Consider the following 57,671-nt stretch of genomic DNA (forward strand, 5'->3'; position numbering starts at 1 on the left):
ACTAATAGATCGAGGACTTAACCATCGCTTTTTAAAAAATGAAATACCTTCTTATTATCTAGTTTTGAAGGAATGAAAATTTCTTCTTGCATTTTGTTTTCATACATGGTATGATAATAAATGTGCTAAAAAGATTAAATGTTTGGTGGCGATAGCGAAGAGGTCACACCCGTTCCCATTCCGAACACGGCAGTTAAGCTCTTCAGCGCCAATGGTAGTTGGGGGTTTCCCCCTGTGAGAGTAGGACGCCGCCAAGCTTATAATCATTGTATTCTTTTTGAATAAATGGGAATACTATATTTATAAAAGCAACATTTATACCGTCGCGGGGTGGAGCAGTCCGGTAGCTCGTCGGGCTCATAACCCGAAGGTCGCAGGTTCAAATCCTGTCCCCGCAATCATGAAAAAAACGAAACTTAGGTTTCGTTTTTTTGTTTTATCTGAAATTCGATTAATTATGTTTCTAACTTATTTGTTTCTTCTTTTGAAACAAGGTAAACTACATATAGAATGGTTTTCGTTCCATAATATCGCGTTTATGGTTATGGACATGAACAATAGGACGTTTCCTAATAATGATAAAGGTGATTGATATATGCAACATGTTGAATGGATTTCTCAGAGTGAGGAAGAAACCGCGCAATTTGCGCATAGATTGGCACAAAAGCTTTCCAGTGGAGATGTGCTGGCTTTAGAAGGTGACTTGGGTGCAGGAAAGACGGCATTCACAAAAGGGCTGGCTAAAGGATTAGGTGTTACCAGAATGGTGAATAGCCCTACCTTTACGATAATAAAGGAATACATGGGTCGCTTGCCTTTATATCATATGGATGTCTATCGGGTAAGTGAATCGGAAGAAGATCTAGGCTTTGATGAATATTTTGATGGTGATGGTGTGACTGTCGTTGAATGGGCCCATTTAATAAAGGATCACCTTCCAGAGGAAATCTTGTCCATTTATATCTATCGCCTGGGCGATACCAGCCGGCGTATTGTTTTGGAAGCCAAAGGCGAACGATATGTAAAGTTATGTAAGGAGATTATTTGATGAAGGTTTTAGCTATAGATACATCGAATTTTACATTAGGGATTGCCCTAGTAAACGAGAATCAAGTAATTGGTGAGTATACGACAAATTTAAAGAAAAATCATTCGGTACGGGTAATGCCGGCAATTGAGACACTGCTGAGGGATTGTGATACTAAGCCGAAGGAATTGACTAAGATAGTGGTAGCTCAAGGTCCAGGCTCATATACAGGGGTCAGGATTGGAGTGACGATAGCGAAAAGCCTGGCGTGGACGCTTCAGATTCCCTTATCAGGTGTTTCCAGCTTAGAGGTTTTAGCAGCTAATGGACGTTATTTTAACGGGGTGATCTCTCCCTTGTTCGATGCAAGAAGAGGGCAGATTTATACTGGATTATATGAAATGGAGAAGGATTCTTTAAAGACAGTCATAGAAGATTGTAATATTCTATCCTCTGAGTGGGCGAATCAATTAAAGGAATTAAATCGTCCTGTTTTATTTGTTGGTCAAGATGTGGACATCCATCGGGATGCAATTACGGAGGCATTAGGGGAATTGGCGGTATTTGCTCCGGTACAGTCATATAATTCAAGGCCAAGTGAACTGGCCTTCATTGGTCTTGATAAGACAGAAGTGGATGTTCACCAGTTTGTACCGAATTATATCCGCATGGCTGAAGCAGAAGCTAAGTGGCTTGAACAGCAGCAGGGGAAATAAACAAGGAAAGCGACCGATTATTATGAGTAAAACATTGACGTTCCGAAAAATGAAGACGGAAGATATCGACCAAGTGCTAAACGTGGAAAAGCAGTCCTTTACTTTGCCTTGGAGCCGGGAAGCTTTTTATAATGAATTGAATCATAACCAATATGCTGTATACATGGTGATAGAGGATGAAGGTAAAATCGCCGGTTATTGCGGTGCCTGGATCGTCATTGATGAATCGCACATTACCAATATAGCGATATTGCCCGAATACCGAGGGCAAAAGCTAGGAGAAGCTTTGCTCAGGAAGATGATTGAAATCTCCATTTCGATGGGTGTGGTGAGGATGACGCTTGAGGTCCGTGTCAGTAATGCAATAGCCATTTCGCTCTATGAAAAACTAGGTTTCCAAAAGGGCGGAATCCGAAAAAATTATTATACAGACAATCAAGAAGATGCTTATGTTATGTGGGTGAATTTTACATGAAAAAAGATCAATTTATATTAGGTATTGAAACGAGCTGCGATGAAACTGCGGCAGCTGTCATAAAAAATGGTACGGAGATACTGAGTAATGTCGTGGCTTCACAAATCGAAAGCCATAAACGTTTTGGCGGTGTCGTCCCTGAAATAGCTTCCCGTCATCATGTAGAACAAATTACGATTGTTCTTGAAGAAGCACTGCTGCAGGCTGGTGTGACATATGAAGACTTGGATGCCATTGCCGTTACAGAAGGTCCAGGCCTTGTAGGAGCACTATTAATTGGCGTGAATGCGGCGAAGGCTGTAGCTTTCGCACATGGAATACCGATTGTCGGTACGCATCATATCGCGGGTCATATCTATGCAAATCGGCTTATTCAGGAGATTGAATATCCTGCGCTTTCTTTAGTCGTTTCGGGAGGTCATACGGAATTGGTGCTTTTAGAAGAGCCGGGTTCTTTCAAAGTGATAGGGGAGACGCGGGATGATGCGGCAGGAGAGGCGTATGATAAAGTGGCTCGAACATTGGGGCTTCCTTATCCTGGCGGTCCTCATATCGATAGGCTGGCGCAAGAAGGCTCACCAACTTTGAAACTGCCTAGGGCATGGTTGGATGGCAGCTATGATTTTTCTTTCAGCGGGTTGAAATCGGCGGTGATCAACACTTTGCATAATGCAGAACAGCGCGGGGAAAAAATCGAACCTAAAGATTTAGCGGCAAGTTTCCAAGCAAGTGTGATAGAAGTGCTTGTAATGAAAGCTGTAAAAGCTGCAAAGGAATATAATGTGAAGCAGGTATTGCTTGCTGGAGGAGTTGCGGCAAATAAAGGTCTTAGGGAAGCATTAACGGAAGCTTTTAAGGATTTACCAATGGATATATCCATTCCGCCCCTCTATCTTTGTACGGACAATGCCGCCATGATCGGTGCTGCTGGCAGTGTCATGTTTGAAAAAGGAAAACGATCTGGCTTGGATTTGAACGGAAATCCTGGCTTGGATATAGAAGCATTCTAATTGACGAGAAGACAGGATCCCGTACTTCGGCATCCTGTCTTTTTATCGTGTTAATAAAATAATAGAATATTCTGTGGATAAAGTTTTTTTGTTCATCCTACTGCATGTGTATAAAGTGGTGATTTTGTGGATAAGTGGATATGTTTCTGTGGATAATGTGCATAACTTGAATTATTGGCTAATGAACGGTAAGCGGTTTGTTAACAAGTTTGTGGATAACTTATTAAATTGAATGGAAAAAGACCGAGTCGATTGACCCGGCCTTTTGTCATTCTTCCAGTTCAGTCCATTCTTCGAGCAGCTGGTCCAAACTTTCCTGTGCAATATCAAGCTTTGTTTGGACCTCCATCACTTTTTCGTGGTCCTGAAAAACATTTGGATCACAAAGGAGGTCATTATATTCGCTTATCTCGATTTCAAGAAGCTCCATGGCAGCCTCGATTTCCTCAATGCGCCGTTTTCGCTGGCGTTCAGCTTTTTTTGCTTCTTTATCAATTTTGTAATTTGTTTTTTCTACAGCTGCATCTAAAGTTTTAGCTTGATCCTGCTGTTCTAGTGCTTGGATTTCCGCCTGCTCCTGTTTCTTCGCTAAATAGTAATCATAATCACCGAGGAATTCTTCGTTGCCGTCTTTGGAGAGCTCTATCACTTTCGTTGCTATCCGATTTATGAAATAACGGTCATGTGAAACGAAAAGAATGGTTCCCGGATAATCGATCAATGCGTTTTCAAGCACCAATTTACTATCGAGGTCCAAATGGTTCGTTGGTTCATCAAGAATTAAAAAATTCCCCTTTTCCATCATCATTTTGGCTAGAGCAAGCCGGGCCTTTTCGCCTCCGCTTAGTGTGGAAACGGTTTTCAAAACATCGTCCCCGCTAAATAGGAAATTACCGAGTACGGTGCGGATGTCCTTTTCCGGTTTAAGGGGATAGTCATCCCATAATTCATTGAGTACGCGTTTATTGGAAACAAGGTTAGCCTGTTCTTGATCGTAGTAGCTGACTTCTACGTTCGTTCCAAAACGGAATTCCCCAGAAAGTGCAGGCAGCTTAGAAATGATTGTTTTCAATAAAGTCGATTTTCCAACTCCATTTGGACCAACTAGAGCTATGCTCTCACCTTTAGTCATACGGGAATTAATATTCTTTGATACCGTTTCCCCATCGTATCCGATAGCCAAGTCCTGGAGGTGAAGTACTTCATTTCCGCTTTGCCTTTCAATCTGGAAAGAAAAATTCGCGGATTTTTCATCACCTTGCGGCTTGTCCAATACATCCATCTTTTCGAGCTGTTTGCGTCTGCTTTGTGCTCTTTTCGTAGTGGAGGCCCTCGTGATATTACGTTGGACAAAGTCGCGAAGCTTTTCGATTTCCCCTTGTTGCTTCTCGAACAGTTTCATGTCCCGCTCATAATCCTCCGCTTTTCCCTCTAGGTAAGAACTATAATTACCATGGTATTTTTTCATGTTATTCCGGGAAATCTCATATACCAGGTTTACTACTTTATCTAAAAAATAACGGTCATGGGAAACAATAAGGACAGCTCCCTGGTAGCTTTGTAAATATTGTTCAAGCCAAGATAGGGTTTCGATATCCAAATGGTTCGTCGGCTCATCCAGAATCAATATATCCGGTTTCCTTAAAAGCAGCTTTCCTAATGCAAGCCTTGTTTTTTGCCCGCCGCTTAAAGTGGAAATTGGGGTAGAATAGTCAAAGTCAGCAAACTGAAGCCCATGCAATACGGAACGAATATCCGCTTCATATTGATAACCGCCCTTCTCTTTGAATGCCACCATCAAAGTGTCGTATTCATTCAGCACTTTTTGGTAAATCGTTTCGTTTTCAAAGATGTCAGGTCTGGCCATATCAGCCTCAAGGCGACGCAGTTCCTTTTCCTGCTCTATAAGGTCCGTGAAAACGGTCAGCATCTCATCCCAAATCGTCAGTTCAGATTCCAATCCCGTATCCTGGGCCATATAGCCGATTGTGACGCCTTTTGGTTTGATAATTTCACCGCCATCATGGGAAAGCTGCCCGGCTATGATTTTTAGCAGAGTGGATTTGCCGGCGCCATTTCGGCCGACAAGTGCAATTCGATCTTTATTTTGAACTTCGAGCTTCATATTTGATAAAATAAGTTCAGCTCCATAATATTTCGATAGTTGATTGATTTGTAATAAAATCATAGATTTCACCTCAATTGATTATAGATAGTGTAACGTATTTTAGTGATTATCGGCAACAGCTTGGTTCCATGGTAAAACAAAAGCTGTTACATAAAGTGGAATAATAGTGTATGATTTAGGAGGGGTTACTTAAATGGGAGACTTAACGCATTTTAATGAACAGGGCAGGGCCAAAATGGTCGATGTGAGTGCTAAGCCAGAAACAACCCGGACGGCAGTAGCTCAATCGAGCATTTTATTGAATGATGAAATATATGAATTGGTCACGAACCAGAAAATGAAAAAAGGTGATGTACTGGCTGTTGCACAGGTTGCAGGAATAATGGCCAGCAAAAATACATCCAATATCATTCCGATGTGCCATCCCATTGCTCTGCAAGGGGTCAATATAGCCTTTGAGTGGGAAAAAGAAGAACAAGGATACAGGCTTAGGATTGAAACGCAAGCTAAGACAAAAGGGAATACAGGTGTGGAAATGGAAGCGTTAACAGCTGCATCCGTGACGGCCTTGACTGTTTATGACATGTGTAAGGCCATTGATAAGGGAATGGTGATTGGGCCTACATTCTTAGTGGAGAAAACAGGCGGAGTTTCCAGTAACGATTTTAAAAGACAAGTAAAACAAACAGATAGAGAATTAAGTTGAAAAGCATGTGTGAAGGCGGGGAAGAACAATGAACCATGACCCAAAGATACCGCAGGCAACAGCCAAAAGGTTGCCATTGTATTATCGATTTTTAAAGAACTTACATTCCTCAGGCAAACAAAGAGTTTCCTCGGCAGAGCTAAGCGAAGCTGTAAAAGTGGATTCTGCCACCATACGCCGTGATTTTTCCTACTTTGGCGCGCTTGGGAAAAAAGGTTACGGCTACAATGTCAATTATTTATTATCCTTCTTTAGAAAAACACTAGATCAAGATGAATTGACCAAAGTCGCTTTAATCGGGGTAGGAAATTTAGGAACCGCTTTTTTAAATTACAATTTCATGAAAAATAATAATACAAAAATTGAAATGGCTTTCGAAGTTTCTGAAGAAAAGGTCGGCAAGCGAATAGCTGATGTGCCCATCTATCATATGGATCAAATCGATACACTATTGCAGGAAAATAATATTACTGCGGCTATATTGACCGTGCCTGCACAGGTAGCCCAGACGATAACCGATCGTCTAGTCAAAGCTGATATAAAAGGGATATTGAATTTTACACCTGCACGGCTGACCGTGCCTCCATCCATTAGGGTCCACCATATTGACCTGGCCGTGGAGCTTCAGTCGCTCATCTACTTCCTGAAACATTACCCAATAGTGGAAGAAGCCGCATTGGAGGAATGAAAAAAACGCTGCATCATTGCAGCGTTTTTTTGTTGCAGCTTTTCAGTTTGTACACTAAAGGGGGGCTCATCCCGAACTTAGATTTTAAAACCAACTTTGATTATCCTTCATGTTTTTAACCTTTGAGGTACAATTTAAACGTTAATTTCCACTCCAGGCACACGCTTTCCGCGGGCGGTCCGGGAGCCTCCTCGGCGCTCTTGCGCCTGTGGGGTCTCCCTTGGACTCGCTTTTCCCGCAGGAGTCTCGCACCTTCCGTTACAATCAACTAGATTTTTTTAGGTTGTTCTAACCTAGGACGATGTTTAGGATAGATTATTCTTCATGGTTTTTTACAGTTTTATAAAATTGCTCAATGGATTGAAGAAATTTGCGTCACTCCTGCCGAAAAACTGGCTAGCCGAGCCCCCACATACGCTTGCTTTGATGCGGCTTGGCAGACAGTCGGCGGAAAGGGAGCGATCTTCAAGCAACTGGAACATTTATTAAATAAAAAAAACTGTAGACTCAATTTTAATCGAAATTGTCTACAGTCTGAAATGCTGCTGCGTTTTTTTATTTTTTCTTATTTTTTTGTGCGGCTTTAATCTTAAAGTGCAGCATAATCATGCGTAAGCCCGATCCAAAGTCAAGAGTCGCAATGAGGACAAGTATGTAGGCGAAGAGTCCCCATCCAGAAGAATTGACGGTTTGAATCGCGATAGCGGTAAAAAGGGCTCCTAAGCCCGCATAGATGATGCCCATGAATAAGGGTGATTGACGTTTCATAATAAACCTCCGATGAAGGCCTGTGCAGTATCTATCATCTTCTCTATATCCTCCCGATATACCACTTGAAGGATGATGACAAGTGTATTCATCGCAATATGAGCGCTCATTGATACGAGAATGCGTCCTGTTTTTGCATAAAGGAAAGCAAAAGTGAAGCCCATTGCCGTATATAAAAGAAGATGTTCAAATTCACCATGCGCCAAGCCGAAAATAACTGAGCTGATTAAAGCTGAAATAAAGAAGTTAAAGCGTTTATGAAGTGATCCGAAAATGATCTTCCGGAAAATTAATTCTTCCAATATAGGTCCAATTACTGAAGTGACGAAAATGACCATGGGGACTTTGTAAATGAGTGAAATGAGTTGCTGCGTATTTTCAGATTCAGATTCCACCCCAAGCATCTGTTCAATGCTTCCGGCAAGGCTTTGCGCAAAAAGAGCCATGAACACTCCTGCAATTGCCCATAAGATGGATATGGAAACAGATGTTTGATTTCTCGTGTCTAAATTTTCCCTCATAACTCTTCTCATTAAAAAAAGAATCAAGAATAAAGCAACGAGAAAACTGAAAACTATCCAGTATGCTGCAGATTTCACTTGGAGTTCATCAGCCGGCATTCCGGTATAAGACCCGATCAGCATGAAAATGGGTACCCCAACAATACTGGATAATTGCATGGCAATATAAGTGATGATGACGAACCAATATTCTTTTTTCAAAAATGAAAACTCCTTTTATAGTCACCCATTCCGCTCGAAACGTTCCTGTTATGGGGACAAGCTATAAACGCATACTTCAAAATGGTATCAAAAATTGAGGCAGAACACCACTTAAAGGTACCCCTAACGAAACATTTAAAAAACTTTGTTAAGGAAATCATTATGCTAAAGTAGTTTACCCGTAATTTATCAGAAATTAATAAAAAATTTTCAATAAGATACTTGCAAAAAAGGCTCGGTTTATTTAATATTATAAATGTGTTAGCACTCGATGATGAAGAGTGCTAATAATCATGTAACAAATTATCAAGAGAATATGAGGAGGTTGTTCCACTTGTTAAAACCATTAGGTGATCGCGTTATTATTGAACTAGTTCAAACTGAAGAAAAAACTGCAAGCGGTATTGTTCTTCCTGATACGGCTAAAGAAAAGCCACAAGAAGGTAAGGTAGTAGCAGTTGGTACTGGCCGTGTCCTTGAAAATGGCGAACGTGTTGCTTTAGAGGTTGCCCAAGGCGATCTAATTATTTTCTCAAAATATGCAGGTACTGAAGTTAAATACGAAAACACTGAATACTTAATTTTACGTGAAAGCGACATTCTAGCTGTTATCGGCTAATTATACATCATACTTAACTGAACGAAAATTTTCTTAAAATTTTAGGGAGGTACTTATAAATGGCTAAAGATATTAAATTTAGTGAAGAAGCTCGCCGCTCCATGCTTCGTGGTGTGGACGCACTTGCAGATGCAGTTAAAGTAACGCTTGGACCAAAAGGTCGTAACGTGGTTCTTGAGAAAAAATTCGGTTCACCGCTTATCACTAATGACGGTGTGACGATCGCTAAAGAAATCGAATTGGAAGATGCATTCGAAAACATGGGTGCAAAATTGGTTGCTGAAGTAGCAAGCAAAACAAACGACGTAGCTGGTGACGGTACTACGACTGCGACGGTTCTTGCACAAGCGATGATCCGCGAAGGTCTTAAAAACGTAACAGCTGGTGCTAACCCAATGGGTATCCGTAAAGGAATCGAGAAAGCGGTCAATACTGCAATCGCAGAATTGAAAGCCATTTCCCAACCTGTTGAAAACAAAGAATCAATCGCACAAGTTGCTGCCATCTCTTCAGCTGATGAAGAAGTGGGCCAACTGATTGCGGAAGCGATGGAGCGCGTTGGTAACGACGGCGTCATCACAATCGAAGAGTCTAAAGGTTTCACAACTGAATTGGACGTAGTAGAAGGTATGCAGTTCGATCGCGGATATGCATCTCCATACATGGTTACTGATTCAGATAAAATGGAAGCTGTTCTAGAAAATCCATATATCTTGATCACAGATAAAAAAATCACGAATATCCAAGAAATCCTTCCTGTACTTGAGCAAGTTGTACAACAAGGTAAACCGCTATTATTGATTGCTGAAGATGTAGAAGGCGAAGCGCTTGCAACTCTTGTTGTGAACAAACTTCGTGGAACATTCAACGCTGTTGCGGTTAAAGCTCCTGGATTCGGTGACCGTCGTAAAGCAATGCTTGAAGACATCGCAGCTCTTACAGGCGGCGAAGTAATCACTGAAGAAATCGGACTTGATCTTAAATCTGCAACAATCGATTCATTAGGCCGTGCGTCTAAAGTGGTTGTTACAAAAGAAAATACAACGCTCGTCGAAGGAGCTGGAGATACAGCTCAAATTCAAGCTCGTGTAAACCAAATCCGTGTTCAATTAGAAGAAACAACTTCTGAATTCGACCGTGAAAAATTACAAGAACGCCTTGCTAAATTAGCTGGTGGCGTAGCGGTAATCAAAGTCGGTGCAGCTACTGAAACAGAATTAAAAGAACGTAAACTTCGTATTGAAGATGCATTGAACTCCACTCGTGCCGCTGTTGAAGAAGGTATCGTAGCCGGCGGTGGTACAGCACTTCTTAACGTATACAATAAAATCGCTGAAATTCAAGCGGAAGGCGACGTAGCAACAGGCGTGAAAATCGTTCTTCGTGCCATCGAAGAGCCTGTTCGTCAAATCGCTCACAATGCTGGACTTGAAGGCTCTGTAATCGTAGAGCGCCTTAAAGGCGAAGCAGTAGGCACTGGCTTCAACGCAGCTACTGGACAATGGGTGAACATGATCGAATCCGGTATCGTCGATCCTACTAAAGTAACTCGTTCAGCTCTACAAAACGCTGGTTCTGTAGCAGCTATGTTCTTAACAACAGAAGCTGTCGTTGCTGACAAACCAGAACCTGCAGGCGCTGGCGGCATGGGCATGCCTGACATGGGCGGAATGGGCGGAATGGGCGGCATGATGTAATCATCGCCTTGAACCCTTGATTTATAGGGGTTTGGTAAGGTGGAGATTAGTGAAATGCTAACCTTTTTGCTAACTTTCAGTTTTTGAAACAATTTTACTTCACCAATTAGAGAAGACCTTTCGTAAGTTCACTGAACTTATGGGAGGTCTTTTCTTCGATATTTTTAGTCATATGAGCGTAAATGTTCATCGTCGTGTTGATGTCTGAATGCCCTAATCTTTCTTGAATCTCTTTTACGCCTGCCCCAGCTTCAATGAGAAGGGATGTATAAGTATGTCTAAAGCTGTGGGGGGTAATATGCTTGTCTACATCCAAATGCTTCATTAAACGCTGTAAACGCAATCCAAATAACAAAAGTACAGGTTATCAACTCCTAACCCCAAAAACAAAAAAGTCAATCCGCACAATCATGATTGACGATGGACTTTTCGCCTTATTTAAAGCACACAAGTGTAAGCAGATGGAATTGAAAATGAAACAACGGTTAGTATATAAGGATCAAGATTTCATTTTTGCTGAAAACGTCAGGCATCCAAGGGTTATGAAGCAAATGGTATTTATAGTATGTACTGGTGATTCTTATAGTTTTCTTAGTAAGGTCCAGGTCTGTCCATTTTAATGCTAACATTTCGCCTAAGCGCATACCGGTATATGCCAAAGTAGCAAAACATAGATAGTCTAGATATAATCCTTGTTCTGTGATACGTAGAAAGGTTCTCAGTTCATTTAACTCAAGAAACTTTCCCTTAACCTCGTCTTCCTCGATATCCTCAACAGTCACATGCTTTTTGGGCATGACAAAACCATAGGTTGGATTTGTCTTTATCAAGTCTTGCCTGATAGCATGCTTGAAGATCATGTTTCCCGTCGTATGGATACTGTCAAAATAGTTATGGCTAAATTCCTTATTTAGTTCGTTGATTCGAGATTGATACATATCTTTGTAATATTACGAAGCGGAAGGTGCCCCCAGGTTGATACAAGATGCTTCATAGCTATCCTACGGGCTCCAACGCTACTCACTTTTACCTGAGTTCCATAGTATTCTAGCCACTCATTTGCAAAAGTTTCGAAAGTGATGTTTGACTACCGAATTACTCCACCGTTTAAATTTGATTCTTCAAGTTTGTTCGCCGCTAGGTGTGCTTTTTTTTGTCGTAAATTTGAATTGATTGAAAAAGGGGAGTCCCCCGTGTCTTCCTCTAATTGCACAGGTTGCAGCTTCTATCGCTCTTGAAAAATGAGGAAATGACTGCGGGAGAGTATGATGAATTTGAATGGAAAGTACTTCAGCAGTCCAAAGATCAAGGCTTCAACAGCTTCGAAATTTCGATAGGGTTGCATGAGGACTGTCTTTTAAAAGCGGCAAAGGTGTTTATGGTATTTGAGGTGCTTGAAAAGTCAGATGAAGTAATCAAGACGCAACCACCCGTAGAACTTTCGGAAGAAGAGCAGTTCGATCAGCAATTTACAGTCACCATGGTAGCAACAGAATTGAGTGAAGAGTTAAAGATAAAAATTATGAAGGTTTCCGAAGTGATCAGGTTGTTGTAAGCCCTTGATTTTGAAGGCTTGAGGCATGCTTATTTTTTATCAGTCACTAAGTTTTTCCATTCCTTATATAAGGATGGGCGAAGCTTTTTCACATGTTCCAAAAACTCTTCCAAAAATCCAATCTTTTTTAAATCAGTCAACAATTTAGTAGGGACAGATCTGACCGTATTAAATGCCCTCTTAAGGTCAATTATTTTTATTTCCCCTAGTTCATTGAAAAAAATGTGGCGAACTTCAATATCTAGTCTCGTAAAACCCACAGTTTCCATTTCATCCAGCATCGATAATATTTTCCCCGCAATTGCCTCTGAGAGTTTTTTCTCTTTTTTTAAATAATGCTTAAGATTATAACCTTTCACAAACTCCATCACTATATAGTTAGAACCATATTGATATAATTTAGGAATGATTGGAGACGATTGTCCTTTTTGCAGTGCATGTAATTCCTTTTTTTGTGTGTCTTCATTAACAAAAATTTTGACGCACTTCTGAGGGGGCAATAGAAAGACGGATCCATCTGCCCCCTTTCCAAGCATTGTGTAACCACTCAGGTCTTGAACGGTTACAACGCCTTTTTTCCTGGCTGCTATTTTTTCAAAATCATTCATTTCTGATCTCCTTTTTTTCGATATTTCTTCAAATGTGCCTATAATTTTAAAAACCTTTATAATACTTTAAAGTTTCATGTAATCCAGCTTTCAAATCATAAGCCGGATTCCAGTCCAAAAGATAAGAAGCTTTGGTATTATCTAATCGGCTATAGCGTATATCTCCCTTACGTTGGGGCATGGAGAGGGAGTGAATATTTATAGAGGTAAGTGATGTAATCATCTGATAAAGTTCATTAATACTTATCTTCGAATCACAACCAATATTGAAGGTATGTTAAATATTTGAATATACATTTCTAATGCCATAATAGGATTGCAGTATAATGGAAATAATTTCCACGAGGAAAGTATGAATTTTTTACATCGTACGAATCGTTCCAAGAATATTTTGATTAGTATCCTCAACTCGATTTTGTATCGAGTAGGCAACATCCACTTGTGCCGCTAAATGGATCACTACATCCGGTTTTTCTCGAGCAAAAACATCTTCTATTTGTGGTGAAGAAATGTCCAAATCAATGAAACAAACGTGAGAAGGCACATTTTCTCGTTTACCTGAACGTAAATGATCCACTACTAGCGGTTCATAACCTGATTGAATTAATAGGCTCTTTTAGTAAAGATTGTTGTTTTTAAAACAAAACGATTTAAGGTTGATTGGAGCGCAAGTGTGAGACTCCTGCGGGAGCAGCGGGATAGGTGAGACCCCACAGGCGTTTACGACGAGGAGGCTCACCGCCCGCCACGCGGAAAGCGAGCATCTGGAGAGTAAATCAACCACACCGCTTTACTTGGTAAATAGCAACAAAGTATGCGAAAACAGCCAATTAATAAATCGACAACATGTGAACCAATAAATCAAAGCTCCGCCTGTAACGAGTACCTTCATCCGGACTCACAACTATCATTTCTATATATATAGGAGAAGACCGTATAATATTTTGCATGCTGTATTATGAATTCGTGCGATGCACTAATATAACCCAAGTTCTTTTCCCCAAACCTCAATTTTTTCAAGGTATCTCTTGAGAAGAGTGCTTTTTCCTCCGTCCAACACCTTTTGCAAATGGCTAGCCAGCTTTTTTTCTAGGGTTCTTTGTAAATACGCCTTTTTAAGAAGATTCAGTGGATCCTCACTGAAGGTTATCCCGTATTTTAACATTTCTTGGCAATAAGCTTGCACACATTGACTTCGTATCTCCTCTTCTTTTTGTTGCCAATCCCAGCGAAAATCTATTAATAATTCGACTAGAACGACCAAATCATACCAGCAAGGATAATGCTTCGCTGATTCCCAATCAATCAAAGAGACTTTCCAATTCTCCTCATCATCATTCGCATTTTCACAGCAAATATTGTGGACATGGAGGTCGCCATGAATCAAGCACTGGCCAGATTTAGTAATTTCGGGAAAAAAAACCGGACCTTTTTTTAATATTCTTTTGATAATTTTATACCTTGGTTCCACCAATTCTTTTAAGTTAGGATCTTTCATTGCCAAATCTAGGTTTTCCATTGCTTTTTTGACCCCTTTAGTTCTTTCCTTTACCTTCTCCTCAGAATCAAAATGGGGAAGAGAGGCGTCGAAAAGATCTGCATGCCTCACAAATTGATTATCAAAGGTTTTGGCATGAAACTTTGCCACCGTGGGGATAATTCGTTCCAAATGATTTGGAGCTAATTTTATTTGTCCTCGTAACGGCTTCAAACATTCGGTAAACATCCATGTTTCATTCCCATTTACATTCGGTTCAAGCCAATACAAACGCGGCATAATCTCGTGATAAATGTTATAGGCTTTTTGATACATATTAATTTCCAACCTATGATTTTCTTTCAGTGGCAGTTTGTATATTTTAAGCACAATGGGAATGAACTCCGTGCCATCAGTTAGAACCAACTTCCAAATACTTGTCTTTTCACGTGAATTTTTGAGGCATTCTATTCTTTCTTCCACTAATTTCATTTTTTTACCAAGGACATTTCCAAGCTTTTTTTCCCAATCAAATTGTTTCCAACTGCTAAGAATTTCTTCTATACTATTCAAATGGAAAGTTCCCTCCCTCTTTTATCATTTTTACTGTCTCCCCCATAAATTTCGCAAATGGGAAACAAAACTCCGAACAAATGGAAGAGGGTCATTCCAAGCAAAGAGAGCCTCAACCTTTTTTCCATATAAGCTCTTTATCCACTCAACGAACCTCATTTCCCCATTTTTTTGTTTTTGGCGAAAGGAAAGAAAATCACGGACGAAGTAAACCCATTTGACCCCTTCTTTCTGCTCTGTCACTGGTGATGGATTTTGCCCGGTAAGGGATAAATAATATAAGTAAGCCAAATTAACCCCACAAGCAATCGATAATGCTTGAGTTAAACCTATTCTTGAATTGATTTCGATAAATTTCAGTTTCCCATCTCTAGGATCCCGTTTAAATTCAGAAATAGCCAAGCCTTTGAATTGAATATCCTTTAGAAAGGTAGTAGCAAGTTGAATGACTTCTTCATCCCTAACACTTAGGGCAAGAGCAGTGGATCCAAAATGAGGGGGAAATTGATGTAATTTTTGGTTCATCCACAAACCAATTAAATTCATTTGTTCGTCAAAAAAAGTCTTGACGGAATAAATACAATCCTCCGCACCAGGAATGACTTCCTGGATCATTAGTTCACCGTATGGGCGATAAAAAAGGTATTCTTCTCTCAATTGGGAAGGGTGTTCTACTACAATGGCTTTCTTATAAAGATGATGATCGATATTTGAGCGGAAATGAGAAGAATACACTGGTTTTAATATACAAGGGAAGGTAATTTGATCGATAATTTGCTCAAATTGTTCTTCATTATTTATAGCGTAGGTTTTGGGGCATGGCACATTTGATTTCATGGCCAATTCATACGTTAATCTTTTATCTAATACAGCTTCGACCAGTGTGATATTAGGTAATAGAAACCGATAGTAGTGTGAAAGGACAAATCTGTTTTTTGAAATAAACTGAACAAAGTCATCAGAACCCGCATACAGGACTGGCTTTTGACCCAACTTTTGCGACAGTCTAGTAAGAAATAGTATTAATGCTGGTCCCTCACTAACTGGATTCGGACAAATTCCGCAAGTGGCAAACCGAGTTTTACCAATTTCATATTTTCCGCTCGTATCAAACGCATATACCTTTATCCCTTCTTTCGCTAAACTCCTCACAATCCCTATACCGGTTGCACTTAGATCAAGAACAACGGCTGGAACATCATGTAGCATGCTCTTTCCTCCTTCAAAATAATGATTGATAGATTTCTTCAATCTTTTTGACCATGTTACTAGTGGTTAAATGTTTTAGTGCAAATGCCTGTGCATTGCGTGCTAATTCTTTTCTAATGGATTTTTTTCGTAATAAGAGCGATAACTTTTTTGCAAGCTTCTTTGGGTTTGCTGGTTCAACAATAAATCCTGAATGATTATTTTTAATAATTTCCGGGATTCCGCCACAATTGGTAGTAAGAATTGCTTGTTTGGCAAACATGGCCTCAATAATTGAGATTGGCAGCGTATCGCTTGTGGTTGGCAGAATAAATATGTCTGATTCACTTAGCAATTGAGGTATGTCTTCTCTGCTGCCTAAAAAGGAAACGTTTTTCAATTCCAACTTATTAACCTGTTTCTCGAGCTGCTTTCTCATCTCACCATCGCCTACTATCCGGACTTCTACATCTTTCAGCTTGTCTTTAATAAGCGCAAGGGCTTCAAATAGGTACTTATGACCTTTACGTGGTCGAAGGCGTGCGACACAAGTTATCACCATGTTAGGTTTGCTTTTTTTCCTTTTCTTCCGAATATTCGATCCACCAAAATCAATTCCAGTATAAACAGTGGTCATTTTAGATTCCTCCGCACCTAAATTTATTAGAATTGGGCGAAAGACATCACAAATGATGATTAATTGATTAGCATTTTTAATGGCTTGTCTGTCAATGGCCGAAAAATAGATTTCCTCAACCGACCCTTTTTCCATCAAGTTAAACTTTAATCTGTTGTGGGTCATAAATCCATGAGGTGTAAAAAGAAGAGGTTTTTGAAGGGATCGGTTTAGTATCCCAATTACATTAGCTGTATATCGATCTTGTGCGTGGATAATATCATATTGCTCCAGGTCAATATCCTTTAACATCGTATAGTAACTATATAGTTTGCTAATGTTGTGTAGAATTTTTTCATTACAGCTGCCATACCGATTGATAAAAAAATGTGTAAATTCCTTAGAATATCTAGTTCGTAACGCCTCCATTTCTTTAGATGGAAAATGATTTGGTGCTATTACATGGACGCTATGACCTAATTTTTCCAAGCCGTTTTTAAGTGTTGTGATATAGTTTTGCAGTCCACCGATACTTGGATACTCCCAAAACGTTGTGATTAATATTTTCATTTTTTTGTTTTGAATTCCTGCTGAATGGATTCGCTGCCTTTCTACCACTTGTTCTTCTTCAACTATTTCATTAATCTCATAATATTGATCCATAGCTGAGATTAGGTAAGGAAAAAGAGTCGGCACAAAATGCTGGTCCTTTAGATGTTTTCCTGTCACTTCCACACTCTCCTTATGATTTCAAAAGCTTCTGCGAATTCGACCCCAACCGTCATTCCCCTGACCCGCGCTAAATATTCCACTCCGTCATATGAACGTGGATGAGGGAATGGTCTCATTTCTATATCATAATGGTGAAGAGATTGCAGCTTGTCATCGATGGTATCTGTAATATCCACAAAATAATTGGGTTTGAATTCCTTGTCATTCGTATGCTGGCTCCATTCACTGGAAGAAACCGTTTCAAAACAAAGGATCTCAATCGGTGGTTTACCAGGCAACGGCCGGGCTGCTGTGATGACTGCTTGAAACAAAATTTGATGGTCTTTGTTTGTATCTCCATAATGATGAGTGAAAATTAAAGAAGGTTCATACTTATCCAATAGAGCTTCAATCGCTTTGGCGATTTTGTGAAGAGGAATTGTTTCCAACAATAGATTGGGGAATTCCAAAAATAGGACCTCGTCTACTCCTAAGTGTTTGTTAGCTTGCTGCATTAATGGCTGAATGTGCTGCTCCTCTTCCTTACGTCCCTTGGCGGCAATCACTGTGATTACCTTATAGCCATGATTAATTAATTTCTTTATCGTTCCGCCGCTTCCAAGAATTTCATCATCGGGATGAGCGGCAATCACTAGAACATTCATACTCATTAAGATCCCTCAACTCCATTTAATATTAGTACTCTAATAATTATATGAAGTTGATCCGAAGTGGATATGGACAATGGTAAAAAAACTTCGACACACCCATGTCGAAGCAGAAAGGTTAAACGATTCCCAGTTGATATGCCTGAAAATGATCAATCCTTTATGTCTGAAGGTACTCATGACTTAAATGATCAAACCATCATCAAGACTATTATTCTAATGGCACAGTTATTAAAACTTCAAGTCATCGCTGAGGGCGTTGAAACAAACGATCAAGTGCGATTATTTATATATCAATGTATGCATTACAGGCAACGCACTTCGCTATTTTGGTGGAAGGAGACTATCCTGTCGAAACAACAGGAACAGTTGCCATTCCCTTGATGATTATTGGGTATAGCGGAGAAATCTTTATGCCAATTGTTGCAGGTGCTTGTTTGGACCACTGGAGTGGTACAGACGGTTATAAGGTATTATTTAGGGTTGACGATTGTTGGGTTGATTACGGCTATAATTTGGCAAAGAGTAACGAAAGAAAAACGAATAGAGATTTCGCTCCTGAAGAGAGAAATGAAAGCAAGTTAGCAAAAGGCAAGAGGGTTCCCGAGTGATAGAATAATGAGGTTTTTAAAGACCCTAAAAAATGTAAAAAGGCTGGCGATAAACGTTTTGTTTTTTGGCAGCTTTCTATTTTTATACGTTTTTATAGATTTAGAGATTACTTGCAAGCTGTTCGGATTTTTGCACCCAAAACCCATTTTTTTATAAATTTCATAATTATGATGAATTGCGTATAATGAGATTATGCAAGGGTATATATAAATTTAAAATAAATACGAAATGAAAGAATGGTTATCATTCTATTCTATAGGCAATTAATCTATTAAAAGGTGAAATGATTATGATATCTAGTCTTATGAAGTCTTGGACAATATGGATGAAAATCGGAGTGATTTTATTCGGGGTATTCTTACTATCGTGGTTGGGTCCTGACGAAATTGGTCTTACTGATTTGCTTATTTCATTAAGAGAAGGTGAAGAAACAGGAAATAAGTTAATGCTTGCCGTTTTTTTGTTAATTTCTTTAAATACAGTTTTAGCTTTGTTTCATTATATTGGTGCACTCCTGTTGGGAGACGAAATTGGTGATCGTTTAAACCGTCCATGGTTAAAAATTATCATTCCTCTTATTGTTATTCCTCTCGACTATATCGTGATAAATGCTTATTATTCTTTAACATACTCATTTAGCGCATATGCATTGTTATTGTTGTTAGCCATCTTATTATTGCAAGCCTTTGAAAAGGATAGGTTAAAGCCAATTATTAAAACGATTATTTGTTCTCAATTAATCTTTGGGATTGAATGGCTGAATGAGATTCCTTCTTTATCCCAATATGGATTTGGCCAAGGGACGATTTCAAAGGAATTAAAAGATATAGCGGTTCAAATTGGATTTGAGCAATCATTAACATTGTACAGTTTAACTTTGTGTTTAATTTTTGTTATTAATGCTGTTATTTTAGCTGTGTATTTTTCATTAGCTGAACAAAAGTGGCGGATAAAGCAAGAGCTTCATTATGCGCAGTTAGAAGCAATGCAGTCAAGATCAGGACGAGAAGCACTATATCTGGTCCATGATTTAAAAACACCTCTCACAGCAATTGAGGGGCTAAATTCTTTAATTAGTTTGAAAGTGGACGATTCTAAAATTAAAGAATATTGTCAAAAGGTTTCATCATCGATTCATTCCGTTAGCGACATGATTTCCGAGATTTTATATGATGATAAAAAACATTGGTGCCGTATAAAAGATTTAGTTGAATACGTCGAAGCAAGCAGACTGAGCGGGACAAATCTTAATCTGAAGGTAGAGTTTCAAACAGATCCTGAAATTAAAATTTTAATTAATAAAATCCGAATGACGAGGGCATTAGTGAATTTAATTGACAATGCTTACGATGCAGTGAATGGAATAGAGGATGGCAAGATTTTGCTTAAGGTGAAAACCTATGAAAATGAACTTTGGTTGGGCGTATCAGATAATGGGAAAGGGATTTCACCTAAAGAGCAGCTGAAAATATGGAAAGCTGGGTTTAGTACGAAATCGCATCCAGGGATGGGGTTAGCTTTCGTACGACAAGTTGCTGAAGGACATGGTGCATCTTTAGAAATTGACAGCAAGCTTGGGCACGGGACAATAATTTGGATTAAACTAGCTGAGAGGAGTGTTTCAAGATGAACATTTTAGTTATTGATGATGATGCATCAATTCAATATATGCTAAGTGAAATTTGTGAATTTGCCGGCTGGAATGTAGCTACGGCTAACAACGGAAAAGAAGGGTTAAATGTGTTTGCAGAAAAAGGAGCGGATGTTGTTTTAGTTGATTATCATATGCCGGAAATGGACGGAATAAAAACAGTGGGTGAGCTTCGTAAACTTAATGCTGATGTTCCGATTCTTGTATTAACAGTCGATGAACGACAGGAAATTGCTGATCGCTTTCTTGAAGCAGGCGCAACGGATTTTGCGTTAAAGCCTGTAAAAGCGCCTGATTTGATTTCAAGAATTCAACTTCATGCTCGCCTTGCAAAATTAACTCAATCAGCTCCGCAGCAAAAGTCCAGTGAAGAAAAGGATGTATTTGTAACAAAGGGAATTAGTAAGAAAACACTTTGTCACGTTAGTGGTTTTCTACATTCTAATCGTGAACCCTTTTCCGTTGATACCATTTCTAAAGAAGTGGGTTTGGCTTATCCGACCGTCTATCGTTATATAATGCATTTACTTGATGAAGGAAAAGTGGAAACTATTGTGAGTTATCAAAAAATAGGAAGACCGAAAAATTTATATCAATGGATTGTTGACTAAAAAACTGCCTTAATACAAGGCAGTTTTTTTTTTATTATGATGGGAGTCTCCAATACTGCACAGACCGTTAATGCAGCAGGACTTTTTTTCTTTTTTTTCTGTATTTTTATATTTTCTGATAATATAAAATTATTTTACAACACTAAAGATTCTTTAAAATTTAAATGTCTTCATTGGACGTCTTCGAGTAAAATGAATGAATTTATAAGAATTAATGTTCATTTAGATTTTGCTATCTGATTCCTTTTGAACCATAGCTAAGATTAAAAAAATGTAAACGCTTACTGATGGTGGGTTGGATGACATGCGTCGCCAACATCGTATTAGGCGTAGGTTGAACGAATCAATAATTCTATTAAATGCAATTATTTTGCGAATGAATGGTTTAATATTTAACCATATTTAGGGGGACTTTATTATGCAAGCACTATTAAAAGATGATGTTCAGCAGCCAAACGAGTCAAACCAGCCTAGGAAGAAGCATCCTCCTGGACTGTATATGCTGTTCGCTACTGAGGCATGGGAGCGCTTCAGCTATTACGGAATGAGAGCAATTCTTGTTCTTTACTTAACGGCAACTGTTGTAAACGGCGGGCTTGGAGTCGACAAAACTGCGGCTATGGGCATATACGGATTCTTTACTGGTGCCGTTTATATTACGCCGATGATTGGCGGATACTTGACTGACCGTTTCATAGGCAGAAGATTGGCGATCACGATTGGCGGTATTTTAATGGCGCTTGGTAACTTTTCGCTATTCGCAAGTCAGAGTTTGACTGCTCTTTACATTGGTCTTGGTTTATTGATTATCGGTAATGGTTTCTTCAAGCCAAACATCTCGACAATTGTTGGTGATCTTTATGAAGACAACGATCCGCGTCGTGATGGAGCTTTCACCATCTTCTATATGGGTATTAACGTTGGGGCTTTCTTTGCACCATTAGTAGTTGGGCTTATGAGCTATAAATATGGGTTCTTGACAGCAGCAATTGGCATGATTGTAGGTCAGTTAGTTTTCAACCTATTAGGCAATCGCTATTTAGGTGATATCGGTAAAGAACCTACTGGCAAACCGGAAATTACAGCAGGTCAAAAATCAGCTGCACCGTTAACGAAAAGAGAACAAAAACGTACAGCGGCCATCGTTATTTTGGCAGTCTTCGTTATAGCGTTCTGGGCCGCTTTCGAGCAGGCAGGAAGTTCATTGACATTGTATGCTAATGACCAAATTGATCGGAATGTATTTGGTTTTGAGGTTCCAACTGCCTGGTTCCAGTCATTGAACCCATTATTCATCGTGATTTTAGCGCCAATTATGTCTGCTTTATGGTACAAGCTTGGCAGTTCAAAACGCGGTGACTTAAAAACTCCAACGAAGATGGCTCTTGGTTTAGTCACTGTTGGTTTAGGTTTCTTAGTACTGCTTCCTGCTGTTATGTATACAGGAAACGATACAGCGCTTAAAGTAAACATCCTGTTCATGATTGTAACGTATTTCCTTCATACATTAGCCGAATTAATGATTTCACCAGTTGGTTTATCGATGGTAAGTAAAATTGCTCCAATCAAGCTTGCCTCTCTTCTAATGGGAGTATGGCTGGCAAGTTCAGCAGTAGCTAATATGGTAGCCGGCCAATTAGCTGCATATACGCAGTCTTTAGGTTACTTGGAAATCTTCAGTGTAATTGGTTTTGTAACAATTGGTTTAGGTATTGTTTTATTGCTTCTTTCGAAGCCAGTAGCAAAGCTGATGAAATAATGAGAAAAGGAGCTGACCCAAAAGGCATATAATGTGCCATTTGGGCCGAGCTTTTTTTAGTGTAAAAAAATAATAGAATCGGTCCAAATTGGTGTAAGGGGAGTCTCCGCAACGACCCATTTTTGCTTAATTTATTATGTTTCAGCATTTTCACAAGTCTTTCATCAATTTGAATGCTACGGAAGGCTAATATAATCAACCAAGAAACAAATCAATGGGAAGTTCTTATAAAACAAGTCAAAGCTATATTAGATGAGAAACAATAATAAACACTTAGGTGGATGAATGGACTTGGTTTCAATAATCGGCCGGCCACTTTTATTAGAGGCTCTTTTCGTAAAGATTGTTGTTTTTAAAACAAAACGATTTAAGGTTGATTGGAGCGCAAGTGCGAGACTCCTGCGGGAGCAGCGGGATAGGTGAGACCCCACAGGCGTTTACGACGACGAGGAGGCTCACCGCCCGCCCCGCGGAAAGCGAGCATCTGGAGAGAAAATCAACCACACCGCTTTACTTGGTAAATAGCAACAAAGTATGCCAAAACAGCTTTAGTAGAAAAGGACTCAGAGCTGGTTATGTAAAAGAGCCGATGAATTTAGGATGTAATTCTACTTTATTGAGCACTTCGAAAGAAAATGCACAAAGTTAATCTAGCAAGCAGCGATGATAGAATATCGGTGGATGATCTAATTCTATATGGAAACAGAGGGGGGGAGGGAATCTTATCGCTATCCCTAACGACTTCTAGATAGGCTATACTTATCTAGACAGAAAATTTAAGGTCAGGTAGACTACAGATACAACTAGTTATAGAAAAGAGGCCCGATATGCGACGCGATATACAACTGAATGAACGAGCTTTCTCTTCCAAGGAAGTGGCGGAAGAAGTGGGGATTGCAACTCCCACTGTTCGAAAATATGGTCAAATCTTAGAGCGAAATGGATATGAGTTTTTGAAAGATGGAGATCGACGTATCTTTGTTAAATCTGACATCGGAGCGCTTATAGCGCTACGCGATACGGACAAGCCCCTTGACGATACAGCTAAAGACCTGGTATATCAGCAAAAAGAAAGATTAGAAGAATCCAATGAAACACAGATAGCGATACCCGATACATATGAAAATTCACCCCACGACCCCAATCAATTAAACGAGGTCTTAATGTTTTTAGTCAATGAACTCGCAGCCACACGTGAAATGAATGTCCAACTGACAAACGATATGTCACAGCTTAAAACAAAGGTTTCCCGGCTCCAGCAAGATCATCATGTTATAAGTTCTAGTATTGGAAATTCAGCGCAAAGAACTAATTCTAAAATTGAACAATTAACTGAACAACAAAATACCCATTACGAAACATTGCTGGAACAAGAAAAACAAAAAAGTGAACTCTTACAAAAAGAAATACAAAATATGCGGGACGAACAGAAAAAAGAATGGAGTTCACAAAATGAATTTAATAAACGTTTAGAAGAGTCTATACAAAAACGTTCCGAAAAATGGCGGGGGCTTTTCTCCATATTCAGAAAATAAGGAAAGCATTGAGATGCGAATCCACAAAACTTAAAAAAATTCATAGTGCCTTATATGATTCGCGTAGCTGAAAATAGAATGAAGAAAGAATTTTTCAACTTTACAGGATTTAGCACCAGTTATGTAAATGCTCGGCGATACCAATGTATCGGGCGTTCTACCAAAGGCAGGCGAAGGCTCAATTGAAATTCATTGAGGATTTGTTTAAGCGATATGCAACTAAAACAAAATACACTTTGCATTCAAAAACAGGATTCATTCTTACTAGAGGTGCTCCAGCAGGGATTGATCGGCTCTTTTTTTTGTGTTACGTATCGCTGGGCGATATAACTTGCAAATAAATTCGAACCTTTAGGTTTAATAGTAAAGCGGCGTTTGATATGCAAACATGATATACCTCCGAATGAACGAGTATTCTCTTCTAATGTAGTGAAAGAAGAATAGGGGATGCACATCCACTGTTCAAAAGTATGGTCAAAACTTAGAATGAAACGGATATGAGTTTTTAAGATGGTGGTTGCCTATCTTTCTTCAGTCTGATATCGAAGCGCACATAGCGTTACGCGATACGGACAAGTCCCTAGAGGGTACAGCTAAAGACCTTGTGTATCTACAAAAAGATAGATTAGATGGTACCAATGAAAAAGAGATAGCGATACCCGATATATAAGACAGCTTACCCCATAATTCCAAACAAATTTAACCAATCAACTCGCTGCTACGCTTGAAATGAACGTCCACTGACAAACGATATGTCTTAGGTTAACGGTTTCTCAGCTCCAGCAATATCCATGTCCTCAATAGTGTTCCCAAGAAAGGACCATATCGGTTCTTTTTTGTGTTTCGTATCGCTGGGCGATATAACATGAAAATTAATCCACAGAACCTTCATCTTTACTAGAAAGGAAGGTCCGATATGCGACAGGATATACATCCGAATGAATGAGGTTCCTCTTTCAAGGAAGTGGCAAAGAAGTGGAGATGCAAAATCAATGTTCGTAAGTATGTTTAAAACTTAGAGCGAAATGGATATTAATTGTTAAAATATGTAAATGTTCATTCCTTCGATCAATCCGACATCGAAACGCTTAAGTGTTACGCGACGGGCAGCCCCCTAAACGATAGAGCTAAAGACCTTTGAAAAAGAAAGATTAGAAGGCACCAATGAAACCGAGATAGCGATACCCGATACATATGACAATTTGATCCATGTTCTCATTCAATTAAAAGGGAGCTTGTTTTTACCCAATGAACTCACAGCTACACGTGAAATGGATATCTAACTGACAAATGATATGCCATAGCTTAAAACTGAACAACAAAACCCATTACGAAACATTACTTCAATAAGAAAAAGGTTTCATTATCTTTTCCTTTACGATATTCAGGTGTTAATTTTCGTTAATAACTATTTAAACCTAAGATAATCAAATCAAAAGTAGAAATTCCTTTTTTTCACTTATTCAGAATCACTATTTTCAAATTTCAACAATTTCCCGAGAAATATCTACAAATTCTGAGTAGATATCGACAAAATTAAAAGCTTCTAAATAACTGCTGGTTATTGGCTGTGGAAATGAAAAAAATTAAATGGAAGATCCACTTAATTAAGTTTATATAATACTCTTTACCGGACTTTTGCAAAAAGCTTGTTTTAGCAATAATTACTGCATGTAGCTTCTATATTATTTAGCCTTACCAAGAGACAGGCCTCTAGAGTATAAGAAGTTTTCTTTCCTCCTCCTTTGAATTACAAACAACAAAGCAGTGATCCCAATTTTCGGGAGGCACTGCTTTGTTGTTTGTAGATATTCTACGCATTCATAATTAGCTCGATAACTTCTTACCATTCTGTAAATCAACATCAGCAAAATCCTGAACCCTTTCGATTCTTCCAACCAAGATTGAAAGCGTATGTGTTTGAAAAGAACACACCTTTCAGTACTAAAGAAATATACAGGGGTGAATGAGGAACAACCTACGATCGTACTGAAGGCAGCTAAATCGCCGCGAGTAGCGACCTGTGCTCGCTCGCATATCACAACAAGACCTAGAAGCAAGTCAAAGAGAACAAGGCTAAGGCCGAAGACAAAAGACAAAAGGAGGTTTCAAGGCCAGGGGTACATGTCTCGTGGCGAAGCAAAACCCAAGCAGGTTTATCAATGGTGGTTTATTTAAAAGGTGAATGAGGGCTATCTAAGTAAATTTAGGAAGGCAGCTAGATCCCCTCGAGTAGCAACCTATATTAGCCGGCCAGTAACGTGCAATCTCTAATAGGACGCTAACCTCATCAGTGGGCAAAGTCTGCCCAAAATGACGTGGGCTTCATTCATACAGTTGTTCGGAGTAGCAGTTAATCCCAAATAGACCAAAATATTACCATTCTATGTTTCTATTCATTTTTCCCCCCAGAACCTTCTAAACTCCCAATAATCTTTGCCTATATGAACGAGAATCTAGTTGAATTCAAAAAACTTGCATTATTAATTATTTTTATTATAATACTTGTATACAAGTGTACTTGAACTCTAAGGGAAGGTGAATATATGGCTGAATCAAAGGAATTTCTTTATCCTGTAAAATGGCTTTCAAAAGCTTCAGCTGGTGATCGTGTTACATCCGAGCTTAGAATGCGTATTATTTCGGGGATGATTGAAAGCGGTGCCATCCTATCTGAAAATAAATTAGCTGCTGATTTCGGTGTAAGCCGCTCACCAGTTCGTGATGCGTTAAAAATACTAGCCTCTGAAAATATCATCCGATTAGAAAGAATGGGTGCGGTTGTCATTGGTTTAACAGAAAAAAAGTATGCAGAAATTTATGATGTACGTATACTCATCGAAACGTTTGTATTTGAACGTCTAGTAAGGTTGAACACGGATGAATTAGTAATGGAACTTAGTAAAATATTGGAAATGATGAAAGTGTCCATAAAATACCTGGATGCTGATGAGTTTTCCTATCAGGATGTTCTATTCCATGAAACGATCATTCGATCCATCGATCATTCCTACATCCAGATGATCTGGGATAATTTAAAACCTGTGATGGAAAGTTTGATTCTTCTATCCATGCGCAGTCGTTTTAAAGAAAAGTATGAAGACTTTACACGGATCATAAATAATCATCAACTTTATATTGATGCGATCAAAACAAAAGATCGAGACATCATGATTAAGTCGTTACATGAGAACTTTGATGATGTTCAAGGAAAAGTGGGAGACTTATGGATGGCCCAACAGATGCTTTCAAAAGGAGTCGAACAAGAAAATGACTAGCTATATGTTAGGAGTAGACATCGGTACAACAAGTACAAAAGCTGTATTATTCACGAAAAAAGGCGATGTCATCCAACAAGAGAATATTGGCTATCCTCTTTACACACCGGATATGACAACGGCTGAACAAGACCCTGAGGAGATTTTTCAGGCTGTTCTGAAAGCCTTTTCAAATATAACGAAGAAGCATCCAGATAAAAAACCATCATTTATTTCATTTAGCAGTGCGATGCATAGTGTTATAGCTATGGATGAAAATGACCAGCCGCTAACCGCTTGCATCACTTGGGCAGATAATCGCAGTGAAGCTTGGGCCCATAAAATAAAGGATGAATTAGATGGACATGAAGTTTACAAGCGAACCGGAACACCGATTCACCCGATGTCACCATTATCCAAGATTACCTGGATCGTGAATGATCGCCCGGAGATCGCAACTCATGTTAAAAAGTATATCGGGATTAAAGAATATATCTTTAAAAAGTTCTTTGATCAATATGTTGTCGATCATTCCCTTGCTTCATCGATGGGCATGTTGAATCTCAAAAATTTGGATTGGGATGAGGAAGCCCTAAGAATTGCTGGAATCACGCGTAATCAATTATCTGAACTCGTACCAACAACCAAAATCTTTAACAACTGTGACCCGGATTTAGCCAAACAGATCGGGATTGACCCAGAAACCCCTTTTGTCATTGGGGCAAGTGATGGTGTCCTTTCAAATCTAGGTGTAAACGCTATCCGGAAAGGTGAAATCGCTGTCACGATTGGGACAAGCGGTGCGATTCGGACGATTATTGACGAGCCGAAAACAGATGAAAAAGGAAGAATCTTTTGCTATGCCTTAACGGAAAAGCATTGGGTGATTGGCGGACCGGTAAACAATGGCGGGATGGTCCTTCGCTGGATTCGTGATGAATTTGCTTCTTCTGAGGTGGAAACGGCTAAAAGACTCGGAATCGACGCTTATGAAGTCTTGACCAAAATTGCCGAACGCGTAAGACCAGGCGCTGATGGATTGTTATTCCATCCATATCTTGCAGGTGAACGTGCACCATTATGGAATCCGGACGTACGGGGTTCATTTTTCGGATTAACACTGTCGCATAAGAAAGAACATATGATTCGAGCGGCTCTAGAGGGAGTCATTTACAATTTATACACAGTATTTTTAGCCTTAACCGAATGCATGGACGGTCCCGTGACCCGAATTCAAGCTACGGGAGGCTTCGCAAGGTCAGCTGTTTGGCGGCAAATGATGTCCGATATCTTCGAATCGGAAGTCGTGGTTCCAGAAAGCTACGAAAGTTCGTGCCTGGGTGCTTGTATATTAGGGTTATATGCCACTGGGGAAATTGATTCCTTCGAAATAATTTCTGAAATGATAGGCAATACCCACAAGCACACACCGAAAGCTGATTCTGTAAAAGAATATAGGCAGCTGCTGCCGATTTTCATCAACTTATCAAGGGTATTGGAAAACGAATATACACAGATTGCGGATTATCAAAGAAACTTAATAAATGCAGCAAAGTAAAGACATGGGGGGATTACAATGCCATTAGTTATTGTCGGTTTAGGAATTGTCGCCTTATTAGTTTTAATAATGGGCTTAAAATTAAACACCTTTATTTCCTTGATCATTGTATCGTTTGGAGTGGCTTTAGCACTTGGGATGCCACTTGACGGAATTGTCAAAACCATTGAAGCTGGTTTAGGCGGAACACTTGGCCACTTAGCGTTAATCTTTGGACTTGGAGCGATGTTGGGTAAGTTAATCGCAGATTCAGGCGGAGCGCAACGCATTGCCATGACCCTTGTTAAAAAATTCGGTGAAAAGAATATTCAATGGGCTGTCGTGGCAGCGTCATTTATTATCGGTGTCGCCCTATTTTTTGAAGTGGGCTTAGTATTATTGATTCCAATCGTTTTTGCGATTTCAAGAGAATTAAAAGTTTCGATATTGTATCTTGGTATTCCAATGGTAGCGGCATTATCCGTAACACACGGTTTCTTACCGCCGCACCCAGGACCAACCGTTATTGCTGGTGAATATGGTGCAGACATTGGTCAGGTTTTACTTTACGGCTTCATCATTGCCGTTCCAACCGTTATTTTGGCTGGACCAGTATTTACGAAGATAGCCAAAAGATTAGTACCTGAATCATTTACGAAAACAGGCAGCATTGCCTCTTTAGGAGAACAAAAATCATTTAAACTTGAAGATACACCTGGATTTGGGATCAGTGTATTTACCGCCCTACTTCCGGTTATATTAATGTCAATTGCTACGATTATCACTTTGATGCAAAAAACAATGGGATTTGAAGATAATGGTTTACTGGCAGCTATCCGTTTCATTGGCGAAGCAGGTACTTCCATGTTGCTTTCCTTATTATTTGCGGTCTATTCAATGGGATTAGCAAGAAAGATTCCAATGAAAGATATTATGGAATCTTGTACATCAGCGATTCTGCATATCGGAATGATGCTCTTGATCATTGGAGGCGGCGGAGCCTTCAAACAAGTATTGATCGACGGCGGTGTAGGTGACTATGTAGCTGAATTATTCAAAGGAACCTCATTATCACCGATCTTGCTTGCCTGGATCATCGCGGCAATCCTCCGTATTTCATTGGGATCTGCTACCGTTGCAGCCTTAACGACAGCTGGTCTAGTTATTCCGATGTTAGGTCAGACGGACGTTAACCTTGCTCTAGTTGTACTTGCTACAGGAGCGGGAAGTTTAATCGCCTCACACGTTAACGATGCTGGTTTCTGGATGTTTAAAGAGTATTTTGGTTTAAGCATGAAAGAAACATTTGCAACGTGGACTTTGCTTGAGACGATTATTTCAGTAGCTGGATTAGGATTTATTCTATTACTAAGCTTATTTGTATAGGTCTTTCCCGGCAGTAAATCCCCCACTTATGGCAGGGATTTACTGCCTATTATTCTTACATAGAAGGAGCAGAAATAAAATGAACAATACAATTGGTGTCATTGGTTTAGGGGTAATGGGCAGTAATATCGCGTTAAATATGGCTAGTAAAGGGGAACAAGTGGCTGTCTATAACTACACAAGAGATTTAACGGATCAGCTTGTTGCTGAATTGGATGGTCAGTCGATCCATCCGTATTACGAAATCCAAGACTTTGTTCAGTCACTTGAAACACCAAGAAAGATTTTTCTAATGGTGACTGCGGGTAAAGCGATCGATTCGGTGATCACTTCATTACTTCCTCACCTTGAATCAGGTGATATTATCATGGACGGTGGTAACTCCCATTACGAAGATACTGAACGCAGATATGATGAATTGAAATCTAAAGGATTCAGTTATGTAGGAATTGGTATTTCCGGTGGAGAAGTCGGGGCGTTAAAAGGACCTTCAATCATGCCAGGCGGAGATAAGGAAGCCTATGAAAAAGTAGCTCCAATCCTGACAAAAATCGCAGCCAAAGTAAATGATGATCCTTGCTGTACCTATATCGGACCAAAAGGAGCAGGTCACTTTGTGAAAATGGTACATAACGGGATTGAGTATGCGGATATGCAATTAATCGCCGAAGCTTATACGTTTTTAAGAGAAAAACTGCATTTAGAAGTTAATGAAATTGCTGACATCTTCGAAACATGGAATCAAGGCGAACTGAAAAGTTATTTAATTGAAATCACAGCGGAAATTTTAAGGAAGAAAGATGAAGTAACAGGCTTACCCTTGATCGATGTGATTCTTGATAAAGCAGGACAAAAAGGGACAGGAAAATGGACCAGCATGCAAGCTATTGATAACGGTATACCAGCATCGATTATTACAGAGTCTTTGTTTGCTCGCTACATTTCCGCTTTAAAAGAAGAAAGGGTTCATGCAGAAGACATTCTAACAGGACCTGAGAACGTTCAGCAACAATTAGATAAAAATGAGTGGATTGACTATATTAGGCAAGCATTATATATGGGCAAGGTTTGTGCATACGCGCAAGGTTTCACTCAATATAAAATGAGTTCAGAACTTAACGGCTGGGAGTTGCCTTTAAAGGATATTGCGCTTATCTTCCGCGGCGGCTGCATCATTCGGGCAGAATTTTTAAACGTCATTAGCGAAGCCTATCAAGAGCAGCCAAATCTGGCCAATTTATTGATTTCACCATATTTCGCTAAAAAGGTTGCAAATTACCAGGTGGGATTGCGAAAGGTTGTCTGTGAGGGAATAAATTCTGGCATCTCGTTCCCATGTTTAGGCTCTTCACTTACTTATTACGATAGTTATCGGACAGGCATCTCAAATGCTAACCTCCTGCAAGCACAACGTGATTATTTTGGGGCACATACCTATGAGCGACGTGATTTAGCAGGGGTCTTTCACACAAACTGGCAGTGATGGAAAGTGACAAAAGGGACAATCATCTTTGAATGACTGTACCATGAATGGGAGAAGGTACCTTGCTTCAAAAAGGGAGCTGCTTTGGCAGCTCCTTTTTTGTGTAACAAAAGGGGGTCCACCTAAATGTTAAAACAAAGTTGATTGAAATTGGTGTGCAAGACTTCTAAGGGAAAAGCGTGTCAAGGGGAGCAAAGGCAACGAGGGCGGACGGCCCTAGAAAAGCGAGCATCCTGAGAGGTAAATCAACGTTCAAATTGAACAAGCCTTTAAATAACTGTAGACTCGAAATTTTAGTTGGGCATTTTTATTGGTGTATTTAATTGATAATAATCCCGATATGACCGATAAGATACCATTTTTCTATTCTCATAATACCCATCCAATTGTAATATTTTTGATTTGTTGGTTTCTAAATAATAATGAAACCCTTCTGTTTCTAAACTATAGAAGACATAGGTAATTCCAAGCATTTGTTTCTTGGTGACCTTTGTATCAGGGTGATGTTGTATAAAATCAGCCAATTGCTGAACAGAGGTTGCTGGAATGTCTGCGATATCACGTAATGTTTCCTTAATATTAGTCTTTATTTTATTCAAAGTAGTTTTTGCTTTATGTTTGATTTTTTTGGAATGTCTTTTCAAAAATATCACTCCTACTCTGTTTATAGTTATAAGATTTATTATGTTATTTCCTATCAGCAAACGGAGTAAACGCAAATTTGAATCCTGGGTTAAATTCTACCAAAAAAGAAAAAATCTTGGTGAAAAGTTTGATGGCAACGAATAATGTTTTTTGGGGGAGGTTTAATATTCAGGTTAAGTGGTATATAAATGATAGTAGTTTTTTCCCCTGCTGGAATTTCTTTGCGCAGAAGTAGTATCGTTTCATGAAAGATGTCGACAGGTAGCACATATTCTTCTTTTGATTATTACCAATTATTTCTGCATGGAAAAGGAGTGATAGATCATGAGGCAAATGTGTATTTACTGTTTTAAATGGGCAGACATAGATACGATGACACCACTTTTTGAACAAGGTAGAGATTTCATCAATTATTATTGCGAGGATTGTGTTACTGCTGTTATGGATAATTTGTTTAAGCTTCCAGACAAACAGGTATGCGAACAATCAAGAACCCACTAACAACAAGCAATGCATGTAAAAGTTAAGTGATTGCGCTGAAACAGCATAACTAGAGGCCATCTCAAAACGAGAAAGGCTTTTTTTGTTCGCGTTTGTCCTCTTCTTAATCATATCGATTTAAAATTATCCAGTCGAACTCTTGCGGAATAATGATATATAGTCCTTTTTAGATGAATGGGCAAAGGATGTAATCATCGCTTAAATCCGTTAATATAAGGGTTTAACAAGGATACATAAAATGTCTTTAAAGTTTAAAGAATCCCACAGTTAACTGATGGGAGGCCTTTTCTTATCCAGTAAGCCTGCTGTTTAACCCTAGTTATTTCAACCCACTTAAACAATATGATCATACCGAATAGTATTAAGTAGGCTTATGAAATCGGATTGAGGAAAAATTACATGTTTTAATACTGCTATCATTGAATTTGGATTAGATATTAACAATAAAAACAGATAACGAAACTAAAGCATTTAAGGGGTAGATTAGCCTGTTAAAGGAATTCAATGTTTGTTATACTCTTGACGCTGATGTAAAGTGGGAGAAAATAAAAAAAGGATTGTGCAGTAAAAAAGAAGATGTTTTACAAGAAGTCTTGAAAAGGATGGAGCACTGTGAGTATTTTATTGTGAATAGTGATAGTAAGCATCATATTATCAATACTTCATTAATACGGTATATACGCATTTTTGAAAATAAGTAATCTCACTACTGCTTTCTTGGAATATAAGCTATGGTTGTATTCTCCTAACAGTCTATCTGGGAGGGGATTTTTCTATGGCAAAAAAACCTTTTCATACATATACAGAGTGAGTAGGTTTGGTAAATACCTTGAAAGGAGTGTATAGATGAATAGAGAATTAGGTGATGGTTTTATTGAGTCATTAATGGTTTCCCTTCAAGACGAAAGGGTCATTGAAAAGATAAAAGCAATTGCAGAAGCGGGCTCATTTAATCAAATGGGGGAATATAAGGGGCTGCTGAAAGAAAAAGAAAAAGAAATAGCGAGACTCCAACAAGAGATTGAGTCGAAGAAAGAGGAAATTAGTGAGTACCAAATAAAGATCACCTATCTAAATGGGAAGATGGAAGCCTATTTTGCTGAATTGCAAAAGAGAAGAGCTGACTATCGGGAAGCGGAAGAACTTTATGAAGCTGTACAACAATTATCCCAATCCACTAAAAGTTCGTTGAAAGGAATTTTCAAGGGGGGGTCGGTGCAGGAATTCATAGTTTGTGGTGTGCAATATGAAAACATTTCATCTTTGTGGGACTTTATTAAAAACGAGATTATGGAAGGAAGGGAGCAGGAAAGAGAGATTTTACTCGCCCTTTTTCTGTATTTCTTTCAAGAATACAGTAAAACATACGAAACACCTTTATATAGAATACAGCAAGTGAAAATGAATGAGGTCTTCAGGGAAGACTTGTACATAAGGGCCCTCAATAGCAAAATATCAGGGAATATTACGGACATCCTGCTGCCGGGTTATATAAGCATTAATGGTAAAACCATTAAAAAATCCGTTGTGAGAATCTAGCAGGCAAAAAAGAGAATGATATTAAAGGAGAAATACAATGACATCGATTATTATCCCAGAGATTGAGGAAGGCATTGAAAAAATCCTTCTTGTGCAATGGTATAAACAGCCAGGCGATTATATTACGGTGGGCGAAAGCTTAGCCAAATTCAGCTGTGAGGGCATCGAATTTGATCTCTTTTCAGAAAAAGAAGGTACCCTTAAAGAATTGAATGTAGCGGAGGATACTATAGTCAAGATTGGTGATCTGATATGTTATTTGGATTCTGGTGATGGAATATCAGAAGAATTATTAAAAGAAGTTGAAAAACAAGAAACGATAGTAGATAAAGAGCCGCTTGAGAACGTATCAAGCCTAGCAGAAAAAAACAACATAGACAGTTCCATATACTTAATGAATAAGGACGAAGAAGAGGTTCTATGCTCACCTGATTCCCAAACCGTTCCGGTATCCGCCATTTCAATGACTTATAAAGAAGTGAGATCTTTAATCAGCCATTTATATCAGAGTGCAGAAGAAACCTTCTTCAAGGATGAAGCGAGCTTCTTTCAAGACATTAAAAAGATGCTCCGTTCCAGATGGGTTTACATGAGTAACGGGAATATTATATATGATCACAACATCGCAGCTTTATTTCCTTATAGAAAATACTATGAATTAATGGACGAGGATTTTGACTACAAACAGCATCTGGACGTTTCCGGTTTTAAAGGTGATGTCATGACAAGGGAAGAAGCTGCAAAAAGTTTCAATACACCCGATCACCCTGTATATAAGAGAATACTAGCTTTAGATGATTACTCCGCAAGTAAAAATCCTTCCATTTCAAGGATATTTGCCAATCAAACGACTAACTCTTCTAAATCGATAGCGTTTAAAACCAACGGGTACAATATTCAAAGCTTCGATGTAGTAAATCAAAAAAACAATTTGCTGGGAAAAGGATTTTTCGTTCCCGTTTTCCGTTTAAATGGGGAAAATGCCTTTGAAGTCAATGACCGAATGGCTCTCCATCTCTGGCTGGAAAACCGATTGGTACCAAGTGGTTTAAGCGCCGAACGCCAGAAGGAGTATGATTATTTGCTGGCATTGTATCAATTAAAGGGTTTAAATCAGGAAAGTTTTCTAAAAGAATTGCCATCGATCGCTATCGATTCCAAGACGTTTTATGAGAAGCTTTTAAACTCTGAAAAAGTAAGAGCTGATATTGATACATATGATAAAAAGATGCTAACAGATCCAAACCGGGGACATTGGGATTTATGGCCTGTCCACTCTGATGAAAAACTTTTAACGATAACACTGAACGAAGGGATAATGGCCAGAAATCCTAAATTGGATATTAAGGAGGACGGCATAGTTGGCATTGATTTTGGAACGAAAAGTACAGTGGTCGTCCATCAAGAAGAAAGTGATTTTACTATTCCCATGCGTATTGGCGTTGGCTACCTTAACACGGAAGTACAAGACTGGCATTATGAAAATCCAACCGTGATCGAATTTATCGATTTAGAACATTTCCTGGAACTTTACAAAGAAAAGGAAGGAAGACCAGATACAAGGTGGCAGGATGTGACGGTTTCCCATAATGCTCTTAACAACTTGATGAATGGAAAGAGTGACCATTATTATTCCATATTGAATAATCTAAAGCAGTGGGCTGGAGAAAAGAGTAACGAACTCCGATTGAAAGACAAGAGGGGATATGACGTTGTACTGCGTTCCTTTTTGGACTTAACCGATCAGGAAATCAACCCAATTGAGTTATATGCCTACTACCTCGGTTTGTATATCAATAACCAGAACAATGGAATTTACCTGGACTACACCTTATCTTTTCCGGTGACGTATGAAAAAGAGGTAAGGGAAAAAATTCTAAAGTGTTTTGAGCGCGGGTTAAAAAAGACGATTCCTATGCCAATTCAGCAGGATGAAGTATTAATGAAAAAGTTTCGTGTCACTGCTGGGGCGAGTGAACCTGCTGCCTATGCCGTTTGTGCGTTACAGGAATACGGGTTTGAACCTGAAGAGGATGAAAAAACGTACTATGGCGTGTTTGATTTCGGTGGAGGAACGACAGATTTTGATTTTGGGATTTGGCGTGAAGCGGGCTTGAAAGAAAGCAGGTATGATTATGTCATTGAGCATTTTGCAGCGGGAGGGGATCGTTATTTAGGTGGGGAGAACATGCTAGAGCTTTTGGCGTTTCAATTGTTTAAAAACAACCAAAGAACAATGCGTGAGCTAAACATTCCTTTTACTCTCCCGGCAGAATGTGTGAAATTTCCCGGAAGTGAAACGCTGATTAATGAGTCACAAGAATCCTATTTAAATACGAAACAATTGGTAGAAAAATTAAGGCCGCTTTGGGAAAGGCATGAACGGTATGAAGAACAGTTTGGAAAAGGCATGATCCGGGCGGACTTGTTTGACAAAGGTGGCCACGCTAAACTCAATGTGGAGCTTTTGATCGATCAAGATGAAATGGAACAACTGATTGAGGAAAGAATTGAAAAAGGCATTAAAAATTTCTTTGAGTCATTAAGGCGCGCTTTTGCCCGGTCAGAACACAGTGAAATTAATAAAGTGAATATATTGCTTGCGGGTAATTCAAGTAAATCCCCGGTCGTTATGAATCTATTTAATAAATGGATTGAAAGGGAAGTGCAGAACACCCAAAACTGGGGAGAAGTGTCTAGTGATCTTTTTGAGATTCTCCCGCCACTGGGGACAGAAGGCGCATATTTAAAGCAAGAAGAGAGAAACAGAGTGGTTAACCGGGATATAATAACCGCTCCTACAGGAAAAACAGGCGTTGCCTTTGGACTTGTTCAAAGCAGAAAAGGCGGAAGTATAAAAGTTATTGACCGCGATATGGTGAATGGTGAATCAAAGTTCAAGTATTTTCTTGGCATCGGGAGAAAAGGGAAATTAAAAACAATGATTGATCAAGAAGAAGAGTATAACAAATGGCATCTTTTCATTGATGCGTCAGAAGAAGATTTTGAAATTTATTACACAAGCCTGCCGGAAGCTAGTACCAACCAGCTTGATATTAAACAGGCACAGAGGAAAAAGCTTCGAATTGACCATGTAGACGATTCAGCTTTTGTTTATATTCGAACCATAAGCCCGACTGTTATTGAATATGTTGTGGCAGACGAAGACTCGATTATAAGTGGGGATTATTTTACTGAAACTACTAAAGTGGAATTAAGTTAATCATATAGGTTGAACGAAAAAAAATCGTGAATGCAAAAGATCATTCAATTGTATGGGCTTTGATTGCTTCATTTGAATATATCAAGTTCATTTGAGTGGTATATAAATAGAAGATGTCCTCGCTTGGTGCAGGGGTTAAGGTTTTAGTAGGACCTTGAGTGACTTTAAAGTTGAAGGCCTCCCACATACTGATGGGAGGCCTTTTCATGCCCATCGTATAAGTATAAATAGTTTTCATTTCCAACATTTAATGCTGGAAGCTCTATGTGTTTATCCTAGGGTTCACTTCTTCGATCCTCCTGTTGTTCCATAATCATTAATTGTTAATTTTACATCGTAATGGATAGAAGCTTCACTAAAAGTTTGGTCCCAATCCTTTTTGACATGATTCCATACTTTTGGGTGCACAATTCTCAATCGATTTCCGAAGCCAGCAACGTCTACTTGGTATTCTTTTTGCATTTTTTCTGAAACATTCCCCACCAATCGTTTCACTTCTTTTTCAAATGATTTTTCTGCTTTTTTTAGAAATTCATTTTTAAAAGTATTCCCTGAAACTACCCAGTTTTCAGATAGTCTTCCCACTGATTCAATGTTTACATCAAAAGATATGCTGTTACCTTTAACTCGTGGTATGATCCTGCTTTTCATGGTTTCTATTTCATATACAATCGGCTGACCGGTTTCTTTATCAAAGCTTTTCACAACACCGCCTTTTCCCTTACCTGTTATCCATGTTACGCCCTCCAGTTCTTCCTCATTCAAAGTTCCAGTCATTTTGTGTGTCTTTCCATCGATTACGGCAGCTCCGGCAAATTTGACTTGCCCATCTGCTGATAGAACTTTTTGTATCAGAAAACTAGACCCTGATTTGATCTTGCTTTCTACTTTAATATGCGACATGGGGGGCAAAATCCTCGTTGTTCGATATGCATTTTCTACAAATCCAACTCATACGATTTTGCAAGATTTTTACCGATAACAACCACTTTCATATGGTGAGCGGTTACGGGTTGTTCACTTCTCAAAGATAATTCGCGAACCATTTGACGCAAGGAGTCTCCAGTTTCAGAAACATTAACATAAGATTTTTGTTGTGGTCCGGATTGTTTCGTCGTCGAACTCGCTACCAGCGGAGTGATAAATTGATAGGTTGCAGTAATCAGGTTCCTTTTTGAATACCCCTCCCCTTGTTCGTTCAACTTTTTCTCGATGGAGGACTGCCACAATTACTTGATCAAAATCTACGAGAAAGTGAGGTTAGACCAGCTGCCTTGTGCTCATCAGTAAAGGAAGAGCAAGTAAAACACTGGAAACAAAGAAAGCAGGAGAAATCCCCGCGTTCCGTCTGGCTGGCGATATCAGCGATTCATTGATTATAGTGAGCCTTTATAAACATTGGTTTTCCTTCTTTGAACTGAGGATGACTTATGCTCACGATTTGAAATATAATTTTAAATATATCAATATCAAATTGAAATGAAGCTCGAAATAACCTATACTGAAAATTGAGAATTATTTGTAAAAATTAACCGAATTTGGAAAATACGCACTTTTGTAAACTTGAATATGAAAAGAGTCGGAATGAATAAGATTATCATCTTTCGGTGAAGTTGTTCTTTATTGTCTAAAGTGATTTCAAAGGGGTGGAAAATGATGAATATATGGACAAGCTGCACGATTAGTTCAATACTGGCACTTTCCTTATTAGCACCTTCCGTGTCTTTTGCTAATGAAAATTCAAATCATGTAGCCGCTGTGAGTAAGGAGACTGCCGGCCAGTATCCAATATTAAAGAAAGCAAAAAAGCCGGAAGAAGCGGGCTTTTCGTCTGAAAAGCTGGATAAAGTGGATCAGCTTATTGAAATGGAAGTGGCAGCCGGTTTCCCCGGTGCTGCACTGATTGTCATTAAGGACGGAAAAATCGTTAAAAATGAAAGCTACGGGTACAAACAGAAGTTTAATGAACATACACCTCTTAAGAAATTTCAGAAAATGGAAAATGACACGTTATTTGACCTTGCTTCGAACACGAAGATGTATGCAACCAATTTTGCCATTCAGAAACTAGTCAGCGAAGGCAAGCTGAATATCCAGGCAAGAGTCCAGCAATACATTCCTGAATTCAAAGACACGGAGGAGGATGTAATTAAAGGAAAGGACAATCTGAGGATTATTGATGTTCTTCATCATACAGCAGGGTTTAGACCCGATCCGCAATACCATAATCCAAAGGTTTCGAAAGAACTTTATTCCCAGGAGCGGGATAAAACCATCGAGTTCATTTCCAAAACACCTCTCACATATGTACCTGGAACACAGAATGTCTACAGTGATGTCGATTATATGCTGCTAGGTGCCATTGTTGAAGAAATAACGGGCAAGCAGCTTGATGCCTATGTTGAAAATGAATTGTACAAGCCGCTTGGTTTGAAAAATACAAAGTTCAATCCTCTTCAAAAGGGCTTTAAGCCAAAGGATTTTGCCGCAACTGAATTGCTTGGCAACACCCGGGATGGCGTGATTGATTTTCCTAACATTCGCACATACACACTTCAAGGGGAAGTGCATGATGAAAAAGCCTTTTATTCGATGGGAGGCGTTTCAGGGCATGCCGGACTTTTCTCCAATACGGAAGATATGGCTGTCCTTCTGCAGGTGATGCTGAATGGCGGGGGATACGGTAAACATACTTTGTTTGATCAAGAAACCATCGATGAATTCGTCGCACCTTCCGAGATGAATCCAACATATGGACTTGGGTGGAGACGAAATGGCGATGCTAGCATGGAATGGATGTTCAGCCCTTATGCGAGCGATAGTGCCTACGGTCATACTGGCTGGACCGGGACGGTCACGATCATTGATCCGGAAATGGATTTAGGGATTGTGTTACTAACAAATAAAAAGCACTCTCCGCTCGTTAACCCTGTAGCCAATTCCAATCAGTTTTTTGGCGACCTCTTCAAAACAGGAAGCTATGGAAGTGTTGTAACTGCGATTTATGAAGCATTGGAAACGAATGAATAAATGTAACATAAAGGGCCTCCCGATGTTGGGAGGCTTTTTATTGGGAGGCATAGGAATCAATGAAGCATTCGGTGCAGGTCTGGTCATCTTCCAGGAGAAAATGGAACCGAACAATTTCATGAAGGCATTAATCTGTTTATCCGTGACGATCTGGGGGACGAATTGGACTTTTGTATGGCCGTTATTACCGTGGTTGGTCGTATTGATTCCTTTAGCGATTTATAAATCCAAAGTATTGGATGTTTTGCGCTGGGGTGACTCGATTGCCATTGTAGTTGGTGTCCAGATAAAATGGAACGCAGGCTTTTATTGCTGATCTCGGTCGCATTGGCAGGTGTATGCGTTTCGGTTGGCGGAGGCATTACGTTTTTAGGCCTGATTGCCCCGCATATAGCCAGGAGATTAGTGGGGGCGAGACAGGCAAAACTACTGCCACTGACTGCAATCCTAGGTTCCTTATTGCTATTATCTGCCGATACTTTAGGTAGGGTCATCATGGCCCCGATGGAATTGCCAGTGGGGAATATTGTTTCGATTTTAGGAGCGCCGTATTTTATCTATTTACGCGTGAAAAACATTTGAAGAAGTACAAAAAAATTTCAGAAAAAAAGCCCATTTTATGAGGATGGGCTTTTTGGGTTTAAAGAATATTGATGAGAACTTTACGGACAGAAGGCGGCTCTCAGGAGTGATGAATCATCCCCAAAAAGAACTATTTTTAAAAATATATTGACCGAAGGGCTTGTATCCGCTTACAATGATATTTAGTTATTAGTGTATTTAGAAAATTGTAAAAGAGGTACCTGCATGACAAAGGAATTCGACAGAAGAATCGGGCGCCATGCAATCATGTACGCGTTTGCGAACGAAGAGGAAGAAGTCATATTGACGAATGACCTTAAGCGGATGGATTGGCTTTATGGAAAAGGTAAAGTCGGTTCAATGGAGCTGCAGAAAATAGTTGCGGCCATTGAGACATCAGCGAAAAGACTTGGATTAGTCAATCCCGATATGTATCGTGAAATGCATGCACTGTATCATGCGATCATCGAAGCACTCCAAGGAGTGACACGCGGCCAAGTCGAGCTTGGCGGTCTTTTGAGGACTGCGGGCCTTCGGTTCGCCATCGTTCGGGGCAGGCCGTTTAAAAACGGGGACGAAGGTGAATGGATTGCTGTAGCCGTGTATGGAACGATTGGAGCACCGGTTCGGGGATTTGAACATGAAGCCGTTGGCTTGGGAATTAACCACATTTAAATAATTAAAAGCCTATAGTTATTTAGTGAAATAGGGGGCTGTATTGAAAGACTGGATAAGTCTGTCAATACGGCCTCCTTTTGTTTGTTAAAAAAAAGAATAGGGGTGCAGGAAATGATTATGTTAACGGGCCAAACTTTAACGATTGAAGAAGCGAAAAAAGTGTTGTATGGGGAGGCATTTGTCACGGCTTCTGCCGAGAGTGTCAAGAAAGTGGAAAAGAGCCGGGAAGCGGTTGAAAATATCGTGAAGCAAAAGAAAGTCATCTATGGCATCACAACAGGTTTTGGAAAATTCAGCGATGTATTGATTGATGCAGAGGATGCAGAGCAGCTACAGTGGAATTTGATTCATTCCCATGCGTGCGGAGTCGGGGAACCGTTTCCTGAAGTCGTTTCGAGAGCTATGGTCCTTCTCCGTGCCAATGCGCTATTAAAAGGGTTTTCCGGCGTGCGTCCTGTCGTCATTGAACGTTTGATCGATCTTTTGAATGCCCATATCCATCCGGTCATCCCTCAGCAAGGTTCTCTTGGAGCAAGCGGGGACTTGGCGCCGCTTTCCCATTTGGCGCTAGTATTGATGGGAGAAGGGGAAGTGTTTTATAAAGGAGAGCGAATGGAGGCCATCGTAGCTTTATCGAAAGAAGGCATTCTTCCTCTGACACTTAAAGCAAAAGAAGGTCTTGCATTAATTAACGGAACACAGGCCATGACGGGGATGGGCCTCGTCAATTACATTGAAGCCGAACAGCTGGCCCATCAAACTGAAGCGATCGCTTCACTTACGTTAGAAGGATTACGCGGCATAGAAGATGCCTTTGATGCGGACGTTCATCTAGCACGAGGCTACCGCCAGCAAACAGAGGTAGCAGAACGGATTCGCCGCATGATCAGCGGCAGCCAGCTCATCACCAAGCAAGGAGAACTGCGGGTACAGGATGCTTATTCGCTCCGCTGCATCCCTCAAGTTCATGGGGCATCATGGCAAACACTTGATTATGTAAAAGAAAAATTGGAAATCGAAATGAACGCTGCGACGGATAATCCGCTTATTTTTGACGATGGGGAAAAGGTTATTTCAGGGGGGAACTTCCATGGCCAGCCGATTGCATTTGCGATGGACTTCATGAAAATCGCTGTTGCCGAGCTTGCGAACATTTCAGAGCGCCGCATTGAGCGACTCGTCAATCCGCAGCTGAATGATTTACCGCCATTCTTAAGTCCGTCACCTGGCTTGCAGTCGGGAGCGATGATCATGCAATATTGTGCCGCTTCACTAGTTTCTGAGAATAAAACACTCGCACATCCTGCAAGTGTTGATTCCATTCCATCTTCAGCGAACCAGGAAGATCATGTAAGCATGGGAACGATTGGGTCCCGGCATGCACATCAAATCATTCAGAACGTACGCCGCGTTTTGGCGATTGAGCTCATTTGTGCCTTACAGGCGGTGGAATACCGCGGAACAGAAAAGTTGGCTCCGTTTACAAAAGAGTTTTATACGGAAGCAAGAAAGCTCATTCCAAGCATTACACAAGATCGTATCTTTTCAAAAGATATTGAGGCAACGGCAAGCTGGTTACATCAAATCGATTGGAATTCATTTATTCATAGGAGTTTACCTACAACATAATAGGAAGTGCGGAATATCCGAATGAACGTTAGGCTTATCGCCCTTTGAACTGGGTTTTAAGCCTAACATCGTCATATAAATGCTACATAGATCCCAGAAATCCAAAAAGGTGTCTCAGCATTAGAGAAAATGACCTTTAAAAAGTAATAAATGCAGGAAATGACCATTGCTGGAATGATCGACTTTACCTATTCATGCTAGATTAAAAATGCATTTTTGGAGGGGAATCTAATTTGGAAAATCGGCAATTGCAACCACCTGTCATAAATGAAAAAAACCAGTCGTCAAATACGTTACAAAGGAAGCTGAAAGCGCGCCACCTTACGATGATATCGCTAGGAGGTGCAATCGGGACTGGGCTGTTTCTCGGAAGCGGGCCGGCCATCCACTCTGCAGGGCCTGGCGGCGCTTTGGTCGCTTACGCCGTAATTGGTATAATGGTTTATTTTATTATGACAAGCCTCGGGGAACTGGCATCATTCATGCCAGTCAGCGGAGCCTTCAGTACTTATGCTACGCGTTTCATCGACCCGGCATTAGGTTTTGCGCTTGGTTGGAACTATTGGTTCACTTGGGCGATGACACTTGCCGCGGAACTATCTGCCGCAACGATGGTCATGAAGTTTTGGTTTCCTGACAGCTCGTCTTTTTTATGGAGTTCTTTGTTTTTAGTCTTGATATTCTTATTGAATTACGTATCCGTTAAAGGGTATGGCGAAGGGGAATATTGGTTTTCCCTCATTAAAGTAGCAACCATCATCATTTTTATCGTTGTCGGAATATTGATGATATTCGGGATCATGAACGGTGAGGCGGTTGGTTTTAAAAACTTCACAGTTGGTGACGCTCCGTTTGCCGGTGGTTTTTTGGCAACATTGGGTATTTTCATTGCTGCTGGATTTTCTTTTCAAGGTACAGAAATAGTCGGTGTTGCAGCCGGTGAAAGTGAAGACCCGGCAAAAAATGTACCTCGTGCCGTTCGCAGTATTTTTTGGAGAATCTTCCTCTTTTACATCCTGGCCATACTTGTTATCGGATTGATCGTTCCTTATACGAATGGCAATCTGCAGGGGCACACGATCATGGTTAGTCCATTTACGATGGTGTTTGAAAAAGTGGGACTGGCATTCGCCGCTTCCGTGATGAATGCCATCATTTTGACAGCCGTATTATCTGCTGGTAATTCTAGTCTTTACGTGACAAGCCGAATGTTGTACTCGATGGCAAAAGATGGGATGGCACCGCGTATTTTCGGGAAGCTTAACAAGCGCGGCGTTCCCATTTGGGGACTGGTTGTCACTTCACTTGTAGGGATGCTGGCCTTTTTTGCTTCCGTTTTCGGTGATGGAGTTATTTATATTTGGCTTATGAATGCGGTTGGAGTCACTGGATTTATATTTTGGCTCGGTATAGCGGCAAGCCATTACCGGTTTAGAAAGGCTTATATCGCTCAAGGGTATTCACTGAACGATCTACCCTATAAATCAAAATGGTTTCCTTTCGGACCGATATTTTCCTTTGCTCTCTGTTTTTTCGTTTTATTGGCGCAAAACTATCAGGCCTTCATTGGCGATGACATTAACTGGGCAAGTGTGATCGCTGCCTATCTTGGCATCCCATTCTTTTTGATAATGTGGCTTGGTTATAAGTTCATTAAGAAAACAAAAGTAGTTCCGCTAGAGGAGTGCAAAATCGATTTTGATGAACATAGGAATGCCAAATAGACATAAGACTTCTTTTAATAATTTATTTGGATTAATGATTAAAATATACAACTTTCTTTGTTAAGAGCGTTAGCAGCCTTTAAATGACAAGGTATCTTACCGCCAAGAAATAAAAAACAATATTTGAAGTGATGAGAAAATGATCATCGGTTCCAGTTGATTAAGCCGAAGTTGGCGATTATCCATTTCATTTTAGGGATATTCCTTTTTTAAGAGTGGGATTATCCCATTATCCCCCTACAAGTAGAGTGACAGGATGTCCTTGATAATCTACCTGGAGGGGATTTTTTTATGGCGGAAAAGGGACAAACCTTTAAAACATATACAGAAGAATTACATTAAAACGTGAAGTCGTTCGATAAAGTTGGAGAGGTTCATTGAATTTATGGTTCGTTTAATAGGAAAGAGACTTACCTTGATATAGATGAATTAACGGTTTTGTCAAACAGAGATAAGCCCTTCCAAAAGGGTTTGGAGGGTTACTTGGCATGACCATGAATCAGGTAACAAAAGGATGTATAATAATTCGGGTAATTGGGGAGGAAAGACATGTCTATGAACATGTTGGGAAATAATTGATATCTACTTAATTACTTGTCCTTTTTTCCATATACTCACCAATTTTGCGAAACTTATCAAAACGTTGTTGGCGCAGAATGCCTTTATCTAATTGACCAAGTTCTTGTAATGCTTTGCGTAAGGTTTCTTTGATAAATTGCGATTGAAGTGGGATGTCAATATGTGCTCCTCCAACAGGTTCTTTGATGACCCCATCAATCACCCCTAGTTTCATCAAGTCCTTAGCCGTAATTTTCAATACTTCAGCTGCCCGTTTTGCTTGTGTGGCATCTTTCCATAACAATGCTGCTGCTCCTTCAGGTGAAATAACCGAATAAAATGTGTTTTCTAGCATGTAGATTCGATTGCCAATCCCTAGAGCCAACGCACCACCACTCCCGCCTTCACCAACTACAAAGCAGATGATCGGTACTCCAAAACTAGCCATTTCACGAAGATTGTGGGCGATAGCTTGAGATTGTCCACGTTCTTCGGCTTCACGTCCTGGGAAGGCTCCTGGCGTGTTAATAAATGTTACGATGGGGCGATTGAACTTATTGGCTTGTTGCATGATTCTTAAGGCTTTTCTGTAGCCTTCAGGTTGCGACATGCCAAAACGACGATAGATATTGTCTTTTGTATTTTGACCTTTTTGATTTCCTAAAACAGTTATAGGCATTCCTTCGAAGGTAGCGATTCCTGTAACTAATGCAGGGTCTTCCCCATAAAGTCTGTCACCATGAAGTTCAATAAAGTCTTCAAAAATATGGTGGATATAATCTAAAGTAGTTGGACGTTGTTGAATTCTGGATAGTTGAATTTTATCCCAAACTTCCATATTCTCATTAAGGTGAATTTTGATTTCATTGACTTTTTGTTCAAGGTTTTTTAATACTTCGTTAAGGTCAAGATTATGCTTTTTGGACACCTCTTTCAGTTCAGCAATTTGATTTTCCAGTTGTTTTAATTCTTGCAAATTCATCGTTTAAAACACTCCCTGAAATTGAGATGATGGATTTTTAAAATGGTTGTTAATGATTGTTTTAATTCATTCCTATTTACAACCATATCCAATTGCCCATGTTCCAATAAAAATTCAGAGGTTTGAAAATTCTCTGGAAGTTCTTCTCGTATAGTCTGTTCAATTATGCGTCTTCCTGCAAAGCCAATTAAAGCTTGCGGTTCGGCAATATTGATATCACCTAATGAAGCGAAACTAGCAGAAACTCCACCCGTTGTAGGATTGGTTAAAACGGATACGAAAAGAATTTTTTCATAGTTTAGTTGTTCTAAAGCAACACTTGTTTTTGCCATCTGCATGAGACTAAGAATTCCTTCTTGCATGCGAGCTCCGCCGCTTGCTGAAAACAAAATAAATGGTTTTCGTGTTTTTAATGATTCCTCAATGGCTCTTGTGATTTTTTCACCGACTGCTGATCCCATGCTTCCCATACGGAAACGAGAATCCATGACACCAAGCACAACCGGATAGCCGCCTATGGAAGCTTCCCCAGTAATGACCGCATCATTTAATGCAGTCTTATTCTTATCAGAAATTAATTTATCTTTATATTCAGGGAAGTTCAACGGGTCAACGGAAATTAAACTTTTATTGAATTCCGAAAAAGAACGATTATCTGTAAGCATTGAAATGCGGTCATATGCTGTAACGGGATAATGATATTGGCATTTCGGACATACATTCAATTCTATTTTCATAAGAGATTCATCATAGGTTTCCCCACATGATTTACAAGTAAAAGGGATGGGAGTAAAGCTTTTGTCTATTTCAAAAAAAGAGTTCGATTCTATTTTTTCTCTTTTTAATGGATACATCTTCATCAATCCTCCTGTGGTAAGACCGCTGTATTACAAGTTACGCTCACCATTCTTTAAAATATGGAGCGTGATTTTTAGCCTGTCTTAAAAAGTTTTATACAAACAGAAATCATTCTAGAGAATGAAAATTTTATTTGGTGGGTGCTTCATTAAAAGTATCTATTCCTGTATGAATGCATTTTTACTTGCTTACGATTTTATTGATGGGAATTGCGTAGGCTTGTATACAAACCGAGTATACAAACATTAAGACTCCTTATTATTCTATAAAGGGGGTAAAGGTTACTTAGCTTACAGAAAGGTTGTTTGAAGTGTATGAGTGTAATCATTATTTATCGCTCACCATTATTCCAATTCTTAGAAAGAACGATTTTCCAAATAGCAAAGCGCCATCTAATAAAGCTAATACTCCCATTAGTTGGTGTAAGCTCATAATATGCAATTACTAATATAATTGAATGGGCTCATTCTTCCGTGAATAATATTTTATTGGTTTATCAGATTATAAAAAGATAAAGATTAATAGTTTTTTTAATCTAAAGGGGCAGATTAGGAACACATAATTTCAAGAGGGCAATATTAGAAAAATGGAAGGTAATGATACTTTGGAGCTATATATATTCGTATAAAACCGAAAGTGAAATTATCATAACAGACTAGGCAAATTAAAGGAGAAATTAAAACAAATGATTAAGAAGTTTATGGCTAAGTTAAGGAGAGGTGCAGAAATGGTTGATTTACGCTGCGAGAACCGTTCTTATTATGCTGGCATGAAGCCAACGGCTAACTAAGTAGCCATATATCGTTTTTTTTTGTACTTCTGGTTTTGTCCTCGAAGAGTATTCGATTGTACGATTATTTCCCATTTAAAAAAAATGATAAATCGTTTGTCTGAAAAAATGTTTCGATGTCCCGGTTATGGCTATAACCATTGATAAATCAATGTTTATAGAAGTATGGTGCCACTTTCATATGGTGCACCATCTTAACGTATATACACAACAATTCCGCCCCACATCATTTGAATTTATATTCATTCTTTGTTAAGGTAATGAAGTACTTTAGGGATAGCGGTTCATTCCGTGTGCTGGGACTGAACAAAACCCTAAAATAAAAAACCATTATATTTCAGTTGGTATATGCTGTGCCTGTTAGTTTCCTCAGTTGTATATTGCACTTCTTTTCCCTGCAAAGCTCAAATTAGACATATTGGGAATCCCATAATCATATTTCTATGCGTTTTGGTGTTATACTGCACTGCAAGTATCATTCCACCTGGTTAAGGAAATGAAATACATTAGAGGGTAGTCGTAAGTCCATCTGGACAAAACTCTAAGTGGAAATCGTTTATATTACAGTTGGTATATGTTGTGCCTGCTTGTTTCCTCAGTTGTGATTGCACCTCTTTTTTTTCCTACTTGAAATGCTCAATTCATCACACATAATATAATCCAAGTAAAGAAGTACTTCTTGGGAATAATAAATATAGATTATTTTTCTATGCACGTTATGCCCTGTGCACTGAACAAGTGTCACTTCCGCTTTTTTTGAAGAAAAAGCATTAGGGTAGAATTTCGGTTATTTCAAGGTACTTGTGCATTAATAATCATCACTCGCATAAAACAGGGGAATTCAGCAAAACTGATATCATATGGGCAACTATTAGAATGAGGTGACTTGATGAAGCCGAATGTTGAAGTCAGAAATGTCTCGAAAATTTTTGGCAAATCTCCAAAAGCAGCAACAGACTTATTGAAGCAAGGCAAAACGAAAAAAGAAATCCTGAAAGAAACGGGACAAACGGTCGGAGTGAATAATGTTAATTTCGAGATTTATCCCGGCGAGATTTTTGTCATCATGGGCTTATCAGGAAGCGGGAAATCCACTTTGATCCGTATGTTCAATCGTTTGATCGATCCCACTTTGGGTGAAATCCTAATTGATGATGAAGATATCGTGAAGATGAACGCGGCCCGATTAAGGGAAGTCAGACAAAAGAAAATAAGCATGGTCTTTCAGAACTTTGCTTTATTTCCGCATAAAACGATACTTGAAAACGCCGAATTTGGGCTCGAAATTAAAAAAATGGATCCAGCAAAGCGTCATGAAAATGCGATGAGGGCTCTTGAGGCCGTTGGATTGAAAGGCTACGAAAATCAGATGCCATCACAGCTTAGCGGCGGAATGCAGCAAAGGGTTGGTTTAGCCCGGGCACTCGCCAGTGATACGGATATCCTCCTGATGGATGAAGCCTTCAGTGCTCTTGATCCATTGATTCGTAAGGATATGCAGGATGAACTGATCCAAATCCAGGATCAGTACAAAAAAACGATCATATTCATTACCCATGATCTTGATGAAGCATTAAGAATCGGGGATAGAATTGCCCTCATGAAGGATGGAAGTGTCATTCAATTGGGAACCCCTGAACAAATCATGATGAATCCAGCCAATGAATTCGTCGAGAAGTTTGTAGAAGATGTTGATCTATCAAAAGTATTGACAGCGTCTCATGTGATGATACGCCCAGAGAAGATCGCGGTGGACAGAGGTCCGAGGGTTGCCTTGGAAATCATGCGTAAACAAGGGTATTCCAGTATTTTTGTTGTGGATAGAAAGCAGAAGTTATTGGGGGCCGTGACGGCTGAACAGGCTCGTCAGGCAATGAGCAATAACCAATCGATCTCAGAAGTGATGTCAACCGATATCCCGACTGTAAAAGAGGATGAATTACTTGGAAACCTCATGGATGTGATGGCGACTTCAAGCTTGCCAATCTCAGTCATCGATGATCAGAGCAGAATTAAAGGAATTCTTCTTCGCGGTGCCGTTATCGGTGCTTTGGCAGGAAATAAAGATTCCTTGAATGAAATGGAGAGTGAATAATTCAATGAATATGCCGAAAATCCCACTAGGAGCTTGGGTCGATTCTTTAGTGGATTGGATAACTATTGTATTTGCTGGATTATTTACATTTATTACGAATGTAATTGAGGGTCTATTGAATATCTTGGTCGATGTAATGAGTGCAGGACCTTCGATCGTTTTAATCATCGTCCTGACCCTTCTGGTTACTTATACAAGCAAATGGCCACTGGGAGTATTTGCATTCATCAGCTTACTATTGATTGATAATCTGGGTTATTGGGAATCAAGCATCCAAACACTGGCAATCGTTATTTTGTCAGGAGCTTTAACGATAGTGATCGGGATACCGATCGGAATATGGTGTGCCCAAAATAAAACCGTGCGCAGTATCGTAACCCCAATCTTGGATTTCATGCAAACGATGCCGGCCTTCGTTTATTTGATTCCTTCGATCTTATTCTTTGGAATAGGGGTAGTGCCTGGGATCATTGCGTCATTCATTTTCGCTATCGCACCGACAATCCGGATGACCAATCTTGGGATTCAGGAAGTGCCTAATGATTTGATCGAGGCATCGGATGCTTTTGGTTCAACCAGCAGCCAAAAGTTATTCAAGGTACAAATACCATTGGCTACTCCAACGATCATGGCGGGAGTTAACCAAAGCATCATGCTCGCACTGTCAATGGTCGTTACAGCCTCATTGGTTGGAGCACCCGGACTTGGGGCGGATGTCTACCGGGCTGTCAGCCAAATTAATGTGGGACAAGGATTTGAAGCAGGATTATCCATCGTAATCATTGCCATCATTTTAGATCGTATCACGCAAAACCTTCGTAAACCAGCTTACGAACATATCATTAGCAGGAAAATCATCTTTACAATATTGGCTTTGCTTGTTGTGGGTACTGCACTATTCGGTGCTTTTACAAAAGAAAAAGCTGTGAACGGGGATGAAAACAGTCTTGCTGCTAAAGCCAATTATGAAATCATCGGAATTGAACCTGGAGCAGGAATAATGAAGTTGACTAAAACGGCTATAGATGATTATAAGCTGGATGATTGGAAAGTGGTTGAAGGGTCATCCGCAGCGATGGTTGCAGAATTGAAAAAAGCAATCGATAAAAAAGAACCAATCGTCGTTACAGGATGGTCACCGCATTGGATGTTCTCGAAATATGACTTGAAATATCTCGAAGATCCGAATGAATCCTTCGGCAAGGCTGAAAATATTAATTCGATTGCCAGAAAAGGCCTTGAACAAGATGCCCCTGGCGCTTATAAAATTCTTGATCAATTCTTCTGGGATACGAAAGATATGGAAGATGTAATGGTCAAAGTTACGGAAGGTATGTCTCCTTCAGAAGCAGCAGAAAAATGGATAAAGGAAAATCAAGAAAAAGTATCCGAATGGACCAAAGGTGCACAATCAGGAAATGGTGAAAAAATCAAACTGGTTTATGTTGCTTGGGACACTGAAATTGCCAGTACAAATGTGATTGGCAAGGTACTGGAGCAGAATGGCTATGATGTAACATTGAGTCAGGTCGAGGTAGGGCCAATGTTTGCTGGTGTAGCAAACGGAAGTGCGGACGCAATGGTGGCTGCATGGCTCCCGGGAACACATCTTGAATACTATAATAAGTATAAAGCTGATATGGTTGACCTTGGACCAAACTTAAAAGGAACAAAGCTTGGCCTAGTCGTGCCGGATTACGTCGATATTGATTCGATTGAAGACTTAAAATAAGAAAAACGAGGGGATTTCAAAAATGAAATTCCCTCGTTTTTTAGTTTATATGGTCCGCCGGGGATCAATGGATGGAAACGAATTTATTCCTCAATTCCTCTTCCGTTACTTCGATCTTCCCTTTCAAATCTTCTGCCAGTAATACAAAACTTTTCACGCCAATGAATTCTGAATGTGATATTAAAAAGAATTTTGTTCCTTTTTTATACGCAGGATCCTCTTCAATCAATTTAAACATTTTCATCCTTTTTCCACCTTGGAAATCATATTCGTAACGCATGTATTCATAACTACCTTTGGAGTAGCAGTAATTGCATCGAACAAGTTGAAAAGGGAATTAGGTCACTACTAAGATGCAACATCTTCTTTTCACTTTTTATATCATTGATATTTATGGGCGGTCAACTATTTTTACTGGAAGATACAAGAACCAGCTGGCGTTGTTTTTTTGTTTGCAAATTGTGATTATTCCTAACTTTCTGTGGAAGTGCCTATCGTTGAATGTTAAAATTCAGTTGGAAAACAGTGATTCTTTATACATATGAAAGAGAAAAGAGAGCCAATGAGTTGTTAAAAGGCTCTCAAAAAGTGATTTTGGAAGGTGTGGAAATATTGAAACCAATCATATTTGATGTAGATACTGGGATTGATGATGCCATGGCGATGGCATATGCTTTAAATTCCCCTGAATTAGAAGTGCTCGGTTTTACCACTTGCTTTGGTAATGTGCCCGTTGTTGAATCGACCCGCAATACGCTTGCCGTTTTGGAGAAATTGAATAGGCGCATTCCGGTTTTTGAAGGTGCTGACCAAACGTTGGTACGCGGAAGGAAGAAGAGGTATCCCAAGCATGTACATGGGGAAGACGGGTTAGGAAATACCCTTCGGTTTGAACCAACCATCAAAGCATCACAGGGAAATGCCGTAGATTTCATCATCGATGAAGTGCAAAACAGACCGCATGAAATCACGATTATTGCAGTTGGACCACTGACTAACATCGCATTGGCGATTAAAAAAGCCCCAATGACCATGTCCTTAGTAAAAGAGGTCGTTATTATGGGCGGTGCCGTAAACGTACCAGGAAATGTAACCCCTTATGCTGAAGCGAACATAATATCAGATCCTGAAGCAGCACATCAGGTATTAACTTCAGGACTGCCAATCACCCTAGTGGGGCTTGATGTGACGCTGCAAACATATCTTCTGAAATCGAAGCTTGATGATTGGCGTGCCACTGGTAAGGAAAGCGCCGAATTTTTAGCGGAAATGACCGATTATTACATGAAGGCATATGAAAACTCCCATCCAGGTTTGGGCGGTTGCGCCCTTCATGATCCGCTTGCAGTCGGGGTTACGATTGATTCAAGTTTTGTGAGTGCAGAATGGATGAACGTCAAGGTGGTGACCGAGGGTGAAGAAACAGGGAGGACAATCGGTCAAAAGGATGGCGAACCAAGAATCCGCGTCTGTACGAATGTGGAAAGTGCCCGGTTTGTGAAACATTTCTTGGAACGGGTTATATAGACATTGATTCATGTATTAATTTTAAAGGCTTAATAAATTGATTGGAGTCAGGCCGAATTATTATGGTGGCATTCAAACTTTAATCAAACGTTTGATTAAAAAGAAAGTCTAAAGTCACTATATTATGATGAGAACCATATTATTGGATTATGGCTCGAAAATAATGGGTATAAGGAAGTTTTTTTTACCACAAAAAAGTAAAATGATTAAAAATATTAAAAAAATGGGTTTTAAAATATGGAAAAACAGGTACATAGACTTTCGTAATGCCATATTTAGGTTTTTTGCATAATCATAATTTACCATTTTTCGACTTTGTGGTTATTTATATGGCAGAAAATGTATGGTTCTATTAAAATGTACTATATAAGATAAAAGGAGGAGTTTTTTTCTATGTCACAAATTCGTGTAACACCTTCAGAACTGAAAGATGTAGCCAGACAATATGATAATGAGAGCCAACAAGTAACGGATATGATTGGTCGTTTAGATAGAATGAGAGATCATTTAACTGGTATTTGGGAAGGTTCTTCCAGTGAGGCTTTTGTAGGCCAGTACGAAGAATTAAAGCCTTCATTCATGGATATGGCTCGCTTGTTGAATGAAGTTTCTCAACAATTGAATAAATCAGCTCAAATCCTTGAAGACACAGATAATCAGATTGCTAGTCAAATTCGCGGATAATCATTAGGTCAATGAGATAAAGAAATTTCTAGGAAAAAGCGCCGCGACTCTTTATGAAGATCGTGGTGCTTTTTTGCTTTAAAGAGGTGGTTTCCATATATATTCAACTAACGATCGATTTAAACAGGTATACAGGGGAAGTATTTGATTTGCAAGTGTCAAATTACCGCTCCATCAAAAAGGTTGTGGAAATCATATGGCAAGTAAAGGATATTGCCAGTGCACCTAAAGAAGGCTATTGGGTGCGGGTCCAGAATAAAGAGTTCGTATGTTCAGGTTATGAAACCCTGCTTGATAGCGGAATTACGACGGGGGACCGCCTAGAGATCCTCTAATGGGTCAAGTGTGGACTCTTTATAGGAAAAAAGTCTAAAGCCCTTTAGCAGGGGTAAAGGAGTTACATAAAATGGATGAGAAAAAATCCTCATATCTGGAGAAAAAAACAGAAGCTGCAATGATGAAGGCTGATAATGGGCATTTGTTCGTTTTCCAACGGGCAAAATTATCGATGCAAGACCCACTGGAATTACAGCTTATTCATGAAGCGGATGATGCTCTCCAGAAACATATAGAAGTGACAGAGGACGAGGTGCAGATCAGAGTAAATCCACCAGCCTCTTTTTTTGTTTTTTCCAAAGCTAAAGATAAAAATCCATTGAGTAGATGGTTATCGTCTTATCAAATCTTGAAGAAAATCAGGAATCATGAATTGAATCGCCTGCAACTTGTCGTCTGTCCGGAAAATATCGTTTTTGATTCAAGTTTGGCCCCATATTTCCTGCATTATGGCGTAAAAGACAGTTTGCCTCCTTATGAGCATAATCAAGATGAGCTATTTAAAGAAACGAAGGCAACGATTTCAGCGCTTGTGGATGGGCAGTATACATTCGAAGAGTATCTGCTTTACCATAAAACCCTGAAACTATCGAGTGAATCACAAAGCATATTGGCAGCGGGGACTTGGGATGAACTTTCCACGGTCATTCAAAATCGGATAGAAGATTTGGAGAAGGAAGAAAAATCATTTGTGCATATCCCTGAAAAGAAATGGAAAACGGGCCGTTATACACTTTGGGGTACGGTGATCGTTCTAGTGCCGTTGCTATTGTTTACGATTTACACACTATTCTTCTCCCAACCTAAGCAGGATGCATATGTAGATAGCGGTGAAAGCTTTTTAAAACAAAAATACAGTGAAGTCATTGACCGGTTGGAGAACTACGATCCGAAAAAAATGCCTTATGTCGTTCAATATGAACTGGCGAAGTCCTACGTTGCTTATGAACCGTTGGATGGTGTCAGAAAGAAGAATGTAGAAAATGCAATCACTTTGCAGACCGATAGCCAGTATCTCTTATATTGGATTTATATAGGCAGGGGCATGAGTGAAGACGCGATCGATTTGGCGAGAATCATGGAGGATCGTGAATTGATTATGTATGGACTCGTAAATCTGAAAGAACAGATTAAGTTGGACGATAACCTTTCTGGGGAAGAAAAGGAAACGCAAATTAAAGAAGTCGATACGGAGCTATCCCAATATGAGAAGGAACTAAAGGAATTGAAAAAGCAATTGGAGGAACAGCAAGGTGAGAACCAGCCTTCAACAGAGTCGAATTTAGAGGATAAAGGCGAAACGGAAGCAAAGCCTGCTGTAAAAGAAGAAGCGGAAAACGAACCTGCTTCTGGTGAGAAAGAGGAAAGTAAGGATTCCTCCAATAAATCATCTGAAGAAAAAGAGAAAAGCAAAGAGTGAGCAATGGGCCTTTTGCGGAGGTGAGATTTAATGAGTTTATTATGGATTTATTCTAAGGGAAACTACCAGTCCTATACGATCAAGGATAATCATAACGGTCCAATTACGATTGGTCCATCAAAGCAGGATACGATCACCATATATTCCATTTCCTTTGAACATGGTCCTATCAAGCTGAATAAACCTGAAGGACTTGATGGATATGAGGTGTTTAGAGAGGACATGAAGCTTGGCGATGTAAGACCATTCCAGAGCTTCACCTTTCATGAAGGAGAAGAAAAGGTCGAGATTTTTTACTCGGCAGGAGAATTGGAAGAAAGCCTCTATTATATAGGCAACTTGAAAGAAATCACTTTATCGGCCAAGGCGGGAGCGACTATCCGTAAAGAAGGACCCGTTTCAGGCAATGGGGCTTCCTTTGTGCTTCATAAAGGGCAGTGGCTACTCATGCCAAAGGAAAATAGCGCGGTATTCCTGAATGGTGAAAAAGTAACCAAAGCTGTTCCCATTCAAAATGGTGATCTGATTTGCTGGCCGAATATGGTGCTGAGGTTGATTGAAGGTGACTTATTGATGATTCATAGTGCCGAGAGCTATGAAACATCTTTAGCTAAAATGAAGAAGCCAATCTCTGAAATGAAAAAAAACTATCCACAATTTCGCCGGACACCAAGGATGATCTACGAATTGCCGGACGAGAAAGTGACGATATCTTTTCCGAGCCAAGAATCGGAAGATAATAATAGAGGGTTATGGCTGATCCTTATGCCGCCTTTAATGATGCTAATCGTCATGGGGGTCATCACGGTCATTCAGCCTCGGGGGATTTTCATCATCATATCGATTGTGATGTTCACAACGACTTTAGTTACCTCGACGGTACAATACTTTAAAGACAAAAAGAAGCAAAAACTCAGAGAAGAAAAACGTCAACGTGTATATACAAGATATTTAGAGCAGAAGAGGGAAGAACTGCAAGAGCTGTCTGAAAAACAAAAGAATGTGCTGCTCTATCATTACCCTTCCTTTGAAAGGATGAAGCTGCTGACTGACAGTATTAACGACCGTATATGGGAGCGGACTTTGGAAAGTGAAGATGCTCTGCACTTTAAAATCGGAACGGCGACCATACCGTCAAGTTATCAGGTGTCGGTGAATAGCAGTGATATGTCCAATCGGGATATAGATGATTTACTTGAGCAGTCGCAGGAACTTGTGGATGTATACAAAAACCTGGATGATCTGCCGTTATCGATCGATTTATCAAGCGGGTCGATGGGCCTGGTCGGAAAGGAATCGATTGTTAAACGGGAGCTGCAGCAACTGATTGGGCAGCTGGCCTTTTTTCATAGTTA

At 39.6% G+C, this 57,671-nt stretch carries 50 protein-coding genes, 1 tRNA gene, 1 rRNA gene and 2 pseudogenes (1 of these 54 running past the window's edge); 37 read left to right on the forward strand and 17 right to left on the reverse strand.

Going from position 1 to position 57,671, the window contains the following annotated elements:
- Nucleotides 1-141 precede the first annotated feature (141 nt).
- The 6 genes from rrf to tsaD all read left to right on the forward strand — a co-directional run bounded on the left by rrf (nt 142) and on the right by tsaD (nt 3,228).
- Nucleotides 142-257 (forward strand): 5S ribosomal RNA (rrf, locus tag ACFVS1_RS25250).
- A 67-nt stretch (nt 258-324) separates the two neighbouring features.
- A tRNA-Met gene (locus tag ACFVS1_RS25255) sits at nt 325-398 on the forward strand.
- Nucleotides 399-595: 197 nt separating this feature from the next.
- Nucleotides 596-1,048 carry a tRNA (adenosine(37)-N6)-threonylcarbamoyltransferase complex ATPase subunit type 1 TsaE gene (gene tsaE, locus ACFVS1_RS25260; protein WP_352926556.1) on the forward strand — a complete coding sequence of 151 codons (453 nt, stop codon included), beginning with the start codon at nt 596-598 and terminating at the stop codon, nt 1,046-1,048.
- Nucleotides 1,048-1,743 carry a tRNA (adenosine(37)-N6)-threonylcarbamoyltransferase complex dimerization subunit type 1 TsaB gene (gene tsaB, locus ACFVS1_RS25265; RefSeq protein ID WP_387551799.1) on the forward strand — a complete coding sequence of 232 codons (696 nt, stop codon included), beginning with the start codon at nt 1,048-1,050 and terminating at the stop codon, nt 1,741-1,743. The genes tsaE and tsaB overlap by 1 nt, the downstream gene beginning before the upstream one ends.
- Before the next feature lie 22 nt (nt 1,744-1,765).
- A complete protein-coding gene (rimI, locus tag ACFVS1_RS25270; RefSeq protein ID WP_387551802.1) occupies nt 1,766-2,218 on the forward strand; it encodes a ribosomal protein S18-alanine N-acetyltransferase in 453 nt (150 codons plus the stop codon).
- On the forward strand, nt 2,215-3,228 hold the full coding sequence (gene tsaD / locus ACFVS1_RS25275) for a tRNA (adenosine(37)-N6)-threonylcarbamoyltransferase complex transferase subunit TsaD (protein ID WP_076372381.1): 1,014 nt from the start codon (nt 2,215-2,217) through the stop codon (nt 3,226-3,228). Before rimI ends, tsaD begins: the two co-directional genes overlap by 4 nt.
- A gap of 268 nt (nt 3,229-3,496) precedes the next feature.
- On the opposite strand, the gene ACFVS1_RS25280 is transcribed toward tsaD, so the two are convergent.
- The gene (locus ACFVS1_RS25280) at nt 3,497-5,416 is read right to left on the reverse strand and encodes an ABC-F family ATP-binding cassette domain-containing protein (RefSeq protein ID WP_387551805.1); all 1,920 of its coding nucleotides are present in this window, start codon (nt 5,414-5,416) and stop codon (nt 3,497-3,499) included.
- Nucleotides 5,417-5,549: 133 nt separating this feature from the next.
- Between ACFVS1_RS25280 and moaC the strand changes: the two genes are divergently transcribed.
- Nucleotides 5,550-6,062, forward strand: coding sequence for a cyclic pyranopterin monophosphate synthase MoaC (moaC, locus tag ACFVS1_RS25285; RefSeq protein ID WP_352926570.1), 513 nt, complete (start codon nt 5,550-5,552; stop codon nt 6,060-6,062).
- Nucleotides 6,063-6,090: 28 nt separating this feature from the next.
- Nucleotides 6,091-6,750: a redox-sensing transcriptional repressor Rex gene (locus ACFVS1_RS25290; protein WP_241593744.1), complete on the forward strand. Its 660-nt coding sequence runs from the start codon at nt 6,091-6,093 to the stop codon at nt 6,748-6,750.
- Nucleotides 6,751-7,305: 555 nt separating this feature from the next.
- Here the strand turns inward: ACFVS1_RS25290 and ACFVS1_RS25295 are convergent.
- Nucleotides 7,306-7,518 carry a YdiK family protein gene (locus tag ACFVS1_RS25295; RefSeq protein WP_034306342.1) on the reverse strand — a complete coding sequence of 71 codons (213 nt, stop codon included), beginning with the start codon at nt 7,516-7,518 and terminating at the stop codon, nt 7,306-7,308.
- Nucleotides 7,515-8,240, reverse strand: coding sequence for a CPBP family intramembrane glutamic endopeptidase (locus ACFVS1_RS25300; protein WP_387551809.1), 726 nt, complete (start codon nt 8,238-8,240; stop codon nt 7,515-7,517). Before ACFVS1_RS25300 ends, ACFVS1_RS25295 begins: the two co-directional genes overlap by 4 nt.
- 334 nt (nt 8,241-8,574) lie before the next feature.
- Between ACFVS1_RS25300 and groES the strand changes: the two genes are divergently transcribed.
- Together groES and groL are read left to right on the forward strand one after the other, a co-directional pair.
- A complete protein-coding gene (groES, locus tag ACFVS1_RS25305) occupies nt 8,575-8,859 on the forward strand; it encodes a co-chaperone GroES (protein WP_101225604.1) in 285 nt (94 codons plus the stop codon).
- Between the two features lie 59 nt (nt 8,860-8,918).
- Nucleotides 8,919-10,556 carry a chaperonin GroEL gene (gene groL, locus ACFVS1_RS25310; protein WP_352926576.1) on the forward strand — a complete coding sequence of 546 codons (1,638 nt, stop codon included), beginning with the start codon at nt 8,919-8,921 and terminating at the stop codon, nt 10,554-10,556.
- A gap of 106 nt (nt 10,557-10,662) precedes the next feature.
- Here the strand turns inward: groL and ACFVS1_RS25315 are convergent, their stop codons facing one another.
- From ACFVS1_RS25315 to ACFVS1_RS25325, 3 genes are all read right to left on the reverse strand, one after another.
- A complete protein-coding gene (locus ACFVS1_RS25315) occupies nt 10,663-10,911 on the reverse strand; it encodes a tyrosine-type recombinase/integrase (RefSeq protein ID WP_387551812.1) in 249 nt (82 codons plus the stop codon).
- Between the two features lie 130 nt (nt 10,912-11,041).
- Entirely contained in the window at nt 11,042-11,494 is a 453-nt protein-coding gene (locus ACFVS1_RS25320; protein WP_387551815.1) for a tyrosine-type recombinase/integrase, read from the reverse strand.
- A complete protein-coding gene (locus tag ACFVS1_RS25325) occupies nt 11,467-11,637 on the reverse strand; it encodes a tyrosine-type recombinase/integrase (protein ID WP_387551902.1) in 171 nt (56 codons plus the stop codon). Before ACFVS1_RS25325 ends, ACFVS1_RS25320 begins: the two co-directional genes overlap by 28 nt.
- A gap of 153 nt (nt 11,638-11,790) precedes the next feature.
- Here ACFVS1_RS25325 and ACFVS1_RS25330 point away from each other — a divergent pair, with 153 nt between their 5' ends.
- On the forward strand, nt 11,791-12,111 hold the full coding sequence (locus ACFVS1_RS25330) for a hypothetical protein (RefSeq protein WP_387551818.1): 321 nt from the start codon (nt 11,791-11,793) through the stop codon (nt 12,109-12,111).
- A 29-nt stretch (nt 12,112-12,140) separates the two neighbouring features.
- Here ACFVS1_RS25330 and ACFVS1_RS25335 read toward each other — a convergent pair whose 3' ends face one another.
- From ACFVS1_RS25335 to ACFVS1_RS25360, 6 genes are all read right to left on the reverse strand, one after another.
- Nucleotides 12,141-12,719, reverse strand: coding sequence for an RIO1 family regulatory kinase/ATPase domain-containing protein (locus ACFVS1_RS25335; RefSeq protein ID WP_387551821.1), 579 nt, complete (start codon nt 12,717-12,719; stop codon nt 12,141-12,143).
- A gap of 361 nt (nt 12,720-13,080) precedes the next feature.
- Nucleotides 13,081-13,323, reverse strand: a complete 243-nt coding sequence (locus ACFVS1_RS25340) for an NAD-dependent epimerase/dehydratase family protein (RefSeq protein ID WP_387551905.1) — start codon at nt 13,321-13,323, stop codon at nt 13,081-13,083.
- Nucleotides 13,324-13,695: 372 nt separating this feature from the next.
- Nucleotides 13,696-14,769: a phosphotransferase gene (locus tag ACFVS1_RS25345; RefSeq protein ID WP_387551824.1), complete on the reverse strand. Its 1,074-nt coding sequence runs from the start codon at nt 14,767-14,769 to the stop codon at nt 13,696-13,698.
- A gap of 30 nt (nt 14,770-14,799) precedes the next feature.
- Nucleotides 14,800-15,978, reverse strand: a complete 1,179-nt coding sequence (locus ACFVS1_RS25350; protein WP_352926584.1) for a carboxylate--amine ligase — start codon at nt 15,976-15,978, stop codon at nt 14,800-14,802.
- A 13-nt stretch (nt 15,979-15,991) separates the two neighbouring features.
- Nucleotides 15,992-17,302 (reverse strand): glycosyltransferase family 4 protein, encoded by a 1,311-nt coding sequence (locus tag ACFVS1_RS25355; protein WP_387551828.1) that lies wholly within the window; start codon nt 17,300-17,302, stop codon nt 15,992-15,994.
- Nucleotides 17,299-17,955 carry a PIG-L deacetylase family protein gene (locus ACFVS1_RS25360; RefSeq protein ID WP_352926589.1) on the reverse strand — a complete coding sequence of 219 codons (657 nt, stop codon included), beginning with the start codon at nt 17,953-17,955 and terminating at the stop codon, nt 17,299-17,301. The genes ACFVS1_RS25355 and ACFVS1_RS25360 overlap by 4 nt, the downstream gene beginning before the upstream one ends.
- 66 nt (nt 17,956-18,021) lie before the next feature.
- On the opposite strand from ACFVS1_RS25360, the gene ACFVS1_RS25365 reads away from it, so the two are divergent.
- From ACFVS1_RS25365 to gnd, 10 genes are all read left to right on the forward strand, one after another.
- Nucleotides 18,022-18,336 carry an EAL domain-containing protein gene (locus ACFVS1_RS25365; protein WP_387551908.1) on the forward strand — a complete coding sequence of 105 codons (315 nt, stop codon included), beginning with the start codon at nt 18,022-18,024 and terminating at the stop codon, nt 18,334-18,336.
- 29 nt (nt 18,337-18,365) lie between these two features.
- Complete coding sequence (locus tag ACFVS1_RS25370; RefSeq protein WP_352926591.1) at nt 18,366-18,563, forward strand: hypothetical protein; 198 nt, start codon at nt 18,366-18,368, stop codon at nt 18,561-18,563.
- A 290-nt stretch (nt 18,564-18,853) separates the two neighbouring features.
- A complete protein-coding gene (locus ACFVS1_RS25375) occupies nt 18,854-20,194 on the forward strand; it encodes a sensor histidine kinase (RefSeq protein ID WP_352926594.1) in 1,341 nt (446 codons plus the stop codon).
- Nucleotides 20,191-20,826: a response regulator gene (locus ACFVS1_RS25380; protein WP_387551836.1), complete on the forward strand. Its 636-nt coding sequence runs from the start codon at nt 20,191-20,193 to the stop codon at nt 20,824-20,826. The genes ACFVS1_RS25375 and ACFVS1_RS25380 overlap by 4 nt, the downstream gene beginning before the upstream one ends.
- A 418-nt stretch (nt 20,827-21,244) precedes the next feature.
- Nucleotides 21,245-22,585: a peptide MFS transporter gene (locus ACFVS1_RS25385; RefSeq protein WP_387551838.1), complete on the forward strand. Its 1,341-nt coding sequence runs from the start codon at nt 21,245-21,247 to the stop codon at nt 22,583-22,585.
- 827 nt (nt 22,586-23,412) lie between these two features.
- Nucleotides 23,413-24,120, forward strand: a complete 708-nt coding sequence (locus ACFVS1_RS25390) for an SH3 domain-containing protein (protein WP_387551841.1) — start codon at nt 23,413-23,415, stop codon at nt 24,118-24,120.
- 2,546 nt (nt 24,121-26,666) lie between these two features.
- Complete coding sequence (locus ACFVS1_RS25395) at nt 26,667-27,398, forward strand: GntR family transcriptional regulator (RefSeq protein WP_387551844.1); 732 nt, start codon at nt 26,667-26,669, stop codon at nt 27,396-27,398.
- Nucleotides 27,391-28,935: a gluconokinase gene (gene gntK, locus ACFVS1_RS25400; protein WP_387551847.1), complete on the forward strand. Its 1,545-nt coding sequence runs from the start codon at nt 27,391-27,393 to the stop codon at nt 28,933-28,935. The genes ACFVS1_RS25395 and gntK overlap by 8 nt, the downstream gene beginning before the upstream one ends.
- Before the next feature lie 18 nt (nt 28,936-28,953).
- A complete protein-coding gene (locus tag ACFVS1_RS25405; protein ID WP_352926611.1) occupies nt 28,954-30,300 on the forward strand; it encodes a GntP family permease in 1,347 nt (448 codons plus the stop codon).
- 79 nt (nt 30,301-30,379) lie between these two features.
- Nucleotides 30,380-31,783 (forward strand): decarboxylating NADP(+)-dependent phosphogluconate dehydrogenase, encoded by a 1,404-nt coding sequence (gene gnd / locus ACFVS1_RS25410; protein WP_387551850.1) that lies wholly within the window; start codon nt 30,380-30,382, stop codon nt 31,781-31,783.
- A 293-nt stretch (nt 31,784-32,076) separates the two neighbouring features.
- Here the strand turns inward: gnd and ACFVS1_RS25415 are convergent, their stop codons facing one another.
- Nucleotides 32,077-32,427, reverse strand: coding sequence for a hypothetical protein (locus ACFVS1_RS25415; protein ID WP_352926617.1), 351 nt, complete (start codon nt 32,425-32,427; stop codon nt 32,077-32,079).
- Between the two features lie 1,348 nt (nt 32,428-33,775).
- Between ACFVS1_RS25415 and ACFVS1_RS25420 the strand changes: the two genes are divergently transcribed.
- Nucleotides 33,776-34,468 (forward strand): coiled-coil domain-containing protein, encoded by a 693-nt coding sequence (locus ACFVS1_RS25420; RefSeq protein WP_387551853.1) that lies wholly within the window; start codon nt 33,776-33,778, stop codon nt 34,466-34,468.
- 37 nt (nt 34,469-34,505) lie between these two features.
- Nucleotides 34,506-37,691, forward strand: a complete 3,186-nt coding sequence (locus tag ACFVS1_RS25425) for a biotin/lipoyl-containing protein (protein ID WP_387551856.1) — start codon at nt 34,506-34,508, stop codon at nt 37,689-37,691.
- A 282-nt stretch (nt 37,692-37,973) separates the two neighbouring features.
- On the opposite strand, the pseudogene ACFVS1_RS25430 reads toward ACFVS1_RS25425, so the two are convergent.
- A pseudogene (locus ACFVS1_RS25430) lies at nt 37,974-38,911 on the reverse strand (Ger(x)C family spore germination protein); the annotation flags it as partial.
- Between ACFVS1_RS25430 and ACFVS1_RS25435 the strand changes: the two are divergent.
- From ACFVS1_RS25435 to ACFVS1_RS25465, 7 genes and pseudogenes are all read left to right on the forward strand, one after another.
- Nucleotides 38,912-39,048 (forward strand): annotated as a pseudogene (locus ACFVS1_RS25435) (Ger(x)C family spore germination protein); the annotation flags it as partial. It lies immediately after the preceding pseudogene.
- A 299-nt stretch (nt 39,049-39,347) separates the two neighbouring features.
- The gene (gene pbp4b, locus ACFVS1_RS25440; protein WP_387551911.1) at nt 39,348-40,721 is read left to right on the forward strand and encodes a penicillin binding protein PBP4B; all 1,374 of its coding nucleotides are present in this window, start codon (nt 39,348-39,350) and stop codon (nt 40,719-40,721) included.
- Between the two features lie 40 nt (nt 40,722-40,761).
- Nucleotides 40,762-41,037, forward strand: a complete 276-nt coding sequence (locus ACFVS1_RS25445; protein WP_387551858.1) for an iron chelate uptake ABC transporter family permease subunit — start codon at nt 40,762-40,764, stop codon at nt 41,035-41,037.
- Nucleotides 41,013-41,303 (forward strand): iron chelate uptake ABC transporter family permease subunit, encoded by a 291-nt coding sequence (locus ACFVS1_RS25450; protein WP_387551860.1) that lies wholly within the window; start codon nt 41,013-41,015, stop codon nt 41,301-41,303. Before ACFVS1_RS25445 ends, ACFVS1_RS25450 begins: the two co-directional genes overlap by 25 nt.
- Nucleotides 41,304-41,528: 225 nt before the next feature.
- Entirely contained in the window at nt 41,529-41,978 is a 450-nt protein-coding gene (gene hutP, locus ACFVS1_RS25455; RefSeq protein ID WP_095392619.1) for a histidine utilization transcription antiterminator HutP, read from the forward strand.
- Nucleotides 41,979-42,092: 114 nt separating this feature from the next.
- Complete coding sequence (gene hutH / locus ACFVS1_RS25460; RefSeq protein ID WP_352926639.1) at nt 42,093-43,610, forward strand: histidine ammonia-lyase; 1,518 nt, start codon at nt 42,093-42,095, stop codon at nt 43,608-43,610.
- Nucleotides 43,611-43,936: 326 nt separating this feature from the next.
- The gene (locus tag ACFVS1_RS25465) at nt 43,937-45,334 is read left to right on the forward strand and encodes an amino acid permease (protein ID WP_352926691.1); all 1,398 of its coding nucleotides are present in this window, start codon (nt 43,937-43,939) and stop codon (nt 45,332-45,334) included.
- Nucleotides 45,335-45,920: 586 nt separating this feature from the next.
- Here the strand turns inward: ACFVS1_RS25465 and ACFVS1_RS25470 are convergent.
- Entirely contained in the window at nt 45,921-46,874 is a 954-nt protein-coding gene (locus tag ACFVS1_RS25470) for an acetyl-CoA carboxylase carboxyltransferase subunit alpha (protein WP_387551864.1), read from the reverse strand.
- A complete protein-coding gene (gene accD / locus ACFVS1_RS25475; RefSeq protein ID WP_387551867.1) occupies nt 46,871-47,737 on the reverse strand; it encodes an acetyl-CoA carboxylase, carboxyltransferase subunit beta in 867 nt (288 codons plus the stop codon). The genes ACFVS1_RS25470 and accD overlap by 4 nt, the downstream gene beginning before the upstream one ends.
- Nucleotides 47,738-49,411: 1,674 nt before the next feature.
- Here accD and ACFVS1_RS25480 point away from each other — a divergent pair.
- Both ACFVS1_RS25480 and ACFVS1_RS25485 read left to right on the forward strand, forming a co-directional pair.
- The gene (locus ACFVS1_RS25480; RefSeq protein WP_352926648.1) at nt 49,412-50,617 is read left to right on the forward strand and encodes a quaternary amine ABC transporter ATP-binding protein; all 1,206 of its coding nucleotides are present in this window, start codon (nt 49,412-49,414) and stop codon (nt 50,615-50,617) included.
- Between the two features lie 4 nt (nt 50,618-50,621).
- Nucleotides 50,622-52,349 (forward strand): glycine betaine ABC transporter substrate-binding protein, encoded by a 1,728-nt coding sequence (locus ACFVS1_RS25485; protein ID WP_387551870.1) that lies wholly within the window; start codon nt 50,622-50,624, stop codon nt 52,347-52,349.
- A 64-nt stretch (nt 52,350-52,413) separates the two neighbouring features.
- On the opposite strand, the gene ACFVS1_RS25490 is transcribed toward ACFVS1_RS25485, so the two are convergent.
- Complete coding sequence (locus ACFVS1_RS25490; protein WP_352926653.1) at nt 52,414-52,593, reverse strand: hypothetical protein; 180 nt, start codon at nt 52,591-52,593, stop codon at nt 52,414-52,416.
- A 368-nt stretch (nt 52,594-52,961) separates the two neighbouring features.
- Here ACFVS1_RS25490 and ACFVS1_RS25495 point away from each other — a divergent pair, with 368 nt between their 5' ends.
- From ACFVS1_RS25495 to essC, 5 genes are all read left to right on the forward strand, one after another.
- On the forward strand, nt 52,962-53,876 hold the full coding sequence (locus tag ACFVS1_RS25495; protein ID WP_387551915.1) for a nucleoside hydrolase: 915 nt from the start codon (nt 52,962-52,964) through the stop codon (nt 53,874-53,876).
- Nucleotides 53,877-54,269: 393 nt separating this feature from the next.
- Nucleotides 54,270-54,560 (forward strand): WXG100 family type VII secretion target, encoded by a 291-nt coding sequence (locus ACFVS1_RS25500; protein WP_034306171.1) that lies wholly within the window; start codon nt 54,270-54,272, stop codon nt 54,558-54,560.
- Between the two features lie 95 nt (nt 54,561-54,655).
- The gene (gene yukD, locus ACFVS1_RS25505; protein ID WP_053537134.1) at nt 54,656-54,895 is read left to right on the forward strand and encodes an ESX secretion system protein YukD; all 240 of its coding nucleotides are present in this window, start codon (nt 54,656-54,658) and stop codon (nt 54,893-54,895) included.
- Between the two features lie 71 nt (nt 54,896-54,966).
- Complete coding sequence (essB, locus tag ACFVS1_RS25510; RefSeq protein WP_387551875.1) at nt 54,967-56,316, forward strand: type VII secretion protein EssB; 1,350 nt, start codon at nt 54,967-54,969, stop codon at nt 56,314-56,316.
- Nucleotides 56,317-56,346: 30 nt separating this feature from the next.
- On the forward strand, nt 56,347-57,671 hold the 5' portion of the coding sequence (gene essC, locus ACFVS1_RS25515) for a type VII secretion protein EssC (protein WP_387551878.1). It continues 3,157 nt past the right edge of the window; only the first 1,325 of its 4,482 coding nucleotides appear in the window; its start codon is at nt 56,347-56,349; the stop codon falls past the right edge of the window.

It is taken from the genome of Peribacillus sp. NPDC058075 (assembly GCF_042885195.1).
GTDB lineage: Bacteria > Bacillota > Bacilli > Bacillales > DSM-1321 > Peribacillus.

Coding starts and splice junctions, on each gene's coding strand:
- pbp4b (WP_387551911.1), top strand. CDS start 39,348: ATGAATATATGGACAAGCTGCACGATTAGTTCAATACTGGCACTTTCC.
- gntK (WP_387551847.1), top strand. CDS start 27,391: ATGACTAGCTATATGTTAGGAGTAGACATCGGTACAACAAGTACAAAA.
- ACFVS1_RS25375 (WP_352926594.1), top strand. CDS start 18,854: ATGATATCTAGTCTTATGAAGTCTTGGACAATATGGATGAAAATCGGA.
- ACFVS1_RS25380 (WP_387551836.1), top strand. CDS start 20,191: ATGAACATTTTAGTTATTGATGATGATGCATCAATTCAATATATGCTA.
- ACFVS1_RS25335 (WP_387551821.1), bottom strand. CDS start 12,719: ATGAATGATTTTGAAAAAATAGCAGCCAGGAAAAAAGGCGTTGTAACC.
- essB (WP_387551875.1), top strand. CDS start 54,967: ATGGATGAGAAAAAATCCTCATATCTGGAGAAAAAAACAGAAGCTGCA.
- ACFVS1_RS25425 (WP_387551856.1), top strand. CDS start 34,506: ATGACATCGATTATTATCCCAGAGATTGAGGAAGGCATTGAAAAAATC.
- hutP (WP_095392619.1), top strand. CDS start 41,529: ATGACAAAGGAATTCGACAGAAGAATCGGGCGCCATGCAATCATGTAC.
- ACFVS1_RS25450 (WP_387551860.1), top strand. CDS start 41,013: ATGGAACGCAGGCTTTTATTGCTGATCTCGGTCGCATTGGCAGGTGTA.
- ACFVS1_RS25465 (WP_352926691.1), top strand. CDS start 43,937: ATGATATCGCTAGGAGGTGCAATCGGGACTGGGCTGTTTCTCGGAAGC.
- gnd (WP_387551850.1), top strand. CDS start 30,380: ATGAACAATACAATTGGTGTCATTGGTTTAGGGGTAATGGGCAGTAAT.
- rimI (WP_387551802.1), top strand. CDS start 1,766: ATGAGTAAAACATTGACGTTCCGAAAAATGAAGACGGAAGATATCGAC.
- ACFVS1_RS25500 (WP_034306171.1), top strand. CDS start 54,270: ATGTCACAAATTCGTGTAACACCTTCAGAACTGAAAGATGTAGCCAGA.
- ACFVS1_RS25395 (WP_387551844.1), top strand. CDS start 26,667: ATGGCTGAATCAAAGGAATTTCTTTATCCTGTAAAATGGCTTTCAAAA.
- ACFVS1_RS25280 (WP_387551805.1), bottom strand. CDS start 5,416: ATGATTTTATTACAAATCAATCAACTATCGAAATATTATGGAGCTGAA.
- tsaE (WP_352926556.1), top strand. CDS start 596: ATGCAACATGTTGAATGGATTTCTCAGAGTGAGGAAGAAACCGCGCAA.
- ACFVS1_RS25480 (WP_352926648.1), top strand. CDS start 49,412: ATGAAGCCGAATGTTGAAGTCAGAAATGTCTCGAAAATTTTTGGCAAA.
- ACFVS1_RS25350 (WP_352926584.1), bottom strand. CDS start 15,978: ATGCTACATGATGTTCCAGCCGTTGTTCTTGATCTAAGTGCAACCGGT.
- ACFVS1_RS25420 (WP_387551853.1), top strand. CDS start 33,776: ATGAATAGAGAATTAGGTGATGGTTTTATTGAGTCATTAATGGTTTCC.
- ACFVS1_RS25385 (WP_387551838.1), top strand. CDS start 21,245: ATGCAAGCACTATTAAAAGATGATGTTCAGCAGCCAAACGAGTCAAAC.
- ACFVS1_RS25470 (WP_387551864.1), bottom strand. CDS start 46,874: ATGAATTTGCAAGAATTAAAACAACTGGAAAATCAAATTGCTGAACTG.
- ACFVS1_RS25290 (WP_241593744.1), top strand. CDS start 6,091: ATGAACCATGACCCAAAGATACCGCAGGCAACAGCCAAAAGGTTGCCA.
- ACFVS1_RS25365 (WP_387551908.1), top strand. CDS start 18,022: ATGGACAATGGTAAAAAAACTTCGACACACCCATGTCGAAGCAGAAAG.
- moaC (WP_352926570.1), top strand. CDS start 5,550: ATGGGAGACTTAACGCATTTTAATGAACAGGGCAGGGCCAAAATGGTC.
- ACFVS1_RS25370 (WP_352926591.1), top strand. CDS start 18,366: ATGCCAATTGTTGCAGGTGCTTGTTTGGACCACTGGAGTGGTACAGAC.
- groL (WP_352926576.1), top strand. CDS start 8,919: ATGGCTAAAGATATTAAATTTAGTGAAGAAGCTCGCCGCTCCATGCTT.
- ACFVS1_RS25490 (WP_352926653.1), bottom strand. CDS start 52,593: ATGAAAATGTTTAAATTGATTGAAGAGGATCCTGCGTATAAAAAAGGA.
- ACFVS1_RS25295 (WP_034306342.1), bottom strand. CDS start 7,518: ATGAAACGTCAATCACCCTTATTCATGGGCATCATCTATGCGGGCTTA.
- hutH (WP_352926639.1), top strand. CDS start 42,093: ATGATTATGTTAACGGGCCAAACTTTAACGATTGAAGAAGCGAAAAAA.
- ACFVS1_RS25485 (WP_387551870.1), top strand. CDS start 50,622: ATGAATATGCCGAAAATCCCACTAGGAGCTTGGGTCGATTCTTTAGTG.
- ACFVS1_RS25390 (WP_387551841.1), top strand. CDS start 23,413: ATGCGACGCGATATACAACTGAATGAACGAGCTTTCTCTTCCAAGGAA.
- tsaB (WP_387551799.1), top strand. CDS start 1,048: ATGAAGGTTTTAGCTATAGATACATCGAATTTTACATTAGGGATTGCC.
- tsaD (WP_076372381.1), top strand. CDS start 2,215: ATGAAAAAAGATCAATTTATATTAGGTATTGAAACGAGCTGCGATGAA.
- ACFVS1_RS25405 (WP_352926611.1), top strand. CDS start 28,954: ATGCCATTAGTTATTGTCGGTTTAGGAATTGTCGCCTTATTAGTTTTA.
- ACFVS1_RS25360 (WP_352926589.1), bottom strand. CDS start 17,955: ATGAGTATGAATGTTCTAGTGATTGCCGCTCATCCCGATGATGAAATT.
- ACFVS1_RS25320 (WP_387551815.1), bottom strand. CDS start 11,494: ATGTATCAATCTCGAATCAACGAACTAAATAAGGAATTTAGCCATAAC.